Source organism: Nocardia sp. CS682, assembly GCF_004634405.1.
In the GTDB taxonomy this organism is placed as follows: Bacteria; Actinomycetota; Actinomycetes; order Mycobacteriales; family Mycobacteriaceae; genus Nocardia; species Nocardia ninae.
This window is the reverse complement of record NZ_CP029710.1, coordinates 5,952,570-6,009,257: the sequence shown is the minus strand read 5'-3', so window position 1 is coordinate 6,009,257 and position 56,688 is coordinate 5,952,570. Positions and strand designations below refer to the sequence as shown.

The following is a 56,688-nucleotide window of genomic DNA, read 5'->3' as shown; positions in this document are numbered from 1 at the left end:
GCGGGAGCGCGGGTGCGCGCTGAGCCTGGTGCAACCGATCAGCGGTCGCGGGCATCAGCAGGTCGGGCCGTTGGGTCAGGGCGACCACCGCCAGCGCGGCCCGGCTGACGTTGAACGCGGCGTCGCCGTGCGGCACCACCTCGGGCAGCAAACCCCTGGTGTGCGCGGTGGAGGAGCGTTCCTCCGGAATGAGCACGATCGGCCGCAGCGACGGGTGCGCGTCCAGCCGCACCGCCCGGTAGACCCGGCCGTGGTGCTCGGCTACCGGCACCCCGTCCCGGCCGATGTCGGCGGCGCGATCGGTCTCGGTCCAGGACACCACGATGCCGCCGAGCACGCTGGCCGCCGCGTTGTCCGGATGACCTTCGAATTCCGCTGCCAGCTGCACCAATTGGTCGGCGGAGGTGGCCAGGGCCGGATCGAACTTCGCCGCGATGGCGCACCCCGCGGCCAGCCCGCCGACCACGGCCGAGGCCGAGGAGCCGAGCCCGCGCGAATGCGGAATCACGTTGCGGCACACGACCTCGAGGCCGTCCGCCCAGACACCCGCCGACTCGAGTCCGCGCTCGATCGCGCGCACCACGAGATGCGAAGGGCCCCAGGGGACATCGTCGGCGCCCTCACCCTCGACCCGGATGTTGAGCCCGGAATCGGTAGTGCGCACGTCGATCTCGTCGTAGATCCCCAATGCCATGCCGAGCGAATCGAACCCGGGACCGAGGTTCGCGCTGGACGCGGGCACCCGCGCGGTCACCGAAAGACCGGCGGGCAGCGTGCGATTCATGCTGGCGGTCCGTGGCCGCACCGACACTTGGCCGTCGCGCGAATCCAACTCAGGCCAGCTCTAGTTCGGCGGCGACCGCGACCGGGTCGACCGGAATCGCCTGGACCTGCGGCATTCCCAGCAGCGCGGTGTCCGGGTCCTTGAGTCCGTTGCCGGTGACGGTGCACACGACGGTCAGGCCGGAGTCCAGCCAGCCCTCCTTGTGCGCGGCGAGCAGGCCTGCGACGCTGGCCGCCGACGCGGGCTCGACGAACACGCCCTCGGTCGCCGCGATCAGGCGGTAGGCCTCCAGGATCTCGTCGTCGGTGGCGGCGCGGAAGGCGCCACCGGACTCCTCCTTGGCCGCCATCGCACCGTTCCAGGATGCGGGCGCGCCGATCCGGATGGCCGTCGCGATGGTCTCCGGGTTGCTCACCGGGGCGCCGTTGACCAGCGGCGCGGCCCCTGCGGCCTGCACGCCGAGCATGCGCGGCAGCTGGGTGGTGATGCCGTCGGCGTAGTACTCGCGGTAGCCGCGCCAGTACGCGGTGATATTGCCCGCGTTGCCCACCGGCAGCGCGTGCACGTCGGGCGCCTTGCCGAGCACGTCGCAGATCTCGAACGACGCGGTCTTCTGCCCCTCGATGCGGGCCGGGTTCACCGAATTCACCAGGCCGATGCTCGGGAAGTCCGAGGTGACCTTGCGCGCCAGCTCCAGGCAGTCGTCGAAGTTGCCGTCCACCTGAATGATCTTGGCGCCCAGCATGACCGCCTGCGCCAGCTTGCCCATGGCGATCTTGCCCTGCGGGATCAGCACGGCACAGGTCATGCCGGCGCGAGTCGCGTAGGCCGCGGCGGATGCCGAGGTGTTGCCGGTGGAGGCGCACAGCACCGCCCGCTGGCCCTGGTACTTGGCGTCGGTGATCGCCACGGTCATGCCGCGGTCCTTGAACGAGCCGGTCGGGTTCAGCCCCTCGACCTTGAGATATACCTCACATCCGGTCAATTCGGACAGATGCGGTGCGGGCACCAGCGGCGTACCGCCCTCGTACAGGGTGACCGGCTCCCACTCGGCCGCACCCGCGATCCGATCGCGGTAGGCCGCGATCAGACCCGGCCAGCGGGAGTGCACTCCTGCTTGCGGCGCCACGCCAGTCGTACTCATTCTTCGGTGCCTTCCAATCTCAGAACGCTGGTAATCGAGGTGACGGAGTCCATTTCCGCCAAAGCGGCAACGGTGTCCGCGAGCGCTGATTCCACGGCGTGGTGGGTAACCACGACCAAGCGAGCACCCGTGCCGTGCCCCTCTTGGCGGACGGTCGAGATGCTCACCCCGTGCTTGGCGAATTCACCCGCCACCGCGGCCAGGACCCCGGGGCGGTCCGCTACCTGCAGGTTCACGTGGTAGCGGGTGGGTGTATCGCCGATCGGCGCGATCGGTAGCTCAGCATAAACCGATTCGCCCGGAGCGCGACCACCGTAGAACTTGTTGCGCGCGGCCATCACCAGATCGCCGAGCACCGCGGAGGCGGTCGGTGCGCCACCGGCGCCCTGTCCGTAGAACATCAGCCTGCCCGCGTTCTCCGCCTCGACGACGACCGCGTTGAAGGCGCCGCTCACGGCGGCCAACGGGTGCTTGCGCGGCACGAGCGCCGGGTAGACGCGCACCGAGACGCGCTCCTTGCCGCCCTCGGCCACGGTCGGCTCGCCCGGTCCCGCGGCGACCCGCTCGCAGATGGCGAGCAACTTGACCGTGCAGTTCAGCGCGGACGCGGTCTCCAGATCCTCCGCGCTGATCTTGGAGATGCCCTCGCGGAAGACGTCGGCGGCGGTCACCCTGGTGTGGAACGCGAGCGAGGCCAGGATGGCGGCCTTGGCGGCGGCGTCGTAGCCCTCCACGTCGGCGGTCGGGTCGGCCTCCGCGTAACCGAGGCGGGTGGCCTCTTTCAGGGTGACCTCGTAGTCGGCGCCGGTCTCGTCCATCGCGGAGAGGATGAAGTTGGTGGTGCCGTTGACGATGCCGACGACCCGGTTGACGCGGTCACCGGCCAGCGACTGGATCAGCGGGCGGACCACCGGGATGGCACCCGCGACCGCGGCCTCGAAGTAGAGATCGGCGCGGTTGCGTTCGGCGGCCGCGGCGAGTTCGCCGGTGTAGTCGGCCAGCAGCGCCTTGTTCGCGGTCACCACGGATTTGCCCGCGTTCAGCGCGGCCAGGATGAGCCGCCGCGGCGGGTCGATGCCGCCGATCACCTCGACCACGATGTCGACGTCGTCGCGGGCGACCAACGCGTCGGCGTCGGTGGTCAGCAGGTGTGCGGGCAGGCCGCGGTCGTTGTCCGGATTGCGGACGGCGACGCCGCGCAGCACCACCGGCGCACCGACGCGCGAGCGCAGGTCTTCGGAGTGATCACGCAGAATCCGCACGACCTCGGTGCCGACATTGCCCATGCCGAGGACCGCGACGCCGATCGGCTGATCTCTCCCCCAAGTGTTCTGAGCGAGACTAGTCATGAATCAACCTCCAAGCTGAGCAGGTCCGCCACCGTTTCCCGGCGCAGAATGAGTCGCGGTTGTCCGTCACGCACCGCGACGACCGCAGGGCGGGTCAGCTGGTTGTATCGGCTGGACATCGAGTAGCAGTACGCGCCGGTCGCGGCGACGGCGACCAGATCGCCGGGGCCGACATCGGCGGGCATCCAGGTATCGCGGATGACGATATCGCCACTCTCGCAATGCTTTCCGACGACGCGCGCGACCACGGGCGCGGCCTCGGAGGAGCGGGAGACCAGGCGGCAGTCGTAGTCGGCCTGGTACAGCGCCGGGCGGATGTTGTCGCTCATGCCGCCGTCGACGCTGATGTAGCGCCTGCGCAGGCCGCCGTCGAGCGAGACATCCTTGATGGTGCCGACCTCGTACAGGGTGACCGTGCCGGGCCCGGCGATGGCGCGACCGGGCTCCACCGCGATCTTCGGTTGCGGCAGGCCGATGGCCGCCGCCTCGGCGGCGACCAGGTCGAGCACCTTCGCGGCGAAATCGTCCAGCGGCGGCGGATCATCGCTCGGCAAGTACGAAATACCAAGCCCGCCACCGAGATCCAGCGTCGAGATCTGCGAGGTGCGGTCGACGCCGAACTTCTCCACGGCGTCGTGCAGCAACCGCAGCATGCGGCGCGCGGCGATCTCGAAGCCGTCGATCTCGAAGATCTGCGAACCGATGTGGCTGTGCAGGCCGACCAGGCGCAGGTTGTCCGCGTCGAAGACGCGAGCGAGCGCCTCCATGGCGTCGCCGCCGGCGATCGAGAAGCCGAACTTCTGATCCTCGTGCGCGGTCGAAATGTATTCGTGCGTATGGGCTTCCACGCCGACGGTGACGCGGACCAGCACGTCCTGCACCACCCCGGCACGACCCGCGATGGCTTCGAGACGTTCGATCTCGATCAGCGAATCGACCACCACGTGGCCGACGCCGGCGGCCACCGCCGCCTCGAGTTCGGTCGCGGATTTGTTGTTGCCGTGCAAGGCAATTCGCTCAGCGGGGAAGCCTGCGTGCAGGGCTACCGCGAGCTCGCCACCGGAGCACACATCCAGCGACAGACCCTCGTCGCGGATCCAGCGGGCGATCTCGCCGCACAGGAAAGCCTTGGACGCGTAGTGAACTCGCGCGTTGCTGCCGAACGCGCGCACCATGTCGCGGCAGCGCGAACGGAAGTCATCCTCGTCGACCACGAACAGCGGGGTGCCGAATTCGGCGGCCAGCTCGTGCACCGGCACACCGGCCAGCCGCACCACGCCGTCGTCGTCGCGGGCGGCGTTGCGCGGCCAGACGTTCGCGGGCAGATCGATCATCTGCTGCGGATCGCGGGGGCGCTCCGCCAGATTGGGGGCGTGCGGGATCTCGGCATGGCGAGGCCCGGCGGGGTGCGCACTCATGACTCCACCTCGCTGACGCTCGGCTCCGTCACGAGTGCACAGGCAGCTGCGTATTCGGTTCGCTCGCTACGCTCGCTCATGATAGGTCTTCCCTCCTGGCGCTCGTCTGAAAGTCCTTGTGCCCGTTCACATGCGCTCCGGTGCGCTGACGCCGAGCAGGGCGAGGCCGTTCGCGAGGACCTGACGGGTCGCGTTGACCAGCACCAGCCGGGCGGCGTTGGTGGGGCTGACGGGCTCGTCCCCCAGGGGCAGCACGCGCAGGTTCTTGTTGGTCTGGAAGCGGTGGTAGGTACCGGCCAGCTCCTCCAGGTACCGCGCGACCCGATGCGGCTCACGCAGGCTCGCGGCGCTGGTCACCACGCGCGGGTACTCGCCGAGGGTGCGGATGAGTTCGCCCTCTTCGTCCGAGGTCAGCAACGCGAGATCCGGCGTCACCTTGTCGTATTCGAACTCGGCGGCATTGCGCGCGATCGACGCGGTCCGCGCGTGCGCGTATTGCACGTAGTAGACCGGGTTCTCGCTGCTCTGACTGGTCCACAGGTCCAGGTCGATGTCGATGCTGGAGTTCACCGAGGAGCGCACCAGCGAGTACCGACCGGCATCGACACCGATCGCCTCGACCAGATCCTCCAGCGTGACCACGGTGCCCGCGCGCTTGCTCATTTTCAGGGCGACACCGTTTTTGAGCAGATTCACCATCTGCCCGATCAACACCTCGACGGTCGCCGGATCTTCGCCGGATACCGAGGCGATCGCCTTCAACCGACCGATATAGCCGTGATGGTCGGCACCGAGCATGTAAATGCAGAGATCGAAACCGCGGGCCCGCTTGTTCTGGAAGTAGGCGATATCGCCTGCGACATAAGCGGGCTTACCGTCGCTCTTGATGACAACGCGATCCTGATCGTCGCCGTATTCGGAACTGGCGATCCACCAGGCGCCGTCTTTTTCATAAAGATCGCCGGATTCGGTCAGCTTCGCCACGGCCTGCTCGACCGCGCCCGACTCGAACAGCGAGCTCTCGTTGAAGAAGACATCGAAGTCGGTGCCGAAATCGTGCAGCGACTGACGAATCTGCGCGAACATCAGCTCGACGCCCTCGGCGCGGAACAGTTCCTGCCGCTCGTCCTCCGGCAGCGACAGCGCCTCCGGGTGCGCGGCCACGATCGTGCTCGCGATCTCGCCGATGTAGGCGCCCGCGTAGCCGTCGTCCGGGGTCGGCGCACCGCTGGCCGCCGCGACCAGCGACCTGGCGAACCGCTCGATCTGCGCGCCGTGGTCGTTGAAGTAGTACTCGCGCACCACCTCGGCACCCTGGGTGGCCAGAATTCGGCCGAGCGCGTCGCCGACCGCGGCCCACCGGGTGCCACCGAGGTGCACCGGACCGGTCGGGTTGGCCGAGACGAACTCCAGGTTGATCCGGCTGCCCTTCAGCAGCTCCGAGCTGCCGTACGCGGTCCCGGCGGCGAGCACCTGCTCGATGATCGCGCCCTGCGCGGACGCGGCGAGCCGGATGTTCAGGAAGCCGGGGCCGGCGACCTCGGCGGAGGCCACCTCATCGGTGGAGCTCAGCGCGTCGGCGAGCCAGATCGCCAGATCTCGCGGATTCGTCCCTGCCTTTTTCGCGACCTTCATCGCCACATTCGTGGCATAGTCACCGTGTTCAGGGTTGCGGGGGCGCTCGACAGTGACCTCGTCGGGGAGTACCGCGGGGTCCAGTCCGCGTTCGACAAGCACCTTCGCCGCAGTAGCGCGAAGGAGATCTGCAAGGTCAGCTGGAGTCACGAGTCTCTATCCTATGGTCTTGGCGGGTGTACACCTCGAGTGGGCACTGCGCCGGAACCGTCCGCAACCCACAGCAGCCCGCGGATCCATCACGTCGAGAGAGCACAACGAGCGATGCCGAGCAGTCCCAGCGCCAAATCGGCCAAAGCCGCCGCCAAGTTGTCCGGCTCCCGTAAAGGGGGCGGCCGAGGACAACTTCCCAAGAAGAATCGTCAGATTCCCTGGTTGGCCATCGGCGCGGCCGTAGTCATCATCGCACTGATCGGTGCGCTCGCCTACAGCCTGGTACCCAAGTACCAGGAGAAGGCCAGCCTGGAGAAGTTCACACCCAGCGCGGAGCGCAAAGACCCCTCGGACTCGATCGAGGGCGTGGTCAAGAAGGAATACCCGGCGGGGCTGCACATCGGCCCCAACCAGCGGGTCGCCTATGACCAGAGCCCCGCGTTCGGCGGACCGCACGACGCCTCCTGGGCCACCTGCACCGGCGTCGTCTACGACAAGCCGATCCGGATGGAGAACGCGGTGCACTCGCTCGAGCACGGTGCGGTGTGGATCACCTACAACCCGGACAAGGTCGACGCCGCCGGTCTGGACTCGCTGAAGAGCAAGGTGCAGGGCAAGCCGTACTCGATGATGTCGCCGTATCCCGGTTTGGACACCCCGGTGTCGCTGCAGTCGTGGGGGCATCAGCTCAAGCTGGACAGCGCGCAGGACAAGCGCGTCGGCCAGTTCATCACGGCACTGCGCCTGAACAACTACACCTACCCGGAGGTCGGCGCGGACTGCTCGACCATCGCGTTCGACACCGACAACCCGCCGCCGTTCGACCCGACGCCGCCCGGACCGGACGCGGTGCCGATGGATGGCAAGGGCTTGCAGCCGGACCCGTCGGAGATGCCCGGCGGGTTGCCGGGCGTGCCCGGCGTTCCCGGACTGCCGGGTCTGCCCGGCGCGCCGGTGCCCGGAGCGCCGCGCCCGGTGCCGGGTCAGCCCGCGCCGGGTCAGCCCGCGCCGGGTCAACCTGCGCCGGGTCAGCCTGCTCCCGCGCCGGGGGCCGGGCGCTAGTGGCCGCCGATGTCGAGCCGGACTCCACCGAGTCCGGCCTCGGTGCGCAGGTCCGTCGCCAGCGCACCGCACTGCTCGTCCTCGGCCTGATCGGGGCCATCCTGATCGGTGTCGCCCTCGGCACCTTGATTCGACTGCCGCTCGACGGCTCGTCCGAACCGGACCCCGGCACCGTCGACGTCGGCTTCAACCAGGACATGTCGGCCCACCACGCACAGGCCGTCGAGATGGCCGGCGTCGTGCTGGTCCGCTCCACCGACACCGACGTGCGCCGCCTCGCCTACGACATCATGACCACCCAGCAGAACCAGGTCGGTCGCATGCAGGGCTGGCTCCAGCTGTGGGGCGAACCCGCGCAGAGCATCGACGGCTACATGGGCTGGATGCACGAGCAGCCGACCGGCCACGGACACAACGGCACCACCGAGACCGCGACCGGCCCCATGCCCACCATGCCAGGCATGGCCACCCCCGCCGACCTCGCCGCACTCCGCCAAGCCACCGGCCCCGAGCTCGACACCCTCTTCCTGCAACTCATGCTGCGCCACCACCAGGGCGGGCTGCCGATGATCCAGTACGCCGCCGAGCACGCCGAAACCACTGCCGTGCGCACCCTCGCCGAGACCATGGACAAAACCCAGCGCGGCGAAGCCCAACTCATCACCACCATGCTCACCGCCCGCGGCGCCACTCCGCTCCCGCAAAGCTGACCCGCCCCCGAACACCCTTTTTGGCCAACCGCACCCGATGCGATACGCTTTCCCCGCCCGATCGACGGCTCCCCGCCACCGATCGAAAGCTATCCCGCCCTCGTAGCTCAGGGGATAGAGCGTCTGCCTCCGGAGCAGAAGGCCGCAGGTTCGAATCCTGCCGAGGGCACCGCAGGAAAAGGCCCCGACCAGTGCGAATCTGGTCGGGGCCTTTCTCGTTCGCAGATTAGTCCAGTTTCTTGATTGCGCAGCGCCGCCGGACCCATCCTTGGGCGATGTCGGCCAGGTTCCACCACGAAACATGCTGAAGATCTTGCGATTCGAGATGCCATGCCGCGTTCAGTCGGTCGAAGAATGCGGCGTCGCCAGTCTTGCCGCCCTCGGGTTCCCCGATGAAGACCAGCCGCTCCCCGCCCGCTTCCTCGAACGCGCGCAGTGCCTCGGACGCCATCGGACTGCCCCAGCCCGGAGGCCAGCAGAGGAACAGAACGCATTCCGGCAGTGTCTCCGCAGCGAACGCCGCCAAGTCACCGACGTCGTGCCACACATCCATCTGCCCGGCGGCTCCAGGAAATGACACGTTCCCGACCTGGTCCGGCGGCTCGGAATCGAAAGCCGCCACGTCAACACCCGCCTGCGCCAGCTGCCACGCCCAATAGCCACGACCGGCACCCAGCTCTAATAACCTGCGCCCTTGGGCGAACCGTTCGATCCATTGCAGTGTCTCCGGAGACGGGACGGCGTAGGCGTATGTCTCCTGCAAGATTGTCTGTGCATAGCCGAGACGCGCGCTTCCGTTCGTTCGTCCACCGTTGACCCTGCGGCACCCGTTGTCCTCAGCCACCGACGGGCCGACGATGTCCCAATACGGGTTACCCGTTGGCGATTCACCGCCCGTCAGGTAATGCACAAGCCGCAGATCGAACGCGGAGTCAGCGCCCACGTCTCCGGTACCCGACAATCGCGGAGCCGTATCCAAGTAGTCCGCCACCTTCGGATACTCCGCGCGTAGCCGCTGCTCGTCTTCCAGGAGGGCCGCCAGCTCGGTGCGCCGTTCAGCCGTGAGCACAAGGCCAGTCATGCAGCTGATTCTCGCGTGCACCATGCACTTCCACGAGCTGTTGCGAATTCCGCCATCGCGGGTAGAGCAGGAACCCGCCGACAGCTAGCCCGCTGCGAGCCGGCGTTGTTGTTGCGCAGCTCCGGGATTCGACGCCGCTGGAGGGTTCGGCGATCAGCTCTGCCGCTGCTGCCGCGCATACAGCCACAGCAGTAGTGCCGTGCTGGTGAACGGAATGACACCGAATGCCAAGCTGATGACTGCCATGTCGGGGTCGTCAAGGTCTATGTAGTCCCATTTGCCGGCGAGGAACTGTGTGGTCACTTGGAATGTGGTGTGAAATCCTATGCAGGCCCATAGGTTTCCGGTGGTGGCGCGCAGTGCGCCCTGCACAGCGGAGAATGCGAAGAAGAACAGGGCTCGGTCGAGGGAGCCTGCCGCGCCGATCAAAACTCCCCATGCGGTGAACAGTGCCGCTTGTCCGAGGACGGTGGCGGCGGTGGGCCAGCGTTCGCGGAGGTTGGCGAAGAAGTATCCGCGGAAGATGAGTTCCTCGGGAAAAGCCTCGTACAGCAGTACCAGTGCAAGCAGCGCGAGGATCGCCAACAGGGTCTGCGGTACCGGCGCACGCACGGTGAGTTCGGCCCAGCCGAGCCAGATCATCACGGCCGCGGACACAAAAGCGGGAATACCCCAGCATGCGGCACCGAAAAGGAAAGCGCGCCAACCGCGTCCGATCGACGACAATCCCAGCCCGGACCACGGCCGGCGATCGAGGAACCGGCGCGCCGCATAGATCAACGGCACCGTACCCAGCGTCGCACCGACCGCAGCCGCCACATGACGGCCCCGGCTGTACTCCGCGCCGAACACCATGTCCGCCCCGCGATACAGCACCAGCCACCAGACCGTCACCGCGACGAAAACTACGATCGACCTGACCACCAACGCAGGCCGACCGTCCTCGGAGCTCGCGAAAAACGCCACGCCACGACCGTATCCCGCACTTCAGGCGGTGCACATCCTACGAAATGGTGACGCCCGAACTCGCGATTCCAGTACCACTGCGGACACGCGGTAAAGCCGTCGTGCGTCGTTCAGGCGCAGCTGAATTGAAAGGCGGCGGTCTGCGTAGCGTCCGGAATAACGTCCACCTTGACCGAGGTCGTGCTCTTCGGTTCGCAGCCGGAAACCGAGGTGAACTGGGCCAGGTAGCAACCGGGTGCGAGGTTGGTGGCGGCGGTGCCGTCGGGGCCGGTGGTCAGGGCGGTGAGGATCGGGCCTGCGGCGCAGGTGGTGACGCCGATTCGAACGCCCGCGACAGCGGCCGGTTCAGCACCGGTGGTCGCGGCCTGCACCCGCAACACGCCCTGCCCGGCAGGCGCCGGGTCGGCTCCGGCGATTCCCGCACCCTGCGCGATCGCCAGCAAACCCACGCCGAAAACGGACATGCCGATCAATCTGCGCATTCGAATCTCCCTCTGCACGAACAAATATGGGCGGTCATCCGCACCCGGCAAATATAAGTCCGCAGACCGCCCGCCCGGTACCAGGACACGCAACGCCCCCTCGACCTTCGGCACTGCTCGGATCCGGAGGGCATTTCGCACGCCACGAACGACATGCCGAGACAACGGCCGATGCCACGGTCAGCGCACCTTTTCACGCGACCGGGCACACGCTTGCCGTAACCTCGAGGAAGCCGAAGGGGGCTGACGGAGGCGAGACGATGACTTATCCGCCGGGCGGGCAACCGCCGCAGGAACCGCAGTATCCGCAGCAGCCCGAGGAGCCCACCTCCTATCCGCCACCGCCGGGTGACCCACAGGCCGGATATGCACCGCCTGCCGGCACTCAGCCGTCACGGAGGAGCAAGATCGGCCTGATCGTCGGCCTGGTGGCGGTGGTACTGCTCGCACTCGGCGGCGCGGTGGTACTCGGCGCCGTGCTGACAGCGCAGGGCAAGGGCCCGCTCGCCTCCGATGACAAGCGGATCGAGGTGGCCATCCACGACTTCTACGACACGCTGGAGTCCGAAGGCTTCCGGGCCGCCGCGGCCAAGGCGTGCGCGGATGACCGGGCCGAGTTCGACACGCTGCCCGAGGAGCAGAAGCAGCAGTTCGAGTCGGCGACGGTCGCGGTGACCATCGATAAGATCGAAGACATCGCGATCGACGGTGCGGCCGCGACCGCGCACATCCTCGGCACACTCACCCTGGAGGTGCCGGGTCATGCTCCCGACACCGACACCAGCACCACCGAACACCTGAAGAAGGAAGACGGTAAGTGGAAGGTCTGCTCCGCGAGCTCGCCCAAGAATTGACGCCGCGCCGGCGCCGATGAGTGACACGACCGAGCGCGCGTATGACGAAACCGCATGCCCGCGAGGCAGAGTCATGAGCGAGACGTCACGTGCCACATCCATGACGGAATCGAGCACCAGCCGGATGGCGTCATGAGCAAGCGGACCGCACGCACATCGTGCTGCGGACCATCCAGGCGAACCGTGCTGGGCGCCATGGGTCTTGCCACCCTGCTGCCCTTCGCGCGCCCGAGTACAGTTCGCGCCCAACCACATCCGCTGATCGCCACCGACCTGGAGGTCGTCACGATCACCGACCGATCGGTGATCATCACCTGGACTACGGTGGCGCCCGATGCCGCCGGACGGCTGACACCGGTGGATGCCGACGCGGAAGTTCTGCTGGCCCCGGCCGATTCGGCCCGTGCCCCGATTCCGGTGCACGCCGACCCGCAGCCGACACCGTTCCACTACGCCGAAATCGACGGCCTCGAACCCGGCCGCACCTACCGCTTCGAGGCGTGGTCCAACGGCGTACGCGCGATTCCGGCGCTCTCGCTGACCACCCTCAGCCCGGGAACCCCCGAATCCACCGGCCAATTCACCACATTGGTGCCGCCGCCGGGCCGCCCACTGCAAACCCTCGCCCTCGCCAACGACGTGCACTACGGCGAGCAGGTCAGTGGCCTGCTGGTCGCCAACGTGCCGCCCGGCGTCCGCCAGGACATTCCGCCGTACCCGGAGGTGATGCTGGGTGCCCTGCTCGACGATCTGCGCCGCCCCGACCGCGGCGCCGAGCGACTACTGATCGCGGGCGACCTCACCAATGAGGCGTCGCTGAACGACGCGACCGCCGTGCGTGCCCATCTCGACACCTGGGGTGCGCTCGGTACCGACTACTTCGTCGTGCGCGGCAACCACGATCGCCCCCACGTCGGCCCGGACTACGCGATTTGCCAGCCCGCGCCCGCCGACCACCACGACTGCTGGGCCGAGGCGTTCACCCCCCGCCAGCAGCTGATCGAGCACGTGACCGGCGGCCTGCGCCTGCTCGGCCTGGACACCAGCGAACTCGACGGCTCCGGCGGCACCATCGACCGACCACAATTCGACCTGCTCGCCGAGCGACTGCGCGCCGACCCCGACCGCCCCACCCTGGTCTTCGGCCACCACCCGGTCACCGCCGAATCGGGCTTCACCAATCTCGCGGGACCTGGATTCGTGCTCAACGGCCGCGACGGCGCCGAACTCCAAGCCCTGTACACCCGCTCCCCCGGCGTTTTCCTGCACCACAGCGGACATACCCACCGAAATCGCCGCACCCGCCCCGATGCCGCCTGCGCCGTGGAATTCCTGGAAGTGGCCGCGGTGAAGGAATATCCGGGCGGTTACAGCCTGCTCCGCCTGTACGAGGGCGGTTACATGCTCAACTTCTACAAAACCCGGACCGACGCGGCCCGGCGCTGGAGCGCGACCACCAGGTCCGAATACTTCGGCCTGCTCCCGGATTACACGCTCGGCACCACCGCCGACCGTAATCACGTTGTCCTGCGGGATTTCTCGGGCCTGCGCTGACCGGCTGGAAATTCCGGAAACGCCGCTGCCGGACCGATATCATCCGCGCACGTCGGACGCGGTATGTTGCTTAGGTAAGCCTCATCAACATGAGGAATTCCAGCGGAAGGACCGAACCGATGCCTGTCGGATGGAAAACGATCTCCGGAGTACTGGCCGTCACGGTAGCGGCGCTCGGCCTACAGGCATGCTCGAATTCATCGGATGACACGCAAGAGATCACCGTTTACAACGCACAGCACGAATCGCTGACCAAGGAATGGGTGGCCGCGTTCACCAAAGAGACCGGTATCAAGGTCACGCTCCGGCAGGGCGGTGACACGGCACTGGGCAACCAACTCGTCGCCGAAGGCGCCGCCTCACCCGCCGACGTATTCCTCACTGAGAATTCCCCCGCCATGGCACTGGTCGAGAACGCGGGCCTGTTCGCCGATGTGGACAAGCCGACGCTGGATCAGGTGCCCGCGCAGTTCCGCCCGTCCACCGGCAAGTGGACCGGAGTCGCCGCGCGCTCAACGGTTTTCGTCTACAACAAGGACAAGGTGGCGGCCGACCAGCTGCCCGCCTCACTGCTCGACCTCGCGCAGCCGCAGTGGAAGGGCCGCTGGGGCGCGGGCGTCTCGGGCGCCGACTTCCAGGCCATCGTGGCCGCCCTGCTCGCGCTGAAGGGTGAGGACGCGACCCGCGCCTGGCTGAAGGGCATGAAGGAGAACGCGACGCCGTTCCCGAACAACGTGGCCACCATGAAGGCGGTCGACGCGGGCAGCCCGGACGGCGGCGTGATCTACCACTACTACTGGTACCGCGATCAGGCCAAGACCAAGGAGAGCAGCAGCCACACCGCGCTGCACTACTTCAAGAAGCAGGACCCGGGCGCCTTCGTCAGCATCTCCGGTGGTGGCGTGCTGAAGTCGAGCAAGAAGCAGGAGTCGGCGCAGAAGTTCCTGGCGTTCATCACCGGTAAGGCGGGCCAGGAGGTGCTGCGCGACGGCGATTCGATGGAGTACCCGGTGGCAAGTGGTGTGGCCGCCAATCCGGCGCTGCCGCCGCTGGCCGACCTGCAGGCGCCCCCGGTCGATCCGTCCGAGCTGGACGCCAAGAAGGTCACCGCGCTGATGACCGAGGCGGGCCTGCTCTAGCCGTGGCCGTCCGGACCGCTGTCGCCTCGTCCCGGGTCGGTCGACCCGGACCGTTCGTCACGACCGTCGCCCTGCTGCTGGTGGCGGCGACGTTCGTGCCGTTGGGCTACATCGTGTCCGAGATCTTCGCCACCGGACCGAGCCAGGCCGCGGACCTGGTATTCCGCCCCAGAGTCGGTCAGCTGCTGCGTAATACGGTCGGCTTGGTGGTGTGCACCGTGCCGATCTGCGTGGTGCTCGGGGTCGGCCTCGCCTGGGTGGTCGAACGCACCGACGTGCCCGGAAAGGCATGGTGGGGGCCGATATTCGCGGCTCCACTGGCGGTTCCCGCGTTCGTGAACAGCTACGCCTGGGTCAGCGCCTTCCCCACCATGCACGGTCTCTCGGCCGGGGTGGTCATCGCCACCATGTCGTACTTCCCGCTGGTGTACCTGCCCGCGGCGGCCACGCTGCGCCGCCTCGATCCCGCGGTGGAGGAATCCGCGCGGGCGCTCGGGTCCGGGCCGGTAGCGGTGTTCGCGCGAATCGTGTTGCCGCAGCTGCGGTTGGCCATTCTCGGCGGCGCACTGCTCATCGCCTTGCACCTGCTCGCCGAGTACGGCGCGTTCGTCATGGTCCGCTTCGACACCTTCACCACCGCGATCTTCGAGCAGTACCAGTCCAGCTTCGCCGGCCCCGCGGGCAGCATGCTCGCGGGTGTACTGGTGCTCTGCTGCCTGGTGCTGCTGGCAAGCGAGGCGGCGGTGCGTGGCCGCAGCCGCTACGCCAGGATCGGCAGCGGCGCACCGCGCGCAGCCGCCCGAATCCGCCTGGGCGCGAGCACGATTCCGGTGCTGGCCGCGCTCGCCGTGGTGACCGCCGGTGCGCTCGGCGTTCCGCTGTGGACCATCGGGCGCTGGCTGCGCATCGGTGGCGCGCAAGTATGGGACTTCACCGAGCTCGGCGAGGCGCTCGGCCAGACCGTCGCGCTGGCCGCGGTGGCCGCGCTGCTCACCACACTGTGCGCCTTCCCGGTCGCCTGGATCGCGGTGCGCTCCACCTCGGTGTTCGCCCGAATGGTGGAGGGCGCCAACTACATCACCAGTTCACTGCCCGGCATCGTCATCGCGCTGGCCATGGTGACGGTAACCATCCGCTGGGCTCCCCCGCTCTACCAGACGGCGACCATGGTGGTCGCCGCGTACGTGCTGCTGTTCCTGCCCCGCGCACTGGTGAGCGTGCGGGCCGGGCTCGCGCAGGTGCCGATCGGGCTGGAAGAGGTGTCCCGGTCGCTCGGCAAGTCCGGTCCGGTCACCTTCGCCCGAATCACCTTGCGGCTCACCGCCCCCGCCGCGGCCGCCGCAGGCGCGCTGGTCTTCGTCGCCGTCGCGACCGAGCTGACCGCGACACTGCTGCTGGCGCCCAACGGAACTCGCACGCTGGCCATGCGATTCTGGTCGCTGTCCGGGGAATTGGATTACGCGGCCGCCGCGCCCTACGCCCTGATCATGATCATCGCGGCGGTGCCGGTGACCTATCTGCTGTTCACGCAATCGCGGAAGGCGGCCGGAATATGAGTGAGCTCGTCGTTGCCGAGGTGTCGAAGACGTTCGGCCACCATCGGGTGCTCGGTGGGATCACCCTCGAGGTGCCGGACCGGACCTCGACCGCGGTGGTCGGCTCCTCCGGCTGCGGCAAGACCACGCTGCTGCGGGTGATCGCCGGGTTCGAGGCACCGGACGCCGGGTCGGTCGCGATCGGCTCGGAAACCGTTGCCCGCGATCGGTTCTCGGTGCCGCCCCAGCGGCGCAACATCGGGTATGTCGCGCAGGACGGCGCGCTGTTCCCGCATCTGACCGTCGGCCAGAACATCGCGTACGGACTGCGCGGCGGATTCTACGGACGGCGCAACGGCAAACACCGCGTCGACGAACTGCTCGACATGGTCTCGCTGGATCCGTCCTACGCCGAGCGCCGCCCGCACCAGCTCTCCGGCGGACAGCAGCAACGCGTCGCCCTCGCTCGAGCTCTGGCCCGCAAGCCCGACGTGATGCTGCTGGACGAGCCGTTCAGCGCACTCGATGCCGGTCTGCGCGCGACCACCAGGCAGGCCGTCGCCGACACCCTGCGCGCGGCGGGCATGACCAGCATCCTGGTCACCCACGATCAGGAGGAGGCGCTGTGCTTCGCCGAGCAGGTGGCGGTGATGCGCGACGGCCGGTTCACCCAGGTCGGCGCGCCGGAAGAGGTCTACGCCGCGCCGAAGGACCTGTTCACCGCGCGTTTCCTCGGTGACTGCGTGCTGCTCGACGCGGTGGTGGACGGCGACGTGGCGACGTGCGTGCTCGGCCGGATTCCCGTACAGAATGGCGCGCCGACCGGACAGGCCACCATCATGGTTCGCCCGGAACAGCTTGTCGCCCATGAAGTTTCGGCAGGCGAGCCGGACAGCGGAGTGGTGCGCGATGTCGAGTTCCGTGGTGCAGACGTGATGCTCACCATCGCACTGGACGGCCGCAGTGACGCGGTACGGGTGCGCCGGGCCAGTGTGGCGGCGCCTGCCGCGGGCCGGCGCGTACGGCTCGAGGTGCTCGGTTCGGCTGTGGCGTATGCCGAACCGAGCGTTGCCGCCTGAGGCGACCCTCGAACCCCGATGGAGCGAGCGGCGGGAATTGAACCCGCGTAAACGGCTTTGCAGACCGTTGCCTCAACCACTCAGCCACGCCCGCCTCACGATTGATAGTGCCGTGCGCGGACTTCCGGCCACACCGTTGCGCTCAGCCTGATTCGAAGCACCGCGCCTGATTCAAAGCGCGTGCCTGATTCAAAGCTGCGGGCTTGGTTCAAAGCACGGGCCTGACGCCGAACACCGGACTCGGTTCAAAACCACTGGGCCAGCTCATGCCACTGGGCTCGATTCGCAGCACCGGCCTCGATTCCGAGCATGCGGCCCGATTCCGAGCACGCATGGAATGATCGGACCATGTCTCGGCCACGCCCGCTTCCGCTCGACCCGATCGAGGAGGCCCATCGCCAGTGGGTCGACCACGGCTGGGGGGACGTGGCCGACGGCATGGCCGCGGTGACCTCGCTGGTACGCGCCCAGCAAATCGTGATGGCCCGAGTGGACGAGGCGCTGAAACCAACCGGTTTGACCTTCTCCCGGTACGAACTGCTCATGCTGCTGAGCTTCAGCAAGACCGGCGCGCTGCCGATGGCCAAGGCCAGCGCCCGGCTGCAGGTGCACCCGACCAGCGTGACCAACACGGTGGACCGGCTCGAGGCGGCGAAGCTGGTCGAGCGGGTGCCGCACCCCACCGACCGGCGCGCGACCTTGATCGAGATCACCGCCGCCGGAAGGGAATTGGTCGCGCAGGCGACCGAGGAACTGAATACGAAGGTCTTCGCGCTGCCCGGTCTCGCACCGGACCGGCTGCACACGCTGCTGCAGTTGCTGGCGGAATTCCGACACGCCGCAGGCGACTTCGACACCGGCGGCGAGCAAGCCCGCTGGTCCACGGCCCAGCCCGAATGAGACAGACGTACTGGACGGTTCAATACACCCCCTGAACGACCACGGGGTAACGGTCCGGCATCCAACTAGCGAATTTCCCGCCCCGTCGTCTTGGCAGCGGGCGCAAAAGGGTTCACCATGTAAATCATGGTGCTGGTCTTGGGGGTATCGGCGGGCGCTGGTGGCGCGCGCGCGATGCTGACACACTCCGATCAGCCGCACCTCCCGCCGATCGACCGCTGCGAGGTGCCCCGACGCGCCGGTGGCGGCGTCGAAGAACCCGTTTTCGAGGCCATCCGGCAGATGCGCGGCGCCGCCGACCGGCGCGACGAATTGATCACCGGAACCGCGGTGACCTGCCGCTGCACCCTGCATGCCGAGGCCATCCGGACCAGCGCGGGCCGCAATCGCCTCACCATCGTCGACGAACCGCTTGCCCAACTGCGCTACCTGCGCTTCACCGGCCAATTGCCGGACGAGGGCACCGTGCTGCTCTACGACCTGGGCACGTCCGGGCTGACCATCACGCACGCCGACTGCCGCAACGACACCATCCTGGCCGGTAAACGCAGCACGGTGCTCGGCGGCGACGGCTACGACGCGCTGCTGCGCTGGCAGCTCGCCCGCGGCGGCGTGCTCACCGACAAGCTCACCAGCCGCAGGCATCGGGAGGCGCTGAGCAGCGAGCGGGTGGTCACCGCGATCGACCCCATCTCCGGCGACCGCGAGGTGGTCACCCGCAGTGACCTGGCCGAATTGTGCGCGGCGAGCATCCGCCACTCGGCCTCGTTCGTGCGTCAGCTCATCGAGGAGAGCGGCGTGCAGCCCGACGCGATGGTGCTGCTCGGCGGCTGCACGCGCAGCCCGAGCATCCGCGAGGAGCTCGCGGAGCTGATCGACCTGCCGATCATCTACGACCCGGAACCCGACTACGTCTCGGCCCGCGGCGCGGTGTTGCTCGCCGCGGAGCGGCACAGCGGCGACGTGCGGATGCCACGCGTGCGGGCGGGTGCGGCACTGTCCGCGTCGCTGGCGCACGGCACGGTGGACCGCCGCAAGCTGATCGCCGCGGTCGCGGTGACCGCGGCGCTCGGCGCGACGATCGCGGGAATCCTTGCCATGGACAACTCTTCGGCCGAACCCACCCACGGTGTCCCGCCGACGCCGATGGACATCGTCGGACCGTCGTCGTCCAGCTTCGGCTAGAGCGCCGAATTCTCCCGGTTAAGTGGATAGCTATTCTGCCGGGCGAGCACGGATCAGCGGTTGGTGAACTTCGCGGGACGCTTCTCGACGAAGGCGGTCATGCCTTCTTTCTGATCGTCGATGGCGAAGAGCGAGTGGAACACTCGTCGTTCGAAGCGCAGGCCCTCGGCGAGGGTGGTCTCGAAGGAACGGTTGACCGACTCCTTCGCGATCATGGTGACCGGCAAGGACATCGAGGCGATCGTCTCGGCGACCTCGAGTGCGGTGTCGAGCAGGTCGGCGGCGGGCACGATGCGCGATACCAGGCCGGCGCGCTCGGCCTCCTCCGCGTCCATATTGCGACCGGTGAGCACCAGATCCATCGCCTTGGCCTTGCCGACCGCGCGGGTGAGCCGCTGCGAGCCGCCGATGCCGGGGATGACGCCGAGCTTGATCTCCGGCTGCCCGAACTTCGCGGTGTCCGCCGCGATCAGGATGTCGCAGATCATGGCGAGCTCGCAGCCGCCGCCGAGGGCGTACCCGGCCACCGCGGCGATGGTCGGCTTGCGGAACTGGGCGAGCCGGTCCCAGCGCGCGAAGTAGTCGTTGAGGAACATGTCCATATACGACTTCGGCTGCATCTCCTTGATGTCGGCGCCGGCCGCGAACGCGCGCTCGGACCCGGTGATGACCACGGCCCCGACCTCGTCGTCGCGCTCCAGTTCGTCCAGTGCGGCGATGACATCATCGAGGACCTGGGCATTGAGTGCGTTGAGCGCCTTCGGGCGGTTCAGCGTGATCCAGCCGACCCGGCCTTTACGCTCCAGCAGAATCGTCTCGAACTCGGGCCCGCCCGTCGCCCGGCCGCCGCCCCCCATCGAATCGCTACGCGATGCATCCATTTTCAGGCACCTTCTAGGTCGGGGTGGTCAGGAATATCGGTGACGATACAGGAAAGGGGCATTACACCCTTTCGGCAACGTCCCGGTGGCGCTTTAAAGTTGTTGCACTACAACATGATTGACTATCCGGGCCCATCCCGGTCGCTCGTCAGTTCCTGAAAAACGCGCAGCCCCTCGGCGATCTTCCCGGCCGCGTGCTCGAGCTGCTCGGGCGGCAGGTACTTGCCGAACGCGGCCGCGTCGAGCAGCTGGTCACGGACCTGTTCGAGGTTCATCCTGGCCCAGTCCTGGCGGGAAAGTGGAGACACGGCCCGAACAATACCTCGAGTCGAACGCATGTTCGAGACGTGTCAACATTTGCGTCGGAGTCGGTGCGATGCGGCCTCAGGCGTCCGCGTTCGGGCCGACGCTTCGTTCCCGGATCTCGGTGACGATGGCCGAGAAGTCGCGGCCTCCGGAGGACTCGTTGAACCGGTTGTAGATCTCGGCGGCCAGTAGGCCCAACTGACCGTCGATGCCGTTCTCGCGCAACGCGTTAGCGGCCAAACCCAGATCCTTGTTCATCAGGGCGGTGGCGAAACCCGGCTGGTAGTCGTTGTTGGCCGGGCTGGTCGGCACCGGGCCGGGGACCGGACAGTAGCTGGTCAGCGCCCAGCTCTGGCCCGACGCGGTGGAGACGACGTCGAAGAACGACTGGTGCGTCAGGCCGAGCTTCTCGCCGAGGACCAAGGCTTCGGAAAGGCCGATCATCGAGATACCGAGCAGCATGTTGTTGCAGATTTTGGCGGCCTGGCCGACGCCGGAGCCGCCGCAGTGCACCACCTTGCCGCCCATCACCTCGAGCAACGGCAGCGCGTCGGCGAAGTCCTCGGCCCCGCCGCCGACCATGAAGGTCAGCGTGCCCGCCGCCGCGCCCGCGACCCCGCCGGACACCGGGGCGTCCAGAGCGCGATGGCCCGCGCCGATGGCGAGCACCGCGGCCGACTTGGCGTCGGCGACGTCGATGGTGGAGCAGTCGATGAACAGGGTGCCGGGCTTGGCGGCGGGCAGCAGCTCGGCGTACACGTCGAGGACGAGTTTTCCGTTGGGCAGCATGGTGATCACCACACCGGCGTCCGCCGCTTCCGCGGCCGTACCCACCACGGTGGCGCCGTCTTTGACGGCCTGCTCCTGCGCGGCGGGCACCGGATCGTAGGCCAGCACTTCATATCCGGCCTTGACGAGGTTCGCCGCCATCGGCGCACCCATGTGGCCGAGTCCGAGGAATCCGATCTTTTCAGTCATTGCTCACCAAACCCAGTTCCTGATCGCCCAATTCGGCGAAGTATGCGTCGACCTGTGCGGTGGTGACGTCGGCGAGCATCGCCGGCGACCACTGCGGGTTACGGTCCTTGTCGATCACCTGCGCGCGGATGCCCTCCACCAGGTCGGCTGAGGCCAGCGCCGCGATGGAGACCCGGTACTCCTCGTTCAGCACCGCCTCCAGGTTCGGCGCGGACCGTGCCGAACGCAACGAACGCAAGGTGACCTTGAGCGCGACAGGCGATTTCGTGAGGATGTCGGCGGCGGCCTTGGCCGCTTCCGGTGCCTCGTGCGCCTGCAGGCGGGCGACGATCTCCTCGACGGTATCGGCGCCGTAGCAGGCGTCGATCCAGTCCTGCTGGGCGAGCAGGCCGGAAGCCGGTGCGGCCGAGGCGAACTTGGCGATCGCGATCTCGGCCGTCTCGGTGCGCAGCGTATCCAGCAGCGCCGGAAGGTGTTCGGAGGTGATGTAGTAGTCGGCGAAGCCGGCCGCAATAGCGTCGCCTGCGTTCATCCGTGCCGTGGTGAGCGCGACGTGCGTGCCGAGCTCGCCGGGTGTGCGCGAAAGCAGATAGGTGCCACCGACATCCGGGATGAAGCCGATCCCGACCTCCGGCATGCCGATCTTGGACCGTTCGGTGACGATCCGGTGGCTGCCGTGGCCGGACAGGCCGACACCGCCGCCCATCACGATGCCGTCCATCACCACCACATAGGGCTTCGGGTAACGGCCGATCAGCGCGTTGAGCACGTACTCGTCGCGCCAGAAGCGCCCGGTCGGCGAATCCGCGCCAGCCGCACCGCCGGTCGCGTCGGTGTGGATGGCGACGATGTCGCCGCCCGCGCACAGGCCGCGCTCCCCCGCACCGGTGACGACCACGGTGCGGACCTCGTCGTCGGCGGCCCAGGCGTGCAGCGCCTCGCTGATGGCCAGGGCCATCGAATGATTCAGCGCGTTGATAGCCTTGGGCCGGTTCAGCGTGATGAGCCCGAGCCCATCGCGCTTCTCGAGCAGAACTTCGGGTTCGCTGGTCATGCCGCTCCTACCACCGCGCGGGCGACGACCACCCGCATGATTTCGTTGGTGCCTTCGAGGATCTGGTGTACCCGCAGATCCCGGACGATCTTCTCCAGGCCGAATTCGGCCAGGTAACCGTAGCCGCCGTGCAGTTGCAGCGCCTTGTTGGCGACCTCGAAGCCTGCGTCGGTGGCGAATCGCTTTGCCATGGCGCACAACTCGACCTTGTCCGGCGCGTCGGCGTCGAGCCCCGCCGCGGCCCGCCACAGCAGGGTGCGGGCGGCCTCCAACTCCGTTCGCATGTCGGCGAGCTGAAACCGCAATGCATCGTTGTTCAGCAGCGGTGCGCCGAACGCGTTGCGCTGCGCCAGGTACGGCACCGTCTTGTCCAGCGCCGCCTGCGCGCCGCCGACCGAACAGGCGGCGATATTCAGCCGACCGCCGTTGAGGCCGTTCATCGCGATGCGGAAGCCGTCGCCCTCCGCGCCGAGCAGGTTGGCGGCCGGAACCCGCGCGTCTTCGAAGATCACCTGCCGGGTGGGCTGGGCGTGCCAGCCCATCTTCCGCTCGTTGGCGCCGAAGGACAGACCCGGCGTATCGGCGGGCACGATGAACGCCGAAATACCGCGTGCGCCCGGGCTTCCGGTGCGGGCCATCACCACGTACACGTCGGTGGCGCCCGCGCCGGAGATGAATTGCTTTACGCCGTTGACGATGTAGTCGTCGCCGTCGCGGACGGCCTTGGTGCTCAAGGCCGCCGCGTCCGAACCGACGCCGGGCTCGGTCAGCGCATAACTCGCCAGCAGCTCCATCGAGGTCAGCCGCGGCAGCCAGCGATGGCGCTGGGCGTCGTCGCCGTAGCTGTCGATCATCCAGGTTGCCATGTTGTGGATAGAGATGTAGGCCGCGATGGCCGGGCACCCGGTGGCGAGTTGCTCGAAGATGCGCACGGCGTCGAGCCTGCGCAGGCCCGAGCCGCCGACATCCTCTCGGACGTAGATGCCGCCGAGGCCGAGCGGGCCCGCCTTGCGCAGCACATCGACCGGAAAGTGCTTCTGCTCATCCCATTCCAGCGCATTCGGCGCGAGGAACTCGTCGGCGAAGCCGCGGGCGGTGTCGCTGATCGCTTTCTCGTCGTCGTCGAGGATGAACATTCGTCAGTCCATCGTCGGGATCACGAAGGCATTGCTTTCCTTCATGCCGGAAGGCCAGCGCTGCGTGACGGTCTTGGTCTTGGTGTAGAAGCGGAACGAGTCCGGGCCGTGCTGGTTCAGGTCGCCGAAGCCGGAGCGCTTCCAGCCGCCGAAGGTGTAGTACGCGATCGGCACCGGGATCGGGACATTGATGCCGACCATGCCCACCTGCACGCGAGCGGCGAAGTCGCGGGCGGTGTCGCCGTCGCGGGTGAAGATCGCGACGCCGTTGCCGTATTCGTGCTCGTTGGCCAGGCGCAGGCCTTCCTCGTAGTCCTTGGCCCGGACCACGGTCAGCACCGGACCGAAGATCTCCTCTTTGTAGATCCGCATCTCGGGAGTGACCTTGTCGAAAAGCGTTGCGCCGACGAAGTATCCGTCCTCGGCACCCTCGACCGTCACGCCGCGGCCGTCGACCACCAGCTCGGCCCCCTCATCGATGCCGATCTGGACGTAGTTGTGCACCCGGTCCACGCCGTCCTTGCCGACGAGCGGGCCGTAGTCGGCGCCGGGGTCGTCGGAGCGGCCGATGTTGAGCTTGTGCACCCGCTCGGTGAGCTTGGCCAGCAGGCGGTCCGCGGTCTCCTCGCCGACCGGCACGGCCACCGAGATGGCCATGCAGCGCTCGCCCGCGGAACCGTAACCGGCGCCGATCAACTGATCGGCGACGTCGTCGAGGTCGGCGTCCGGCATGACGATCGCGTGGTTCTTGGCGCCGCCGAAGCACTGGGCGCGCTTGCCGTTCGCGGTGGCGGTCTCGTAGATGTACTGCGCGATCGGGGTGGAGCCGACGAAGCCGACGGCCTTGATCCTCGGGTCGTGCAGCAGCGCGTCGACGGCCACCTTGTCGCCGTTGACCACGTTGAACACACCGGGCGGCAACCCGGCCTCGAGGAACAGTTCGGCCAGCCGCAGCGGCACCGAGGGGTCGCGCTCGGAGGGCTTGAGCACGAACGCGTTTCCGGTGGCCAGCGCCGGGCCCGCCTTCCACAGCGGGATCATGGCCGGGAAGTTGAACGGGGTGATGCCCGCGACGACGCCGAGCGGCTGGCGCATCGAGTAGACGTCGATGCCGGTCCCCGCGCTCTCGGTGTACTCGCCCTTGAGCAGGTGCGGCGCGCCGACGGCGAACTCGATCACCTCGAGGCCGCGCTGGATATCGCCCTTCGCGTCGGCGATGGTCTTGCCGTGCTCTGCGGAAAGCAGTGCGGCAAGCGAATCCATCTCGTCCTGCACCAGCGTCAGGAACCGCATCAGCACCCGCGCCCGCTTCTGCGGGTTGAACGCGGCCCACACCGGCTGCGCCGCTTCGGCATTCGCGATGACGGCCTGCACCTCGGCCGTGCTGGCCAGCGGCACCCGCGCCTGCACCTGGCCGAGATTCGGGTCGAAGACGTCACCGAAGTTGCCGGAGGTACCCGCGACGTGTTGCCCGCCGATGAAGTGAGTGAGTTCGCGAACCATGCCAGTCCTGTTCTGGTAGCCGACCGTGACACCGCAGCGCGGTATGCGGTCATCCTATAGTTGGACGTCCACGTATCTAGTGAGTGTGATTCATCCCACGTCGTACATGAGATGCCCGGATACCCTGGGCACGCGGTCTACCAGGGGTTTCAGCCTGTTATTCGGGCAGACTTCGAGGAGGGCCCGGCTCTAGTCCGACGGCTTCGGCGATCTGGTGAGCACATACGAGCCGACTCCTAGAGCAACCGCCCCGATCACCAGCACAGCGACCGCTACGGCGAGGACGCTGTCGGTCCACTGGGTCACCGCCTGACCGGTCGCCAGGGCGACCGCGAGACCGCCACCGATCACGAGCACCGTCGAACGCTGCTGCGCGAACAACACGAAGCAGACGGCGGCCACCAGCCCGCTGAGCAGGAACGCCCACGGCCGATGGTCCGAATCGACGACAATCGCGCCGACCAGCGCGATCCCGACCGCGATCGCGTACCCCAGCCAGGTCTCGACGAACGCGCCGATCCTGCTGAGCGCGAACCATACTCCGCCGACCACGAGCATGCCGAGGCCCACCCAGAGGTCGCCGACGCCGAACATTTCGTCGAGCGCCACCGGGATGGCCGACGCGCTGAAGATGCCGCAGGCGAGCATGCCGATCACCGAAGGTATCGCGATATAGCCGAGCACGGCGGCGACCAGTCCGGCGAGCGCCGCCCACGACCCCGCATCGGCGGAGCCGTCGTCCAGCGCGGTGCCCACCGCCCCCGTCACCGACCCCGCGGCAAGCGCCAGCAAAGCCCCGGCGAGCCGAATCCGGGAACCGTGCGGATCCCGGTCGAACAATTTCGACGGCCCACCGACCACGGCGATCGCGCCCAGGACGAGTCCGACCGATACCGCGATCAGCAGGGCCACCTGCGCACCTCGCGCGAGATCGTCCCACGACGCCCCGATCACCAGTGCGATGCCGCAGAACACCAACCCGGCACCGATGTACGCCGCGATCTCCGCGAGAATCTTCCCGCGCGGCCGCGGCTCGTGCGCGGCCAGCGCGCCCATCACCGCCTCGAACTGCGCCTCGGTCAGCACACCCTGCTCGACCAGCTTCCGCACAGCCAACCTCTGGTGTGTCGCCATCGCCCCATTATGTCCGGCTGCTGCCCCACCCACCGGAGATCGTCGATTCGACGCGCCACCCGCGCACGATCTGTTCAGCGAATTCGGGCCCGGGGCAACACGAGGCACCGGACCGGGTCGATGCCCCCGATTGTGAGGCCGCGGGGGCGGGTTCGACACGGTGCCGGGTCGGCACACGAAGACCAGTGATCGGGCCGCTCCTAGGTTCTGCGAGATCAGGATTCGGGGCCGAGCTCCACCACGGTGCCGGGGTGCGCGAGCGAGGCCACGGTGATGTGGCCGCCCTTTGCCTGGTCGATGATCTGACCTTGCCAGGCCACGAAGCAGGAGGCGATCTCGCTGTTGTAGGCGCGGGTGAGGATCGGGGCGAGCACCTTGGCGAGTTCACCCTCGGCGGCGATCAGCTGATCGCGGTAGGGGCCGTAGTACGGCAGGATCGCTTGCAGGACAACCGCTTCCACGCCTTGCACCTGGGTGATGAACGGGTCGATCGCCGGCTGGTACCGCGCGAGGACGGGGGCGACCTCGGCGAGCACCGGGCCCGCCAGCTGCAGGATCGGCTGGTAGACCGAGCCGAGGGCAAAGGCTTCCGAGGAGAACGGGCCCGCCAGCGGAGCCAGTCCGATCAGCGAGGCGAGACCACCCTGCTGCTTCGGCGCGGGCCAGCCGAGCGGGCAGGCGGGCTGCGCCGGGAGCGGGGCGGCAGCGAATGGGTTCGCACCGCCCGCGCCGCCGAGCGGAACGGAACTGTTCGGCGCGCCGCCGAGCGGGACCGAGCTGTTCGGCGTGCCCGCGCCCAACGGGACAGCGCCGTTCGGCGCACCGGCATTCGCAGCGCCCGCACCGGGATTGATGGCGACCGCGGCGGGCGCACCGCCCGAACCGAGCGGCACCGACGCGGCGGGCGCCGGCCCGCCGGGAGCAGGTGTGGCCGCAGCCGGCGCACCCGGCGCGGGTGCCTGCGGCGCCGACGTCCCCGCCGGAACCGAGGGCGCGGCGGATCGCGCGGCGGCGGCCGGTTGCTCCTGGGTGATCACCACGCTGGTGACCTCATCGTCCTGATCGACCGTCAGCGCGGTGACCGCGACGGCGCTGCCGATGACCGTCAGCGCGGCCACCGCGCGGATGGCACCGGCGAGCGCAGGCCGGGTCGTCGTGCGAGAACTCATCGGACCGTACTCCTTCTGATGTCTATTTGACCGGCGCCGCAGAGGAATTCGGTGCGGCCGCGGCAGGTTCGAACACACCCTCCAGGTGCCAGACCCCGGTGAACCCGTTGAACGGTCCGCCGACGATGAGGCTGGTCCACTGCAGGGTGAACTTGCGGGTCTTCGCGTCGTAGGTGCCGGTGGCCGAGGGGCCCTGGGCGGCGTCGGCGGTGGGCTTGTCGAACCATTGCTTGGCGACCCAGTCCCACACCTTCTGCACCTGTTCGGCACCCGCCACCTGGGCGTCTTGCTTCTCCGGCGGCTTCGGCGCGCCCTGATTGAACTCCTGGTCGTTCCAGGAGGCGGCCCAGGCGGACACGTCCGCGGTGAGCTTGCCGCCGTCGTTCGTCACTGTCGGCGGCGGCACCCGGCGCTGGGTCTGCGGGTCCACCGGGTTGGTGGAGATGCCGAACTCGACGGCGAAGAACTTGGTCGGCTTGGTGATCGACGCGGACAGCGAATTCCCCTGTGCGAAGCCGGGTTTCGGTTCACTCTGGTATCCGCCGATGCGCAGGCCGCCCGCCGTGCCCGGCTCGAGCAAGGTGGTCGACCCGCCCTGCGCGAGGGAATCGCCGTTGGGCATGTAGGGGCCCTTCTCCGGCGTGCCGCCCGGCTGCACCATCCGGAACCAGGTACCGGCGACGTTGTCCCCGGACACCGAACCCGGTGTGAATCGCAGCAATCCGACCAGTGGCTCGGGCCCACTCGACGTCGGCGCGTCGGCGCCGCCGGAACAGCCGGACACTACCAACGCCAATGCGGCCAGTACTGTCGCGGCGATCATCTTGCGTGGGCTCATACCGGATCCCCTCCTACGTTCAGTCGGCCAAGTGACTCGCGTTCTCATTTCCGGGCACCGCCAACGGGATTCGGTCGCAGTGCCGCACGCTTGGCCGGCGCGCGACCCGGCAGCCGAATGCCCTCCACCGTGGCGGCGAGCGCGAAAATGCCCGGCACCAGATAGCAGAAACCCAGCCCGCGAAACGCGCCGAAGCCGAGCGGACGGGTCGAGTCGTTCAGCGCGACAACGGCATCGAAGTTGCGGACGTTGTCGTTCATCGCGCCGATGAGGGCGGCGAAGCGGGAAGTCATCGGCTGCCACCGAGTTTCGAGGGTGGTGATGCCGGTGAGGTCGGCTTCCGGGTGTGCCGTCCGGACGTCCGCGGTGTATCGGCTGTTGAGCTCGCCGTCGGCCGCGACGAGGGTGACGAAGTAGCCCTGTAACTTTCGGACCTCGTCGTGGGTGAGGATCGGGCCCAGGTCGTTGATCAGCGGTTGCGCTGCGGGCGAGGCCGGGAACAGTCCGCCGAGCAGCGGCACCGCGATCAGCCCGAGGGCGGCGAGCGCCGCGGCCGAGCGCCAGACCAGCGCCTGCTTACCCTGCTGCGCGCGCCGGAAGCCGAGCACCCCGGCGCCGACGAGAATCGCGCCGGGTAACGCGAGGAGCCACGGCAAGGTGCCGAAAGGTGGTACCGCGGCGAGCTTTTCGTAGTTGTGCCGGTTGTCGTCGATCGCGCCGATCATCCCGGACATGTGATAGCCGATCTCCGGGTAGTCGCGGACGAACTGGTCGACGCGCGGATAGCTGCCCGGCTGTTGTCCGTGCTGCTGCAGCGTGATGACGTTGGTCCGGGCGTCGTCGAGCACCTGTAGGTCGTGCCGGTAGCCGTCGATGCTCGACCGCGTCATGTACGGCTCGAACGCGTCGATCATCGCCTCCCCCTTGACCGCTCGCGGAAACATGCCGGTGCCGATCGGGGCGAGGACCAGTAGCGCGCCGAGCACGATGATCAGCACGAACGGCCACCGCCGCAACGGCCGCGGCGGTGCGGCCTCGGGATTCGAGACGAACTCCGAATAGGCGGGCAGCCCCGACACGGTGGTCACTGCCGTTGCCGACGGACGATCCGGTCCGCGTTGAAGAACACCCCGGCCGCCGCGACCGCGACCACGAACAGCGTCGGCACCACCCAGGCCGGGGTGTGCCGTCCGCGCGGAACCTCGACGGTCTTCGAGGCGAGCACCGGATCGGTGCGCGCGGGTTGCGCCTGGGCCATCGGCACCGCGGCGTCGACCGGAGCCTGAGCTCCGGCCGCCGGAGCAGCGGCCGGCGCGCCGGCGGCCGGTGGAGCAGCCGCCGCAGGAACGCCGGGCGCCGGTGCCGCAGGAGCAGCAGCCCCAGGAGCACCGGGCGCAGCGGCGATGGGTGCCGCCGCCGGTGCCGCCTGCGGCACACTGCCGCCGCGATACTGACCGGCCAGATGCCACAGCCCGGTGAAGTTGTTGAACGGACCGCCGACGATCTGACTGGTCCACTCGATCACGAAATTGCCCGCGCCATCGATGGTGCCGTGCACGGGGCTGGTCTTGCCCGGCAGCCCGCCGCCCGGTTTCGGCGCACCCTGGTTGAACACCTGGTTGTTCCAGGTGACCCCGAGACTGCTCAGATCACCGGAGAGTTGCCCACCGTCGGAGAACAACTGCGGCACCGCGGTACCGCCCCCGGTCTGCGGGTCGGTGGGGTTGGTCGCGGTGGCGAAATCTACGCCGTAGAAGCGGACCGGCGTGGTGACCCGGCCCGACTGGGCATTGCCCGCACCGTCGAACGCCGCGGCGGGCTGCGGCTGATAACTCCCGCTGACCAGGCCGCCGTCGCTGCCCGCGGACAGCGTGGTCACCGTCTGGTCGCTGCAGGCGGAGTCGCTGTTGGCCAGGTAGGGACCGCCCGCGTCGCCGGTCGGCAGGATCATCCGGAAGAAGCTGCCGGTCACCGCGCCGCCCGAGCAGACGCCGGGGGCCAGCGCGAACAGACCGTTGAGCGGTGCGGGTTCGGCGTGTGCGAACGGCGCGGCCACTATCGACAGGCCGAGGGCGGCTACCGCGGCGGTGAGCCGATAAGAGTTCCGTCCCATGGATCGTCCTTTTGGTGGATTTGTGCAGATGGATTTCGGATTTAGGGCATCGCGTCCCATCGGAACTCGGCGCGCGGCCTGCTGTCGCCCTTTGCATTCACGGTGAGCGCAACCCCGCAGCCGACTTCGTGTCATCGACCGGCCGAGTGGCACCTGGCGCTGTGATGGGCATCACCGTAGGATTAGTTTGACGTCCTAGTATCGGGCGCCAACTGGACTCGCCGGAGGACTCCCGTGGCCGACAGCAGCGCGCTTCATACGCCGACCAACCCCGTCCGTTTCGTGACCGCCGCCGCGCTGTTCGACGGGCACGACGCGGCGATCAACATCATGCGGCGCATCCTGCAGGCGCAGGGCGCCGAGGTGATTCACCTCGGTCACAACCGCGCCGTCAGCGAAGTGGTGGACGCGGTGCTCACCGAGGACGCGCAGGGTGTGGCGGTCAGTTCGTATCAGGGCGGACATGTCGAATACTTCGAATATCTCGCCGACGCGCTGAAAAAGGCCGGGGCGGAGCACGTCCGGATATTCGGTGGTGGCGGCGGCGTTATCGTCGCCGAGGAAATCGCGCGGCTCGCCGAATGCGGCGTCACCATCTTCTCCCCCGAAGACGGACAGCGACTCGGCCTGCCCGGCATGATCAATCAGCTGATCCGGGCCTGCGATATCGACCTCGCCACCGAACCACCGGTGCTGGACGCGGTGCTGGCCGGCGAGCGCGCCGCCCTGGCCCGCGCCATCACCTGTATCCAGCAGAACACCCTGACCGACAGCGACCGGCAGACCTTGACCCGGGCCGCCGCCGCGCGCACTGTGCCGGTACTCGGCATCACCGGTACGGGCGGCTCCGGAAAGTCCTCGCTCACCGATGAATTGGTGCGCAGGCTGCGGTCGGACCAGCAGGACAAGCTGCGCGTCGCGATTCTCGCGGTCGACCCGACCCGGCGCCGCGGCGGCGGTGCGCTGCTCGGCGACCGCATCCGGATGAACGCACTCGACGGCGACCACATTTTCTTCCGCTCGCTGGCCACCAGGGGCGGGCGTGAACTGCCGGACAATATCGACCTGATCGTGACCGCCTGCAAGGCAGCGGGATACGACATGGTGATCCTGGAGACGCCGGGCATCGGCCAGGGCGACGCCGCGGTCACCGATTACGTCGACGTGTCCATGTATGTGATGACTCCGGAGTTCGGCGCCGCCTCCCAGCTCGAAAAGATCGACATGCTGGATTTCGCGGATGTGGTGGCGATCAACAAGTTCGAGCGCCGCGGCGCGGCCGACGCACTGCGGGACGTGTCGCGCCAGCTCATTCGCAATCGCGCGGATTTCAGCGCGGCACCGGAGGACATGCCGGTCTTCGGCACCAGCGCGGCGACTTTCAACGACGACGGTGTCACGGCGCTGTACCAGCACCTGGCCGGGCTGCTCTCCGAGCGTGGCCTGCGGTTGGAACAAGGGGCACTGCCCCGGGTGAATACCCGCGTGTCCACCCGGTTCGCGCAGATCATCCCGCCGTCCCGGGTGCGCTACCTGGCCGAGATCGCCGAGACAGTGCGCGACTACCACGCGACCACCGCCGCGCAAATCCTTGCGGCACAGCGGGTTCAACGTATCGAGCAGGTAGCGGCCGAACTGCCCGACGACCAGGCCGTCGCCGAACTGGCCGCGACCGCGCGGGCCGAGCTGACCCCCGAGAACACCGCGCTACTCGCCGAGTGGCCCGCAATCGCCGAGTCCTACCGCGGCGACGAGCAGGTGGTGCGGGTGCGCGACCGCGAGATCCGTACGCCGCTGCGCCGGGAGACGTTGTCCGGTAACTCGATTCCACGAGTCGCATTGCCCCGGTTCACCGATCACGGTGAGCTGCTGCGTTTCCTGCGTGCGGAAAACCTGCCGGGCCGCTTCCCGTTCACCGCTGGTGTTTTCCCGTTCAAGCGGGACAACGAGGACCCGGCCAGAATGTTCGCCGGTGAAGGCGACCCGTTCCGCACCAACCGTCGCTTCAAGGTGCTCAGCGAACATTCCGACGCGAAGAGGCTGTCCACCGCGTTCGACTCGGTCACTCTCTACGGCCACGATCCCGCGGAACGCCCCGACATCTACGGCAAGGTCGGCACCTCCGGCGTATCGATCGCCTCGCTCGACGACATGACAGCGCTCTACGACGGTTTCGACCTGACCGCGCCGACGACCTCGGTGTCGATGACCATCAACGGGCCCGCCCCCACCATCCTGGCCTACTTCCTCAATACCGCGATAGACCAAGCGCTGGCACGCTTCTCGGCCGCCGAGGGACGGCAGCCGACCGCCGACGAGGCCGCCGATATCCGGGCGAAGACCTTGGCGACGGTGCGCGGCACGGTGCAGGCCGACATCCTCAAAGAGGATCAGGGCCAGAACACCTGCATCTTCTCCACCGAGTTCAGCCTGCGCATGATGGCCGATATCCAGGAATGGTTCGTGCGCAACGGTGTTCGCAATTTCTACTCGGTCTCCATCTCCGGCTATCACATCGCCGAAGCCGGCGCGAACCCGATCAGTCAGCTCGCCTTCACCCTCGCCAACGGATTCACCTATGTGGAGGCGTATCTCGCGCGCGGGATGCAGATCGACGACTTCGCGCCGAACCTGTCGTTCTTCTTCTCCAACGGCATGGATCCCGAGTACTCGGTGATCGGCCGGGTGGCCCGCCGCATCTGGGCCGTCGCCATGCGCGATCGGTACGGTGCCAACGATCGTTCGCAGAAGCTGAAGTACCACATCCAGACCTCCGGCCGCTCGCTGCACGCACAGGAGATGAGCTTCAACGACATTCGCACCACCTTGCAGGCGCTCATCGCCATCTACGACAACTGCAACAGCCTGCACACCAACGCCTACGACGAGGCGGTGACCACCCCCACCGAGGAGTCGGTGCGCCGTGCGCTGGCCATCCAGTTGATCATCAACCGGGAGTGGGGCGTCGCGGTGAACGAAAACCCGCTGCAGGGCAGCTTTCTCATCGACGAGCTCACCGACCTGGTGGAAGAGGCGGTGCTCGCGGAGTTCGACCGGATCAGCGAGCGCGGCGGCGTACTCGGCGCGATGGAGACCGGCTACCAGCGCGGCAAGATCCAGGACGAGTCCATGCGCTACGAGCACCGCAAGCACGACGGCTCGCTGCCCATCATCGGCGTCAACACCTTCCGCAACCCGCACGGCGAGCCGAAGCACGACATCGAGCTGGCCCGCGGCACCGAGGCCGAAAAGCAGTCCCAGCTGAGCCGGGTCCGCGAATTCCAGCACCGGCACCGCGACCCCGCGCACGCCGCCCTGGCCCGCCTGGAAGCCGTCGCCCGCACCGACGACAACATCTTCGAGGTACTGATGGACGCCGCCCGCGTCTGCACCCTGCAGCAGATCACCGACACGTTCTTCACCGTCGGCGGCCAATACCGCCGCAACGTCTGAGGGTTACTCAGAGGATTCGCACCTCGGGGACGGTCGTCATCAGGCGTGCCCGCTCCGGGTACTTCTGCAACTTCGCCTCGTGCAACGCCATGATCTTCGCGCGCAACGCGGGATCCGGTGCGTCGGAAACATCGGGCCCGATCGCGAGTTTCGCGACGTGCGGGATGATCTGCGGATCGCCGTCGAGGTGGACCGGGTCGTGCATGTACCGCTCCAGCGCCGCCAGATCCTCGATCCCCACGCAGTAGGCGTGCGTCAGCCCCTCGGAGACATCGCCGAGATTCTGGCCGACGGTGGCGAACGACACCGATTCGACCGACGCGGTCCGCCGCATCGTCGCGAGCACCTCCGCCTTCTGCTCGTCCGTCGTCTCGTCGCGAAAACCGAAGCGCAGCAGGTGAACAATCATGGAACCTCCTGGCCCGCCTCACCCTGTCCGGCAGCTTGCGGACGACCGACCCGGCGCAGGCCGCTGAACGATTGCTCGCCCTGCTGACCGCGCCGTTGGATGCTCGGTCGAAGCTCGGTACCCGCGCGGTCTCCGATGCCGAACTCCGGCATATCGCCGAGGCCGCCATCCACAAGTTCCTGTCCGCGTACGGATCCCACTGAATTCGGGTCCGGCGCGGCGGCACCGTGTGACAATCGCCGGGTCAGGGCCATCGGCGCGGTTGGGACGACGGATATGAGTCTTTCGGGTATTCGGATCATCGACGCGCACATCCATCAGTGGGATCCGTTCAGCACGCCGCGCGTCTTCAGTCCGACGGCGCGGTTGTTGCGGAGATTGCCGATTCCGATGGAGCTGGCCAAACGCCTCGCGCCGCGCCGGGATCGCGAATTCATCGGGGATCCCACCGCTTTCACCCGGCCTTATCTGCCTGCGGATTATCGCGCGGATGCCGGCACCGAGCCGATCGATGCGGTCGTGCATATCGAGGTGGCCTGGACCGGGAAAGGCGAGCTGGCCGAAGCCGAGGAGACGGCGTGGGTGGCGCGGCTACCGTTCGGCGGCGACAATCCCGAGCTCGGGGCGATTCTCGGCTGTGCCGATCCGGCGGCGCCCGACTTCGCGGCACTGCTCGACGCGCATCTCGCCGCCGCACCCCAGGTGCGCGGCATCCGCGCGCACGTGGCGCATCATCCCGATCCGGATGTGCGGCCCTATGCCCCGCACGCGGGCGCGCTCACCGCCAAGGAGTTCCTGAACGGCTTCGGGTTGCTGGCCGAGCGCGATCTCTGCTTCGAGGCTTGGGTGTACTCGCATGCGCTGCCGGATGTGACGGCGCTGGCGGCGCGGTTCCCCGAGGTGCCGATCGTACTCAACCATCTTGCTACTCCCGCAGGGCTTTTCGGACCGGTCGGCAAGCACACCGGAATCAACCCGGGAGTGCGCCGGGCGCTGTTCCTGCGCTGGCGCGACGACCTGTCCGCGCTCGCCGAACAGCCGAACGTGGTTGCGAAGGTGAGCGGGCTGATGATGCCGATCCTCGGACATCCGGTGCCGCCCCGCGGCACGACCACCCCGGTTCCGGTGCTGGTGGACCGTATTCACCCGCTGATCGAGCACGCGCTCGACGCATTCGGCGCCGACCGCCTGATCTGGGGCTCGAACTTCCCGGTGGACAAGCCGATCACCACCATCGCCGACAGCATCGATGCGGTGGCCACTGCGGTGACCGGGAACGGTGGCGGGCAGCCGGAGCTGGCACACATCTTCCGAAATACCGCGCTGCGCGTCTATCGGATCGGCGGCCCTACCGCGTAACCCACCCTGCCGATCTCGACAGCCTCGCGGGCCCGGCACCGAAACGCTTTATCCCGCAGCAGGAATAAGATCCGACGGCAGATACTGCGTACCGAGCAAGGCGCCGAGGCGGCAGACATGGTCGATGATGTGGTTGCCGTCGATGTCCATCGCGCCGGTGCGCCACGCGGTGAGCAGTTCGATGAAACCGCCGATGCCGACGAGGGTGCTCATCCGGAACTCGAGCTCGTCGGCCGCCGGGCGCAGGTACGGCCCGGACGTGGCGACGAGCAGGTCGGTGGCGTCGATGAGCATGGCCTTGCGGCGCTGCTCCAGCACGGCGCTGCCCGCGTGGTCGGCCAGCAGGATGCGGGCGCGCCCGTTGTCGTCGGATTGCAGGTGCACCGCGCGGGTGACGGCCGCGCGCAGGATGTCCAGCGGGGGTTGCGCGCCTTGTTCGGTGACGATGGCGGCCAGGTCGGCGAAGACTTCGGTGCAGACGGCGTCCCACGCAACGCCGAGCAAGGCATCGCGATCGGCGAAATGCTCGTAGAAGTAGCGGTCGTTGAGCGCGGTGCGCTGGCACACACCGCGCATTGTCACGGCCGCCCAGCCGTTTTCGAGCCAGATGTCGAGGGCCGCATCGATCAGGCGCGCGCGTCGTTCGGCGCTCCGCTCCGCGGCGGTGCGCCCGCCCCAGGTCCGGGCCGGTACGCGCAGGCTCATGGTTGACAAACTACCGGACCGCGCGCCTAATTGGTGGCACGTGCGGCCAATTGGCTTCGTGGCACATGGAGGTGGCATGACCGAGCGAATCGTGACGCAGAATCCTGTCGGCACGACGGAACCGAGCACCGGCGAGGCGGGGTCATGACCGGCACCGGGATCGACCACGAGGTGATCATCGTGGGCGCGGGATTCTCCGGGATCGGCGCCGCGATCAAGTTGCAGGAGGCCGGATTCGACGACTTCCTGATCGTCGATGAGGCCGACGGCGTCGGTGGCACCTGGCACTGGAACACCTATCCCGGTATCGCCGTGGACATTCCGTCGTTCAGCTATCAGTTCTCCTTCGAGCAGCGCGCCAGCTGGTCCCGGACGTACGCGCCGGGGCGGGAGCTGAAGGCGTATGCCGAATCGTGCGTGGACAAATATCAGCTGCGACCGCGAATCCGGTTCGATACCACCATCACCGAGGCCGAGTTCGACGAGGACGGCTGCCACTGGCGGCTGCGCACCGCGACCGGCGACGAGCTGACCGCGCGCTTCGTCATCAGCGCCACCGGCGTCTTGACCAGGCCCAAACTGCCCGAGATCCCGGGCGTCGACGACTTCGCCGGCGTCACCATGCATACCTCGCGCTGGGACCACCGGCAGGACCTGCGCGGCAAGCGAGTCGCGATCATCGGCACGGGAGCGTCTGCGGTGCAGGTGATTCCGGAGACCGCGCCCGAGGTCGAGCAGCTCGTCGTGTTCCAGCGCACGCCCATCTGGTGTCTGCCTCGGCTGGATCTGCCGCTGCCCAAACCGGTGCAGTGGGCGCTGCGGGTGCCCGGCGCGCGTTCGCTGACCCGGTTGATCAGCCAGACCTATGTGGAGATCACCTTCCCGATCGCCGCGCACTATCACACGAAGTTGCCGACGGCCGCGCTCGGCGAACGCGCGGGCCTAGCCCACCTCCGCAACCAGGTGCATGATCCGGTGATCCGCGAAAAGCTCACGCCGCGTTACGCGTTGGGCTGCAAGCGGCCGAGCTTCTCGAACGACTATCTGGCCACCTTCAACCGCGACAATGTGGTGCTGGAGACCGACCCGATCGAGCAGATCACCAGCACCGGCGTGCGCACGGCAAGCGGCACCGAGTACCCGGTCGACGTGCTGATTCTGGCGACCGGCTTCAAGGTGATGGAATCCGGCAATATGCCGACCTACGATCTGCGCGGCATCGGCGGGCTGGACCTGGAGAAGTGGTGGGACGAGAACCGCCTGCAGGCCTATGAGGGCGTGAGCGTGCCCGGCTTCCCGAACTTCTTCTCCATCATCGGGCCGTACGGCTACAACGGCTCGTCCTATTTCGCGCTGATCGAGAACCAGACCAGGCACATCCTGCGCTGCCTGCGGCACGCCCGCGCGGGCAACGCGACCATCGTCGAGGTGACCCGCGAGGCCAACGATCGCTTCTTCCAGGAGATGCTCGATAGGCGCGGCGGACAGGTGTTCTGGCAGGACAGCTGCGCGGTGTCCAACAGCTACTACTTCGACAAGCACGGTGATGTGCCGTTGCGGCCGTCGACCACGGTCGAGGCGGCTTGGCGCAGTGGGCATTTCGACCTGTCCGATTACCGGTTCGCGACGTCGGCGTAGCGGTCGGCCGAACTCAGGCGAGGAAAGCCTGGGCCAGTTGCCCGGTGAGGGTATCTCGCGCGGTGGCCAACGACGGTCCGTACCAGGTGAGGCTGCGGCCCTCGACCAGCGCCACCGGGAGGCCCGGAAACGCGTCGGGGCCATCGGTGCCGGTGAAGACGTAAGGCTCGTCGGGTAGCACGGCGAGCTCGATGCCGGTGGTCAATTCGTCCGCGGAGAGGCGCGGGTAGCGGTCCGGGCGGTCGGCGTGCACCAGCCGCAACCCGAGGCGGGCCGCCAGATCGCCGGTGAAAGTGTTGCGGCCCACCACCATCCAAGGATTGCGCCAGATCGGGATCACCGCATTGCGCGATGGGGTGGGCGGCGGTGGCGCCCAGACGGATTCGGCTGCGGTAAGCCAGGGCGGAACACCGACACCGAGGGCCTCGGTGAACAGGCGCGCCAGCGAGGCCAGCGCCTCGTCCACGGTTTCTATCCTGGTCACCCACACCGGAATTCCGGCCGCGCGGAGTCGGCCGACGTCGATCTGCCGGTTCTCCTCCATATTGCACAGCACCAGATCAGGCGCGAGTTCGATGATGCGGCGCACATTCGGGTTCTTGGTACCGCGTACCCGCTCGACGGCGAGGTCGGCTGGGTGCGTGCACCATTCGGTGGCCGCGCGGAGGATCTCCGGGCAGGAAACCGCGACGGCCTCGGTCAGCGACGGCACCAGCGACACCACCCGCCGGGGCGGACGGTCGATCTCCACCGCGGTGCCGAGGTCATCGGCAGGCGTTGCCTTTCCGATACCGGTCGACTCGCCGCTCACCAACGGCCGCCCAGCACTGGAGAGGGCATTCGCCGGGCACTCATGACAACACCCGCCGAGCCAGCACGCGCAGTTCCTCCGGCGACACCGCGGGGATCATGCTGCCCGCACCGAGCACCAGCAGATAGAGCAACTGCGCGAGTTGCCGCGCGTCGTCCGCGCCATATCCACTCTCCCCCAGCAGGGTTCGCAGGAAGTCCAGCCGAGCCGCATCGATGCGCTCCTTGACCTCGGCCGCGAGCGGGTCGTCGATCGCCCATGAGCGTATCGCCGTTTCCAGCGTGGCGGGCCCCTCGTCCCGCAGCACCAGATCCAAGAGCAGGTCCAGCTTTTCCCTGGCATCGAGTTGGGCGGCTGCCGTCACCTCACGCAGGTAACGCGTCGTCTGCACCTCCTCGAAGTGCTCGAGCAGCGCCGCTTTGTACCCGCCCATGCTCGAAAAGTGGTGATAGAACGACCCGGTACTCAGCCCGGTGGCCGCCACCAGCTTGTCGATGGTGAGCCCGGCCGGGCCCGCCGTACCGAGGATCACCAGCCCGGATGCCAGCCACGCACTCTTGCCTGCCATAACGACCAGCCTATAACATAAGTTTTGTTCTGTTTCGGGAACGACGGCACGGCACGAGTTACGGAGGTCGCGATGACCGCGATAACACCCTCGTCCACCACCCGGCCCACCCGCTGGGCCACCCCAGTCCACTTCGCCGGATCCACCTTGCTCGGCTTGGTCGGCCTGGCGCATCTGCTGGTGGTGCACGTTTTCAACGGCGACGACGGCCCCGCCGAAGAGGTCGTCAACGCGATGTCCGCGCAGGTCACCGGATCGATGTTCGACGGCGGCAGACAGCTCTCCGTCTTCGGCCTGAACACCGGCTACAGCGTCGGAATGGGTTTCCTCGGCTTGCTTTTCGGCCTGCTGGCGATCGCCGCGGCACACGGCGCACCAGGCCTGATCACGCGGTGGTCGCTGTTCAACGGCGTCTGCGTGGCAGGGGCGGGCGGCACATTCTGGATCGCCTGCCTCTACTTCCCCGAACCCGCCATCGTCGTGTCCGGGCTCGCCACGCTGTGCTTCGTCGCGGTGTTGGTCGGTGGACATCGCGACACGGCCTGAGCACTGCCCCGGCTACGGCCACAGTGGCAGCGGGTGGGCAACCCTCGGGCAGTTCCGGGACCGATGCGATGCGCGCAGACTTGGTGAGGCATCCGGTGTCGGGAAGTCCCGGTCCCGTGCAACCGGACCAGATCCCGCCCCGAAAAGTCCGGAGGCAACCGCAAGCCCCGACGCCGGATGCTCACCAAACTCACTCAGCTGTCGAACATTTGATACAGCGCGGTGAGCTCGCGCAGCCCCGCCGCGGCGATCGGCTCCTCGGCCGAGGTCATCCGCATCGCCTTGCGCAGCAACAACGGATCCAGATCTTCGGGGGCCGGCCGGAATTCGGCCTTCGGTAGATCCGGCAGCACGGCCTCGTTGCCGTAGGGATCGTCGGAGTCAACGGCGCGCAGGTCACGTTCGATACCACCGATGAGCGTGTCCAGGTCGAGGCCGCGCAGCGCGAGGATCTCGCGGGGCCGCTCGTCGAGCCGTTCGGCGAGCAGGTAGCAGACCGCGGCGACGTGCTTGCACGGCCAGCCCGGGTCGGGGCAGCTACAGGTGAAGTCCAGGTCGGCGGCGGTGGTCGGCAGCAGCAGCGGGCCGAGCGCGGTCGGCAACGCGCCGGATGCGATCTCGGCGAGCATGCCCGGCGCGTCGCGGATGGTCTCGATGAGCAGCTCGATCTCCTCCTCGCGCAGCGGCCGGACGGTGAACACCGCGGTGAACGGACGCGGCTGACTGCCCTGCACCTCCGCGGTCACCGCGCCCGGCTCGATCCGGTAGCTCACCACCTGCCCGGCCCGCGCGTAGGTGCGCCCGCGCGACATGCGCCCGGCGTCGGCCATCTGCTCGACCGCGTCGATCAGCGCCTTGCCCCACCAGGTGCGCCCGAAACCACCACGGCGGCTGCGGGCCTCGACCCCGCCGCGCACCGGACGGCGCTTACCGAACTCGCTGTAGTCGATGTACGGACTCATTCGCCGACCGCCTCCGCCCCGAGCGTGAACAGCTCGCGCAGGTCATCGGTGCTCAACTCGGTGATCCAGTTCTCCCCCGCGCCGACGGCCAGATCGGCGAGTTGCCTTTTGCCGTTGATCATTTCGTCGATCCGCTCTTCGATGGTGTCGACGCAGACCAGCTTGCGCACCTGCACATTGCGCTGCTGCCCGATCCGGTACGCCCGGTCGGTGGCCTGGTTCTCCACCGCCGGATTCCACCAGCGGTCCAGGTGCACCACATGATTGGCGGCGGTCAGGTTCAGCCCGGTGCCACCGGCCTTCAGCGACAACAACATCAACGGCGGCCCCGCAGGCTCCTGGAACCGGGTGACCATGCTGTCGCGCCGTTGCTTGGGTACCCCGCCGTGCAGGAACGGCACCTCCGTGCCGAAGCGTTCGACCAGGTAGGGCGCGATGAGCTCGCCGAACTCGCGGAACTGGGTGAACAGCAACGCTTTCTCGCCGTCGGCGAGCACCGCGTCCAGCACGTCCTCCACCAGCGCGAGCTTGCCGGAGCGATGGCTGCCGCGGTGCAGCACCCCGGAGCCGTCACCGAGGAAGTGCGCCGGATGGTTGCACACCTGCTTGAGCCTGGTCAGCGCGCTGAGCACGGCGCCCTTGCGCGCCATGCCTTTCGCGTCCTTGATCTTGGCCAGCATGTCGTCGACCACCGCCTGGTACAGCGCGGCCTGCTCGACGGTCAGGTTGGCGCGCACCGTCATCTCCAGTTTGTCCGGGAGATCGGTGATCACCGCCGGGTCGGTCTTGACCCGGCGCAGCACGAACGGCTGGGTGATCATCCGCAGCCTGCTGATCGCGTTCTCATCCCGCTCGCGTTCGATGGGCACGGCGAAGCGCGCGCGGAACGTCTGCGGGCTGCCGAGCACCTTCGGCACCGCGAAATCCATGATCGAGCGCAGTTCTTCCAGCCGGTTCTCCACCGGAGTTCCGGTGAGCGCCAGCCGATGTCGGGCCGGGAGCGAACGCGCCGCGCGCGCTTGCCTGGTCGCCGCGTTCTTGATGTGCTGCGCCTCGTCGAGCACGATCCGGTCCCAGGTTTGCCGCTTCAGCTCGTCGAGGTCCCGCGCGAGTAGTGCGTAGGTCGTGATCACCAGATCGGACTCGGCCACCGCCGCATCCAGCTCCGCGCCGGAGCGTCGTCCGACACCGTGGTGCACCCACACGCGCAGGTCCGGCGCGAAACGCTCGGTCTCGCGCTGCCAGTTGCCGACCACCGACATCGGGCACACCAGCAGCGTTGGCCCCGGCATACCGCCGCCGGAATCGCCGGCGGCCTTGCGTCGCCGCGCGGCATCCAGCGACAACACCACCGCGCCAGCCGCCGCCTTCGCCCCGGCCGACTTGCGGCTCAGCTTCGCGGCCGTCCGGTCCCGCGCGTTCGCCGCCTCGCGCTCGTGCACCAGCAACGCGAGCACCTGGACGGTCTTGCCGAGCCCCATGTCGTCGGCCAGGATCGCGCCGAAACCCATGCGGCTCATGGTGACCAGCCAGGCGAGGCCGCGTTCTTGGTACGGCCGCAGCTGCGCCTTCAGCCCGACCGGCGGGGCGATCGGCTCGAGTTCGCGGGTCCGATCCAGGATGTCGGCGGCCCACCCGGTGGCGGTGACCTCGGTGACCGGCACCTGCTCCACCCGGCCGCCCGCCAGTTCGCCGATCAGGTCGGCGAAGGTGATCTCGGAGGTGTCGGTGTGCGCGGCCACGTAACGGGCGGCGGCGGCCAGCACCTTGTGATCGGCCTGCACCCAATCACCGCGCAGCTGCACCAGATCCGATTTGCTGCGGACCAGCCGCTCCATCTCCGCCTTGGTCAGTACGGTGTCGCCGAGCGCGAGTTCCCAGCGGTAGGAGACGAGTCCCGGCATACCGACGGTGCTTTCGGCGGCGGGCACCGCACTCTCCACCCGCAGCCGCATGGTCGGGGCGCTGACGTTCCAGGCGCGCGGCAGCAGCAGTCGAACGCCGGCCGCCTGCAGGGCGTGCGCGCCGTGCTCGACCAGGTCGACGACGACCTCGGTCGGCAGCAGCAGGTCCATCGAGCGCGGATCGCTCGGCAGGTCGCGCAGCCGGGGGTATGCCCGCTGCGCCTCGCCGAGCTGCTCGACGGCGACCCGGAGCAGATCCGGATCGCCCTGCAGTTGAACGGGGTTCGGCGCCTCGCCATCGATCCGCAGGCAGACCTCCAGCCGCCACAGCGCCACCGATTCGTCCGCGGTGCCGAGGTCGCCGTCCGGCTCGAGCAGGCGCAGCACCAGCTCCGGCTCGTCGCCGGTCAGGGTGGCCCGCCAGTGCTCCAGCGTTTCGGCCACCCGGTAGCTGCCCGCGTCCAGGGCGATATCGCGCACGAGCGCGTCCACCAGCGGATGCACCGAGTCGGGCGGGTCGATCATGGACCGGGCGATCGGGTCGGTGAGCTCGGTGACCAGGTCGTCGAGCACCGCGTTGGGGCGACCCGCCACCCGCAGCGCGGCAGGCATGGCCACCGCCAATTCGGCAAGCCAGGCGCGCTGCCGCTCGCCGCCGACCAGGCGCCAGCGCACCCACCACTGGCCGTCGGCGCGGCGCAGTTCCGGCACGATCCGCCCGGCCCGGACCCAGCGCTCGACACCGCGCGCGACGTGCGCGAGGAAGCGCAGGTCCCCCGCCACCGCCTCGGCCGGAAGTCGCTGCCGCAACGCCGCCGCCGCGGCCGCGGGCGCCATCGCGTGCGCGCGGACCTGCTCGGTCGCCGTGCCGTCCGGCCCGATGACCAGCACGTCTGCCCGGTGCCGGAATTTCGACGCGCTCAATACGCCGCCCAACGGGTCGGGCAGCGCGGCGAGGGGGGCGTCGTGCCAGAGCAGCAACCCGGAGCCCGGCGACCACAGACCGTGCAGCATCAGCCCATCCAAGCAGGTGGGTCCGACACCGGCGCACCCACCGCGATCGCGCCGGTCTGGCTTTCTGCGGCGCGGCGGAACATACTTGAATATCCGCTGGTCAACGGAGGCAATCATGACGATTCTGCTCCAGGTTCTCGAGCAGAGCTTCACGCCGACGACGCCGTGGGAGCGGCGCAAATTCACCTTCATCAACGCCGAGAAGATGGTCGGCATGCGGCTCGACGGTCAGTCCGGCGTGTGGCTGGACCTGTCCCGCCCCGGTGAATCACAGCGCCTGGCCCGAACCCTCGACCCGCACGAGGCCATCACCTTCCTGCTCGCCACCTTCGCCAAGCTCGCCGAGTGCGAGGAGCGCGGCGGCTCGTGGCTGATCGGGCACGACGGCGCGAACGCCGAGTCGATTTCGGCCACCCGGTTCCCACCGCGGGCAAGCGAGGTCGCCGACGACGACCTGCTCGCCCGCGCCTGGTTGTGAGGGTTGTTCTGCGCCGTTCCTGACAACTGCTCTCGCTACGGGTTCTACGAATGTCGGTCCATCCGGGTACAGCTGGCGCCATGGACCTTCGGCGTTGGCTGCTCGGCGCGCTCGTCGTGCTGTGCACCATCGGCTGCGACCAGCTCGACCTGGCGCCGGTGGCACCCGCGCCCGGCAGTCCGACGCGGGTGGAGTTGGAACAGCTGCTCGCCGCCGTGCGGGTGGTGCCGGACCGGCCGCATCCCGGCGGTTACGACCGTGGCTGCAAACCGGGACAGGGCTGCGTATTCGGGCCCGCCTGGACCGACGACAACGACGCCCCCGGCGGGCACGACGGCTGCGACACCCGCAACAACGTGCTCGCTTTGCAGCTCACCGAGGTGCGTTTCCGACCGGGCACCCGCGACTGCGTGGTCGTCGGCGGCCTCTTGAACGACCCGTACACCGGCAAGCAGGTCCGCTTCGACAAGGCCGACGCCAACGACGTGCAGATCGACCACGTGTACTCGCTGGCCGCCGCCTGGGATATGGGGGCCGCCCACTGGCCGCTCGAGCGCCGCGTCCGCTTCGCCAACGACGTCGAGGTCAACCTGCTCGCCACCGAGGGGCGCACCAACCAGGCCAAGGGCGACAAGACGCCCGCCGAGTGGCTGCCACCGGCCCGCGCCAATCACTGCTTCTTCGCGGGCAAGTACCTCACTGCGGCCGCGCGCTACGACCTACCGGTGACCGCCGCCGACAACATGGCGCTGCACGGTGTCGCGCGGACCTGTCCCTGAGCTCAGCTGCCGGTCGCGACGGGTCGCTTCGGGTCGTTCGACCATTGCGACCAGGAACCCGGGTACAGCGCCGCGTCGATGCCGATCACGGCCAGCGCCGCCACCTGGTGAGCCGCGGTGACGCCGGAGCCGCAGTACACCGCGACCGGTTCGGCGGTGAATCCGGCGAAGCGGTCACGCAGTTCGGCCGGGTCGCGGAAATGCCCGTTGGCGTCCAGGTTTTCGGCGGTGGGGGCGCTGATGGCGCCGGGGATGTGGCCTGCGCGCGGATCGATCGGCTCGACCTCGCCGCGGTAGCGCTCGCCCGCGCGGGCGTCGAGGAGCACGCCGCGCCAGCGGGCGGCCGCGTCGGCATCGATGACCTTCAGGTGACCCGGGCTGAGCTCGACATCGCCGGGTTCGGGGTCGGGTTCGGTGCCGGTGGCGAGTGCACCGCCGGCGTTGGTCCAGCCGGGCAGTCCGCCATCGAGGATCCGCACGTCGGCGATGCCCGCCCAGCGCAGCAACCACCAGGCGCGGGCGGCCGCCATGCCGCCGGTCGCGTCGTAGACGACCACCGGATCGCCCTGGCAGATGCCCCAGCTGCGCGCGCACTTCTGCAGCTGCGCGATGTCCGGCAGCGGGTGCCTGCCGCGGGTCGGCGACGGCGGCGCGGCCAGCTCGGTTTCCATGTCGACGAACACCGCGCCGGGGATGTGGCCGTTCAGATAATGTTGCGGGCCGTCCGGGTCGCCCAGCGCCCATCGGACATCCAGCAGGCGAACCCGCTTGTCCGACAACACTTCCCGAAGCTCTACCGGCGAGATCAGTACCGCGCTCAACCCAGCTCCTAGTCCAGTAATCGCACCCTCGCGCACCGAATACCCCTCAGACTACGCATCTGAACTGGGCAATGAGGCTGCACCCCAGCGCTACTCACCGGTAGGACAGGGCGGGTACGGCGTGTCGTACCAGTGGGGCCGTTCCGTAATTCGGTCCAGTTTCGGCCGACTGGCCCGTGACGGAGCAGTCCAGTTACCGGCAGGATCGCCACAATGTCGAACCTTTCCCCGACGACCGAGGCACCTGCCGAGCTGGACAAAGAGCCCGTTGCCCCGAAGGTCGGGCTCGCACAGCCGCTCGGCGCCGGCGCGGTTACCGCACTGGTGGGATTCACCAGCGCGTTCGCCGTGGTGCTCAGCGGACTGACCGCGGTAGGTGCGAACGCGGCGCAGGCGGCGTCGGGACTGCTCGCGGTCTGCGTGACGCAGGCGATCGGCATGATGCTGTTGAGCTACCGGTATCGGATGCCGATCACGCTGGCCTGGTCCACCCCCGGCGCCGCGCTGCTCGCGAGCACGGGTGTGGTGGTCGGCGGCTGGCCCGCCGCGGTCGGCGCTTTCGTGATCGCGGGGGTGTTGATCGTGATCACCGGCCTGTGGCAGCGGCTGGGAAATCTGGTCGCCGCGATTCCGGTGGAGATCGCGCAGGCCATGCTGGCCGGGGTGCTGCTGCCGCTGTGCCTGGCACCGGTGCAGGCGGTGCGGTCCAGTCCGGCGGTGGTGGTTCCGGTGATCCTGGTGTGGTTGGTGCTGCAACGGGTGGCGAAGCGATGGGCGGTGATCGCGGCGTTCGCCACGGCGGCGATCGGATCGGGCATCAGTATCGCGGTGCAGCACAAGCATCTCGACTTCGCCGCGATGGTGCCATCAGTGGAATTGACACTGCCGCACTGGAATTGGCAGGCGATGATCGGTGTGGCGATCCCGCTCTACATCGTCACCATGGCGTCGCAGAACATTCCGGGGACCGCGGTCATGAAGTCCTTCGACTACCAGGTCCCGTGGCGGGCGGCCATGACCGTTACCGGTATCGGCACCATCGTCGGGGCGCCCGCGGGCGGGCACGCCATCAACCTGGCCGCGATCAGTGCCGCACTCGCGGCGGCGCCCTCGGCCCATCCCGATCCGAAGAAGCGGTGGACCGCCGCCTTCACCGCGGGCGCTATCTATCTGGTGCTCGCGCTCGGCTCGGCGGCCCTGGTCACCTTCATCGCCACCGCACCGAAAGGGGTTCTGGAAACCGTTGCTGGCCTTGCCTTGCTTGCCACGCTCGCGGCTGCGTTGACCGGCGCGCTCGCCTCCGCGGAACACCGCGAAGCAGGCATCGTCACCTTTCTGATCGCCGCGTCCGGTGTCGGTTTCCTCGGTGTCGGCGCCGCCTTCTGGGCACTCATCGCCGGATTGCTGGTTCGCAAGGTGCTGAGTCACCGCGCCTGAACGCGCCGGGCCCAGGCCGGTCCCGGTCAGCAGCGTCCATTGCCGAGAAGGGTTCCAGTGGTGCGCCACTCGCGGCGGTTGCCGTCAGGCGGGAGCCGCGGAGGGCAAGTCGTGGCGTGGTTCGGCGATGGTCGGGGGTTCGGTGCTGATCGATGACTCGGTGGTGGCCGAGGATTCGGCGGCGGCGACTTCGCCTCGGGCGAATACGCCGAGCCTGGTGTGGTTGAAGAGCACGTTGAGGGTGAATGAGGTTGCCGCACCCAGGGTTATGCCACTGGTGAGCAGGATCTGGGCGGCGGCGGGAAAGTGGACGAACATGTCCTTCGCCATGACCGGCAGCAGACCGACGCCGATTGCGGTGGCGACGATGGTGGCGTTGACCCGGTCGGCGAGATCCGCTTTACGGAGCGTGTCGATGCCGACGATCGCGATGGTGGCGAACAGCACCAGCCCGACACCGCCGACCACCGGTTCAGGAATCGCGGCGACGATCGCACCGAAGCGCGGCATCAGCCCGAGCACCACCAGAATCACCCCGCTGGTGGCGGTGACGTAGCGGCTGAAGACCCGGGTGGCCGCGACAGCCCCGACATTCTGGTTGAAGATCGTGTCCACGAACGAGGTGAACACCCCGCCGAGCACGCCGGACAGCCCGTCGCCGACCAGCCCACGCGCCAAATCGCCCTTGCCGATCGGCTTTCCGGTGATCTCACTGATCGCCAGCATGCTCGCCGTCGACTCGGCGAACACCACCGCCATCACCACGCTCATCGCGACCACCCCGGTGATCGGGAACTCCGGCGCGCCGAAGTGGAACGGCTTCGGCGGCCCCACCCAGTCGGCCCCCGCGATGCCGTCCATGTCGATCAAGCCCATCGGGATGGCGATGACAATGCCGACCACCAAGCCGATCAACACCCCGAGCTGGGCGACCATGCCGCGACCCAGGCACAGGAAGCCCACGGCTATCAGGAAGACGACGGCGGCGAGGCCGATATGCGACGGCGCCGCGAACGTGGCCGCCTTCGGATCGTTGCCGATGATCAGCCCACCGGCTACCCCGATCAGCGAGACGCCGACCACGGTGAGTACGGTCCCGGTAACCAGCGGCGGAAAGAACCGCACCAGACGGGCGAACGGCACCGCCAGCGCCACGCCGACCACACCGCCGATCATCATCGACCCGTACACCGCCGGGAGCCCGTACTCTTTGGCGATCAGAATCATCGGATCGAGGCCGATGAAGGTGGCACCGCAGATGATGGGCAGCCGCGCACCCGCGAGCTTGCCCACCCCGAGGCTCTGCACCAGCGTGATCACCCCGGCGATCAGCAGATCCGCGCTGATCAGCAAGCCGATGGTGGCCCGGTCGAGCCCGGCGGCCGCACCGAACACCAGCGGCACCGTGATGCAGCCGGTGTACATGATCAGCACGTGCTGGATGCCGAAGGTGAGCTGCCGCCCGAACGGCAACCTGGTATCGACGGGATGGGTTCCCTCTGCCATACCTATAGAACTAGCCGGTCTTCTTTACGTCGAGCGCCCGCAATGTTTCCCCCGCGTGACATCACACGGCCGGATCTAGATCCGGCTCAGCAAGGTGAGCGGGTCCTCGAGCAGGCTCGCTACGGTGGCGAGGAAGCGGGAGGCGAGTTCGCCGTCGATCATGCGGTGATCGAAGCTGATGCCGAGGGTGGTGACCGAGCGGACCGCGAGTTCGTCGCGGAACACCCACGGCCGCTTGCGGATCGAGCCGAGGCACAGGATGGCCGCCTCGCCGGGGTTGACCAGCGGCACGCCGGTGTCGACGCCGAACACTCCCACGTTGGTAATGGTGAAGGTGCCGCCGCGCAGGTCGGCCGGGCTCGCGCCACCCGATCGCGCGGTCTCGGCCAGCCAGCCGATCTCCCGGGTGAGGTCGCGCAGGCTCAACGAGTGCGCGTCCTTGATGTTGGGCACCAACAGACCACGCTCGGTGGCCACCGCTAACCCGAGGTTCACATAGTGCTTGGTGACGATCTCCTGATTCGCCTCGTCCCAGTAGGTGTTGATGCCGGGGAACTCGCGCAAGGCCGCCAACGCCGACTTCGCGACCAACGCGAGCGGGGTAAGTGTCAGTCCGGCAAAGGCTTTGGTGCTGCGCAGGTGGTCGATCAGCTCCATCGAGGCGGTGCAGTCGAGGGTGACGAAGGTGCTCGCCTGCGGGATGGTGCGAGCACTCGCCACCATGGCCGCCGCCGTGCGCTTGCGGACGCCGCTGATCGGTGTTCGAACCTCACGGGCCGGCTCGCCGGCATCGGTGGCGGCAGCAGTCCCCGATCGACTCGCCGATGTGCGCGGTTGCGATACCGGGACCGCGCCGCGCACGTCCTCCACGGTCACGGCACCGCCGGGCCCCGAACCCGGGACGAACCACAGATCGATACCTAATTCGCGCGCCAGCTTGCGGGCGGCAGGCGTGGCAGCGGCCCTTGTGGTCGTCAGTTGCGGCCTGGTGCCGTCCGACACGGACTCTGCGACATCATCTTCGGAGTCCCGCGTATCGTCGGTCGTGGTGTCGCGCGATCGCGCGGCAACCGATTCGGTCGAATCTGCCTGCGCGTCAACGGATTCGTCCGGTGGCGCAACGTCGTGTCGATTCCCGGCCGGCGTACCGTTCGGGGCTTGCCGCGAATCCGCTTCGGTGACAGTGGCAACGGGCCGACGGCGCCTCGACACCGCATCACCCTCCGGCCCATAACCCACCAGCACCGCCGTCCGGCCCGCACCGGGTGCGTCGCTCGACACCTCGGCACCGTTCGCCCCGGTTGCCTGCCCCGACTCCGCATCGTCGTTCTGCACGCGGATCAACGGCGCCCCGACGAGCACCGTTTCCCCCGGCTGCGCGAGCAACTCCACCACCCGCCCGGCGAACGGCGACGGCAGCGCGACCACCGCCTTCGCCGTCTCCACCTCGGCGATGGTCTGATTCAGCTCCACCGCGTCGCCGACATCGACCGACCAGGACACCAATTCGGCGTCGGCCAGCCCTTCGCCGAGATCGGGGAGCCGGAATTCCAGGACGTTGCCCGACTGCTTGGCGCGATCTTCCACGTGGGCACCTCTCACTAAGGGTGGACCGGCGTCATGCGGCGAGGGTTCGATCGACCGCGGCGAGGATGCGGTCCGGGTCCGGCAGGTGGAACTTCTCGAGTTTGGCCGGGGGATACGGGATGTCGAACCCGCCGACGCGTAACACCGGCGCCTCCAAGTGATAGAAGCAGCGTTCGGTGATCCGCGCGGCGATCTCCGCGCCGAGACCGGCGAAAACAGGTGCCTCGTGGGTGATGACCAGCCTGCCGGTCTTGGTCACCGACTCCTCGATGGTGTCGAAATCGATCGGCGAGAGACTGCGCAGATCGATGACCTCCAGCGAATGCCCCTCCTCGTGGGCGATTTTCGCGGCGGACAGCGCGGTGGCCACGGTGCCGCCGTAGGCGACGACGGTCGCGTCGGTGCCGGTGCTGCAAACCCTGGCGCGGTCGGGTGGCAGCGCGCCGTCGCGATCGAGTGCGAGGAAGTCGACGTCTGCCTTGTCCCAGTAGCGCCGCTTGGGTTCGAAGAAGATCACCGGGTCGTCCAACGCGATCGCTTGGCGGATCATCAGATACGCGTCGGCGGGGTTGCTCGGCGTCATCACCCGCAGCCCCGCGGTGTGCGCGAAATAGGCCTCCGGTGACTCCGAATGGTGCTCCACCGACCCGATGCCACCGCCGAACGGAATGCGAATCGTGATGGGCGCGTTCACCTTTCCCTGCGTCCGGTAGTGGATCTTGGCCACGTGCGAGACGATCTGGTCGAAGGCCGGGTAGACGAACCCGTCGAACTGGATTTCACACACCGGCCGGTAGCCGCGCAGCGCCATGCCGAAAGCCGTTCCCACGATGCCGGATTCGGCCAGCGGGGTGTCGATGACCCGGTTGTTGCCGAAGTCCTTCTGTAAGGCGTCGGTCACCCGGAAGACGCCGCCGAGGCGGCCGATGTCCTCGCCCATGAGCACGACCTTGGGGTCGTCCTCCAGTGCGCGGCGCAGTCCGGTGTTCAGCGCGCCTGCGAAAGTAGTGATCACGAAGGGACTCCTTCCGGTCTCGCGGCAGTCTCGCTGGGATCGCCAGCCAAGTACTGCGCGTACTCCCGTCGCTCCTCGGTGATGAGCGCATGCGGGGTGGCATAGACATGGTCGAACAGGTCCATCGGTCCGGGATTGGGCATCTCGATGGTGGAGGTGCGCACCTGCCGGGCGACCTCGTCGGCGCGCTCGGCGACCTCGCGCTGGAACGGGTAGTCGAACAGCGACTCGCGCTCCAGCAGCCTGCGTAGCCGGTCGATCGGATCGCGTCGGGCCCACTCCTCGGTCTCCGCGGACGAGCGGTAGCGGGTGGGGTCGTCGGCGGTGGTGTGCGGGCCCATGCGATAGGTGAGCGCCTCGATGAAGGACGGCCCGCCACCGGAGCGGGCGCGCGCCACCGCCTGCCGCGTCACGGCGAGCACCGCGAGCACGTCGTTGCCGTCGACCTGCACGCCGGGGATGCCGTAGCCGTAGGACCGGCGCACGATCGGGGTCTGACTCTGCACCCGGACCGGCTCGCTGATCGCCCAGTGATTGTTCTGGCACAGGAACACCACCGGCGCGCTCCAGCTCGCGGCGAAGCCGAGCGCCTCGGCGATGTCACCCTGGCTGCTCGCGCCGTCGCCGAAGTAGGCGATGGTCGCGATCTCGGCGCCGTCCAGGTGCGCGGCGTAGGCATAACCGGTCGCGTGCAGGCCCTGCGAGCCGACGATGATGTTCGGGTTGGTCATGTTGACCGCGTTCGGATCCCAGCACGAATGCGCGACGCCGCGCCACATCCTGGTGATCTCGGTGGGGTGCACGCCGCGGCAGTAGGCGACGGCGGCCTCGCGGTAACTACAGAACACGTAGTCGTCCGGGTGCAGGGCGTGCGCGGATCCGACTTGGGTGGCCTCTTGGCCCAGTAGCGGGGCCCACAGGCCGAGCTGCCCCTGCCGCTGCAGAGCGGTCGCCTCGGTGTCGATGCGGCGGGTGACCACCATGTCCCGATAGAGCGCACGCAGCTGTTCGGGCCCGACGTCGGCGACCAGTGCGGTGTGCTCCCGATCGAGCACACGGCGACCGTCGGGCTGGACCAATTGAACCGGGTACTCGATCTTGTCTGGCATCGTGACCGCCTCCTCATCAGGCAGGTGTGCTCTACCTCACAGCATCCACGATAATGCGATGTGCGCAAGTGATCGACACGCGAATACGCATAATGCTCAATTCTTACCGGCGCGCCGATGTCATACTGCGTCGTATGACCAGAGAAAACGTCGACGTGACCTTGGACGCCACCGACGCCAGACTCTTGCTGGAACTGGTCGCCAACCCGAGAGCCACCGGCGTCGAACTGGCCGCGCGACTCGGACTGTCGCGCAACACCGTGCAGGCTCGGTTGTCGCGCTGGGAGGCGGGCGGTGTGCTCGGCAGTTTCGAGCGCCGGGTGCAGCCGCGCGCACTGGGCTATCCGCTGGCCGCGTTCGTCGCGGTGGTCGTCGATCAGCACCAATTGGACTCCGTCGTAGACGAACTCGCCGAAGTACCCGAGGTGACCGAGGTGTGCGGCATGACCGGGCTCACCGATCTGACCGTGCGGGTGGTCGCCAGGGACGCCGATGACCTGTACCGAATCGCCGGTCAGATATTGAAGATTCCCGGCGTGGAGCGCACCAATATGGCGCTGGTGATGCGTGAGCTGGTCGGTCCGCGCACCGCGCCGCTGCTGCATCGACTATCGCGCGGCAACTAACCGCACGCGGGCCCGGTGTGACCCCCGCTAGGGTGCGGGAATGGAGATTTCGGGCAAGGTTGCGATAGTCACGGGGGCCGGCGCGGGAATCGGTGCGGCCTTGGCGCGCAGGTTGGTTGCCGACGGAGCGCGGGTGGTGCTTGCCGACCTCGATGCCGACTCGGCTACCCAGGTCGCCGAGTCCCTCGGTGCCGCCGCGGTCGCGGTCGGCGGGGACGTCGCCGACGATCAGGTGATCCGCGGGCTGATCGATCGCGCCGAGGCCGAATTCGGCCCGGTAGACCTCTATTTCGCGAATGCGGGCATCGCCGGTGGCGCGGGGCTGGACAGCACCGACGCCCAGTGGGCGGCGGCACTGGAGGTCAATGTGCTCGCCCACGTCCGTGCCGCGCGGTTGTTGATACCCGGCTGGCTGACGCGCGGGACCGGCTACTTCGTGTCCACCGCGTCGGCGGCGGGCCTGCTCACCCAGCTCGGCTCCGCGCCCTACTCGGTATCCAAGCACGCCGCCGTCGGCTTCGCCGAGTGGCTCTCGGTCACCTACGGCGACAAGGGCATTCGGGTGAGCTGCGTCTGCCCGATGGGCGTGGACACCCGACTCCTGCACACCGGCTTCGTCCCCGGGGAGCACGCCGCCGACGCCGAACTCGCCGTGAAAGCCGTGAAAACCGCTGGGGCGGTGCTCTCTCCGGACCAGGTCGCCGAAATCATCGTGGCCGGCGTCGCGGCCGAGCACTTCCTGATCCTGCCGCACCCCGAGGTACTGAAGATGTACCGCCACAAGGGCACCGACTACGACCGCTGGCTCGACGGCATGCGCCGCTTCCAAGCCGCCTTGCAGAGCCGGGACTAGGCGTCGGTGACGAGGGCGGTGGCGGCGGTACGAATGGCGGCTGGGATCTCTACGGGTTTGCGGGTTTCGGCGTCTACGTAGACGTGCACGAAGGTGCCGGTGGCGGCCAGTTCGAGGTCGCCGTCGGCCTCGCGGAAGATGGCCAGGTCGTAGGTGATGCTGGAGCGGCCGAGGCGGGAGATGCGCAGGCCGACCTGCAGCTGGTCCGGGAAGCTCAGCGAGCCGACGTACTGGCACGAGGTCTGCGCGACCACACCGAGCGCGGGCAGCTCGCGGATGTCGGTGCCGGTGGCGTGCATCAGCCACGCGTTGACCGCGGTGTCGAAGTACGAGTAGTACGTCACGTTGTTCACGTGCCCGTAGTGGTCGTTGTCCGCCCAGCGGGTCGGCATCGGCCAGAGGACCGGATACTCCTGCGTCACCCGGCCGACGATAGCTCAGCCGGGGCGGCGCCCTGCCGGTGGTCGCGCGGGCTGACCCCGAACTGGCGTTTGAAGGCGGTGCTCAGGGCGAAGGCGCTGCCGTAACCGACCTGGCGGGCAATGGCTTCGATGGTGGCGTCGGATTCGGCGAGCAGGTCGGCGGCCAGCGCGAGCCGCCATTCGGTGAGGAAGGACATCGGCGGCTCGCCGACCAGGTCGGTGAAGCGCCGGGCCAGCGCGGCCCTGGACACCCCGACCGCCTCGGCCAGGCCCGCCACGGTCCACCCGTGCGCCGGATTGTGTTGCAGCAGCCGCAGCGCCTTGCCGACCAGCGGGTCGCTGTAGGCGTGGTACCAGGCGGGCGCGTCGTTGCGGGCGAACCAGGCACGCAGCGCGGCGATCAGCACCATGTCCAGCAGCCGGTCCAGCACGGCGCCCTGGGCGGGCTCGTCCTTGACGGCCTCGTCGACCAGGATGTCGAGCAGCCGGGTGTCGAAGTCGCCGCGCTGCAACACGATGAGCGGCGGCAGCGCGCGCAGCAGGCGCTGGCTGGCCGCGCCCGCCGACTCGTAGGTGCCGGTGACGATCATGGTCGCGCCGTCGGCGTCGGTACCCCACTGGCGCACGCCGAGACTCAATGTCTCGCAGAGGATTTCACCGTCGGGCGTCTTAGTCACATTGCCCGGATGGATGATCACCTGCGGCTCGGTGGCCGGGTCGTCGGCGACGGTGTAGTGATCGGGTCCGCGGAAGATCGCGACATCGCCTTCGCTCAACTGCCGCGGCTTGTGCTTGCCCAGCATGACCCAGGCATCGCCGCGCACCATCGACACCACGGCGAGCGGGGCCTCGTCCTGAATGCGCAGCGACCACGGCGGTTTCAGCAACGAGCACATCAGAAACGCGCCTCGGGCGCGTGGACCTTCGAGCAGACTGGCGAGCGCATCCACGCCCCAAGAGTAGACGATGACGCATGGTTGTGAGCCGCTGAACTATGTTTCGTCTCGGCTGCGGACGGTGTACTTCAATCATGACAAACAGCACCACAGACCAGCACCGCATCCTCGTCACCGGCGGCACCGGCAAGACCGGCAGCCGGGTCGCGACTCGACTCACCCAGGCGGGCCACCCGGTCCGGATCGGCTCACGCTCGGCGGACACTCCGTTCAGCTGGGAGGACCGCGCGACCTGGCCCGCGGCGCTGGCCGGCGTGCACACCGTTTACGTCGCCTACCAGCCGGACCTCGCGGTGCCCGGCGCCCCCGACACGCTGCGCGCGTTCACCGCCGCGGCGGTGCAGAGCGGGGTGCGCCGGCTCGTGCTGCTGTCCGGTCGCGGCGAGCCGGAGGCGGTGGAGTGCGAGGAGATCGTGCAGGAATCCGGTCTCGAATGGACCATCGTGCGGTGCAGCTTCTTCGCACAGAACTTCAGCGAGGGCGCGTTCAACGACTACATTCTGGCCGGTGCAGTCGCGATGCCCAATGGCGATGTGCCGGAACCGTTCGTGCACGCCGACGACATCGCCGATGTCGCGGTGCGCGCGCTCACCGAGGACGGGCATCAGGGCGAGGTCTACGAATTGACCGGTCCACGCGCGCTGACCTTCGCCGAAGCCGTCGCGGAGATCGCCGCGGCGACCGGACGCGACATCGCGTTCATCCCGGTCTCCCGCACGGATTTCGTTGCGGCACTGACCGAATACCAGGTGCCCGCCGATGCGGTGAGCCTGCTCGACTACCTGTTCGGCACGATCCTGGACGGCCGGAACTCGAAGACCGCGGACGGGGTGCGCCGCGCTTTGGGCCGGGAGCCCAAGGATTTCACCGAGTACGCACGGGAGACAGCCGCGACGGGAATCTGGAACATCCAGGGCTAGTGGATGGTTGGAACGGGTAGAGGCTGTGCAGACAACCCGTGGAACCGGATCGCAGCGCCGCGATCCGGTTTCCGGACCGGCGGGCCGACGATGTCTCGCCCCGGAAGCCGCGCGGTTGGGTCGGCCTCTTGTCGATACCGAGGGGGTGGGGAAACACCGCACTGTGATCGGTACCGTCGAAACTGTGCTGACTCCGACGGCCGATCGACCGACCCGCGTGGCCCGCGTCGCCGTGTTCACGGTGTTCGGCTTGAACGGGTTCTTGCTGGCCATGTGGGTCGTGCACATTCCACTGATCACCGATCGGACCGGTGTCGCGAAATCGACGCTGGGGATGTTCATCCTGCTGATGGCCGGTGCGGGCATCGTGGGCATGCGCATCACGGGCCCGCTCGCGGACCGGTTCGGTAGCCGGACACTGGTTGCCGCCGCCGCGATCATCATGTCGGCGGCGGCGATCGGACCCGGGCTTGCCACCGGTCCGATCAGCCTGGCGATCGCGTTGGCCTGCTTCGGTTTCGGCAACGGCGCGCTGGACGTGTCGATGAATACTCAAGCGGTGCACGTGGAACGGGCGTACGGGCGCCCGATCATGGGGGCGTTCCACGCACTGTTCTCCGGTGGCGGGCTGCTCGGTTCGCTGCTCGGCGCGGCGACCCTGCGGGCCG

53 protein-coding genes and 2 tRNA genes (2 of these 55 running past the window's edge) are annotated in these 56,688 nt (G+C 68.2%); 22 read left to right on the top strand and 33 right to left on the bottom strand.

Annotation, left to right across the window (positions count from 1 at the left end; all coding sequences use genetic code 11):
• The 5 genes from thrB to argS all read right to left on the bottom strand — a co-directional run.
• Window positions 1-784, bottom strand: the 5' portion of a protein-coding gene (thrB, locus tag DMB37_RS26995; protein WP_135235066.1) for a homoserine kinase. Its footprint begins 182 nt before the window's first position; the window shows 784 of its 966 coding nt (coding positions 1-784); it begins with the start codon at window positions 782-784; the stop codon falls past the left edge of the window.
• A 49-nt stretch (window positions 785-833) separates the two neighbouring features.
• Complete coding sequence (gene thrC, locus DMB37_RS26990; protein ID WP_135235065.1) at window positions 834-1,928, bottom strand: threonine synthase; 1,095 nt, start codon at window positions 1,926-1,928, stop codon at window positions 834-836.
• On the bottom strand, window positions 1,925-3,277 hold the full coding sequence (locus tag DMB37_RS26985) for a homoserine dehydrogenase (protein ID WP_135235064.1): 1,353 nt from the start codon (window positions 3,275-3,277) through the stop codon (window positions 1,925-1,927). The genes thrC and DMB37_RS26985 overlap by 4 nt, the downstream gene beginning before the upstream one ends.
• On the bottom strand, window positions 3,274-4,695 hold the full coding sequence (lysA, locus tag DMB37_RS26980) for a diaminopimelate decarboxylase (RefSeq protein ID WP_135235063.1): 1,422 nt from the start codon (window positions 4,693-4,695) through the stop codon (window positions 3,274-3,276). Before lysA ends, DMB37_RS26985 begins: the two co-directional genes overlap by 4 nt.
• A gap of 126 nt (window positions 4,696-4,821) precedes the next feature.
• Entirely contained in the window at window positions 4,822-6,480 is a 1,659-nt protein-coding gene (gene argS, locus DMB37_RS26975) for an arginine--tRNA ligase (protein ID WP_135235062.1), read from the bottom strand.
• 114 nt (window positions 6,481-6,594) lie between these two features.
• Here argS and DMB37_RS26970 point away from each other — a divergent pair, with 114 nt between their 5' ends.
• From DMB37_RS26970 to DMB37_RS26960, 3 genes are all read left to right on the top strand, one after another.
• Complete coding sequence (locus DMB37_RS26970; protein ID WP_135235061.1) at window positions 6,595-7,545, top strand: DUF3105 domain-containing protein; 951 nt, start codon at window positions 6,595-6,597, stop codon at window positions 7,543-7,545.
• Entirely contained in the window at window positions 7,545-8,255 is a 711-nt protein-coding gene (locus DMB37_RS26965; RefSeq protein WP_135235060.1) for a DUF305 domain-containing protein, read from the top strand. The genes DMB37_RS26970 and DMB37_RS26965 overlap by 1 nt, the downstream gene beginning before the upstream one ends.
• A 96-nt stretch (window positions 8,256-8,351) precedes the next feature.
• A tRNA-Arg gene (locus DMB37_RS26960) sits at window positions 8,352-8,424 on the top strand.
• 57 nt (window positions 8,425-8,481) lie between these two features.
• Here the strand turns inward: DMB37_RS26960 and DMB37_RS26955 are convergent.
• The 3 genes from DMB37_RS26955 to DMB37_RS26945 form a co-directional block, all read right to left on the bottom strand.
• A complete protein-coding gene (locus tag DMB37_RS26955) occupies window positions 8,482-9,360 on the bottom strand; it encodes a hypothetical protein (protein ID WP_240771667.1) in 879 nt (292 codons plus the stop codon).
• Window positions 9,361-9,489: 129 nt separating this feature from the next.
• A complete protein-coding gene (locus tag DMB37_RS26950) occupies window positions 9,490-10,302 on the bottom strand; it encodes a CPBP family intramembrane glutamic endopeptidase (RefSeq protein ID WP_240771666.1) in 813 nt (270 codons plus the stop codon).
• A gap of 110 nt (window positions 10,303-10,412) precedes the next feature.
• Window positions 10,413-10,784: a hypothetical protein gene (locus DMB37_RS26945; protein WP_135235059.1), complete on the bottom strand. Its 372-nt coding sequence runs from the start codon at window positions 10,782-10,784 to the stop codon at window positions 10,413-10,415.
• Between the two features lie 260 nt (window positions 10,785-11,044).
• Here DMB37_RS26945 and DMB37_RS26940 point away from each other — a divergent pair, with 260 nt between their 5' ends.
• The 5 genes from DMB37_RS26940 to DMB37_RS26920 all read left to right on the top strand — a co-directional run bounded on the left by DMB37_RS26940 (window position 11,045) and on the right by DMB37_RS26920 (window position 16,945).
• The gene (locus DMB37_RS26940) at window positions 11,045-11,638 is read left to right on the top strand and encodes a hypothetical protein (protein WP_135235058.1); all 594 of its coding nucleotides are present in this window, start codon (window positions 11,045-11,047) and stop codon (window positions 11,636-11,638) included.
• A 195-nt stretch (window positions 11,639-11,833) separates the two neighbouring features.
• Window positions 11,834-13,192, top strand: a complete 1,359-nt coding sequence (locus tag DMB37_RS26935; RefSeq protein ID WP_135235057.1) for a metallophosphoesterase — start codon at window positions 11,834-11,836, stop codon at window positions 13,190-13,192.
• A gap of 119 nt (window positions 13,193-13,311) precedes the next feature.
• Window positions 13,312-14,331 carry an iron ABC transporter substrate-binding protein gene (locus DMB37_RS26930; RefSeq protein WP_135235056.1) on the top strand — a complete coding sequence of 340 codons (1,020 nt, stop codon included), beginning with the start codon at window positions 13,312-13,314 and terminating at the stop codon, window positions 14,329-14,331.
• 2 nt (window positions 14,332-14,333) lie between these two features.
• A complete protein-coding gene (locus tag DMB37_RS26925; protein ID WP_135235055.1) occupies window positions 14,334-15,887 on the top strand; it encodes an iron ABC transporter permease in 1,554 nt (517 codons plus the stop codon).
• Window positions 15,884-16,945, top strand: coding sequence for an ABC transporter ATP-binding protein (locus DMB37_RS26920; protein ID WP_135235054.1), 1,062 nt, complete (start codon window positions 15,884-15,886; stop codon window positions 16,943-16,945). The genes DMB37_RS26925 and DMB37_RS26920 overlap by 4 nt, the downstream gene beginning before the upstream one ends.
• 19 nt (window positions 16,946-16,964) lie before the next feature.
• Here DMB37_RS26920 and DMB37_RS26915 read toward each other — a convergent pair.
• Window positions 16,965-17,039, bottom strand: a tRNA-Cys gene (locus DMB37_RS26915).
• 254 nt (window positions 17,040-17,293) lie between these two features.
• On the opposite strand from DMB37_RS26915, the gene DMB37_RS26910 reads away from it, so the two are divergent.
• Together DMB37_RS26910 and DMB37_RS26905 are read left to right on the top strand one after the other, a co-directional pair.
• Window positions 17,294-17,845, top strand: a complete 552-nt coding sequence (locus DMB37_RS26910) for a MarR family winged helix-turn-helix transcriptional regulator (protein WP_135235053.1) — start codon at window positions 17,294-17,296, stop codon at window positions 17,843-17,845.
• A 126-nt stretch (window positions 17,846-17,971) separates the two neighbouring features.
• Window positions 17,972-19,030, top strand: coding sequence for an Hsp70 family protein (locus tag DMB37_RS26905; protein WP_135235052.1), 1,059 nt, complete (start codon window positions 17,972-17,974; stop codon window positions 19,028-19,030).
• Between the two features lie 53 nt (window positions 19,031-19,083).
• Here the strand turns inward: DMB37_RS26905 and DMB37_RS26900 are convergent, their stop codons facing one another.
• The 11 genes from DMB37_RS26900 to DMB37_RS26850 all read right to left on the bottom strand — a co-directional run bounded on the left by DMB37_RS26900 (window position 19,084) and on the right by DMB37_RS26850 (window position 30,142).
• On the bottom strand, window positions 19,084-19,911 hold the full coding sequence (locus DMB37_RS26900; RefSeq protein WP_305036211.1) for an enoyl-CoA hydratase: 828 nt from the start codon (window positions 19,909-19,911) through the stop codon (window positions 19,084-19,086).
• Window positions 19,912-20,033: 122 nt separating this feature from the next.
• Window positions 20,034-20,219: a DUF6374 family protein gene (locus DMB37_RS26895; RefSeq protein WP_135235051.1), complete on the bottom strand. Its 186-nt coding sequence runs from the start codon at window positions 20,217-20,219 to the stop codon at window positions 20,034-20,036.
• A gap of 76 nt (window positions 20,220-20,295) precedes the next feature.
• A complete protein-coding gene (gene mmsB / locus DMB37_RS26890; protein WP_135235050.1) occupies window positions 20,296-21,195 on the bottom strand; it encodes a 3-hydroxyisobutyrate dehydrogenase in 900 nt (299 codons plus the stop codon).
• Complete coding sequence (locus DMB37_RS26885; RefSeq protein ID WP_135235049.1) at window positions 21,188-22,249, bottom strand: enoyl-CoA hydratase/isomerase family protein; 1,062 nt, start codon at window positions 22,247-22,249, stop codon at window positions 21,188-21,190. The genes mmsB and DMB37_RS26885 overlap by 8 nt, the downstream gene beginning before the upstream one ends.
• Window positions 22,246-23,385 (bottom strand): acyl-CoA dehydrogenase family protein, encoded by a 1,140-nt coding sequence (locus tag DMB37_RS26880; RefSeq protein ID WP_135235048.1) that lies wholly within the window; start codon window positions 23,383-23,385, stop codon window positions 22,246-22,248. Before DMB37_RS26880 ends, DMB37_RS26885 begins: the two co-directional genes overlap by 4 nt.
• A 3-nt stretch (window positions 23,386-23,388) precedes the next feature.
• Complete coding sequence (locus DMB37_RS26875; protein WP_135235047.1) at window positions 23,389-24,888, bottom strand: CoA-acylating methylmalonate-semialdehyde dehydrogenase; 1,500 nt, start codon at window positions 24,886-24,888, stop codon at window positions 23,389-23,391.
• A gap of 189 nt (window positions 24,889-25,077) precedes the next feature.
• Window positions 25,078-26,022 carry a DUF2157 domain-containing protein gene (locus DMB37_RS26870; protein WP_135235046.1) on the bottom strand — a complete coding sequence of 315 codons (945 nt, stop codon included), beginning with the start codon at window positions 26,020-26,022 and terminating at the stop codon, window positions 25,078-25,080.
• 215 nt (window positions 26,023-26,237) lie between these two features.
• Entirely contained in the window at window positions 26,238-27,191 is a 954-nt protein-coding gene (locus tag DMB37_RS26865; RefSeq protein WP_135235045.1) for a hypothetical protein, read from the bottom strand.
• 22 nt (window positions 27,192-27,213) lie between these two features.
• Entirely contained in the window at window positions 27,214-28,029 is an 816-nt protein-coding gene (locus tag DMB37_RS26860) for a hypothetical protein (RefSeq protein WP_135235044.1), read from the bottom strand.
• 44 nt (window positions 28,030-28,073) lie between these two features.
• Complete coding sequence (locus DMB37_RS26855; protein ID WP_135235043.1) at window positions 28,074-29,117, bottom strand: hypothetical protein; 1,044 nt, start codon at window positions 29,115-29,117, stop codon at window positions 28,074-28,076.
• Entirely contained in the window at window positions 29,114-30,142 is a 1,029-nt protein-coding gene (locus DMB37_RS26850; protein ID WP_135235042.1) for a hypothetical protein, read from the bottom strand. Before DMB37_RS26850 ends, DMB37_RS26855 begins: the two co-directional genes overlap by 4 nt.
• 234 nt (window positions 30,143-30,376) lie before the next feature.
• Here DMB37_RS26850 and icmF point away from each other — a divergent pair, with 234 nt between their 5' ends.
• Window positions 30,377-33,595 carry a fused isobutyryl-CoA mutase/GTPase IcmF gene (gene icmF / locus DMB37_RS26845; protein ID WP_135235041.1) on the top strand — a complete coding sequence of 1,073 codons (3,219 nt, stop codon included), beginning with the start codon at window positions 30,377-30,379 and terminating at the stop codon, window positions 33,593-33,595.
• A 7-nt stretch (window positions 33,596-33,602) separates the two neighbouring features.
• Here icmF and DMB37_RS26840 read toward each other — a convergent pair whose 3' ends face one another.
• The gene (locus DMB37_RS26840; protein WP_135235040.1) at window positions 33,603-34,004 is read right to left on the bottom strand and encodes a Dabb family protein; all 402 of its coding nucleotides are present in this window, start codon (window positions 34,002-34,004) and stop codon (window positions 33,603-33,605) included.
• A gap of 35 nt (window positions 34,005-34,039) precedes the next feature.
• Between DMB37_RS26840 and DMB37_RS41005 the strand changes: the two genes are divergently transcribed.
• A complete protein-coding gene (locus tag DMB37_RS41005; RefSeq protein WP_206055017.1) occupies window positions 34,040-34,207 on the top strand; it encodes a TetR/AcrR family transcriptional regulator C-terminal domain-containing protein in 168 nt (55 codons plus the stop codon).
• A 73-nt stretch (window positions 34,208-34,280) separates the two neighbouring features.
• Window positions 34,281-35,363 carry an amidohydrolase gene (locus DMB37_RS26830; protein WP_135235038.1) on the top strand — a complete coding sequence of 361 codons (1,083 nt, stop codon included), beginning with the start codon at window positions 34,281-34,283 and terminating at the stop codon, window positions 35,361-35,363.
• 48 nt (window positions 35,364-35,411) lie between these two features.
• Here the strand turns inward: DMB37_RS26830 and DMB37_RS26825 are convergent, their stop codons facing one another.
• Window positions 35,412-36,068, bottom strand: coding sequence for a TetR/AcrR family transcriptional regulator (locus DMB37_RS26825; RefSeq protein ID WP_135235037.1), 657 nt, complete (start codon window positions 36,066-36,068; stop codon window positions 35,412-35,414).
• A 144-nt stretch (window positions 36,069-36,212) separates the two neighbouring features.
• On the opposite strand from DMB37_RS26825, the gene DMB37_RS26820 reads away from it, so the two are divergent.
• Window positions 36,213-37,706 carry an NAD(P)/FAD-dependent oxidoreductase gene (locus DMB37_RS26820; RefSeq protein WP_135235036.1) on the top strand — a complete coding sequence of 498 codons (1,494 nt, stop codon included), beginning with the start codon at window positions 36,213-36,215 and terminating at the stop codon, window positions 37,704-37,706.
• Window positions 37,707-37,719: 13 nt separating this feature from the next.
• Here DMB37_RS26820 and DMB37_RS26815 read toward each other — a convergent pair whose 3' ends face one another.
• Window positions 37,720-38,517: a helical backbone metal receptor gene (locus DMB37_RS26815; RefSeq protein ID WP_240771665.1), complete on the bottom strand. Its 798-nt coding sequence runs from the start codon at window positions 38,515-38,517 to the stop codon at window positions 37,720-37,722.
• A 40-nt stretch (window positions 38,518-38,557) separates the two neighbouring features.
• On the bottom strand, window positions 38,558-39,085 hold the full coding sequence (locus tag DMB37_RS40690; protein ID WP_167768944.1) for a TetR/AcrR family transcriptional regulator: 528 nt from the start codon (window positions 39,083-39,085) through the stop codon (window positions 38,558-38,560).
• 72 nt (window positions 39,086-39,157) lie between these two features.
• Between DMB37_RS40690 and DMB37_RS40685 the strand changes: the two genes are divergently transcribed.
• The gene (locus DMB37_RS40685) at window positions 39,158-39,631 is read left to right on the top strand and encodes a hypothetical protein (RefSeq protein WP_167768943.1); all 474 of its coding nucleotides are present in this window, start codon (window positions 39,158-39,160) and stop codon (window positions 39,629-39,631) included.
• A gap of 194 nt (window positions 39,632-39,825) precedes the next feature.
• On the opposite strand, the gene DMB37_RS26805 is transcribed toward DMB37_RS40685, so the two are convergent.
• Both DMB37_RS26805 and DMB37_RS26800 read right to left on the bottom strand, forming a co-directional pair.
• Window positions 39,826-40,593, bottom strand: a complete 768-nt coding sequence (locus tag DMB37_RS26805) for an SWIM zinc finger family protein (protein ID WP_135235034.1) — start codon at window positions 40,591-40,593, stop codon at window positions 39,826-39,828.
• A complete protein-coding gene (locus DMB37_RS26800) occupies window positions 40,590-43,511 on the bottom strand; it encodes a DEAD/DEAH box helicase (RefSeq protein ID WP_135235033.1) in 2,922 nt (973 codons plus the stop codon). Before DMB37_RS26800 ends, DMB37_RS26805 begins: the two co-directional genes overlap by 4 nt.
• Window positions 43,512-43,626: 115 nt before the next feature.
• Here DMB37_RS26800 and DMB37_RS26795 point away from each other — a divergent pair, with 115 nt between their 5' ends.
• Together DMB37_RS26795 and DMB37_RS26790 are read left to right on the top strand one after the other, a co-directional pair.
• Window positions 43,627-43,989, top strand: coding sequence for a hypothetical protein (locus DMB37_RS26795; protein ID WP_135235032.1), 363 nt, complete (start codon window positions 43,627-43,629; stop codon window positions 43,987-43,989).
• Between the two features lie 80 nt (window positions 43,990-44,069).
• Window positions 44,070-44,768: an HNH endonuclease family protein gene (locus DMB37_RS26790; RefSeq protein WP_135235031.1), complete on the top strand. Its 699-nt coding sequence runs from the start codon at window positions 44,070-44,072 to the stop codon at window positions 44,766-44,768.
• A gap of 2 nt (window positions 44,769-44,770) precedes the next feature.
• Here the strand turns inward: DMB37_RS26790 and DMB37_RS26785 are convergent, their stop codons facing one another.
• Complete coding sequence (locus DMB37_RS26785; protein ID WP_135235030.1) at window positions 44,771-45,589, bottom strand: sulfurtransferase; 819 nt, start codon at window positions 45,587-45,589, stop codon at window positions 44,771-44,773.
• 213 nt (window positions 45,590-45,802) lie between these two features.
• On the opposite strand from DMB37_RS26785, the gene DMB37_RS26780 reads away from it, so the two are divergent.
• Entirely contained in the window at window positions 45,803-47,026 is a 1,224-nt protein-coding gene (locus DMB37_RS26780; RefSeq protein WP_135235029.1) for a benzoate/H(+) symporter BenE family transporter, read from the top strand.
• 84 nt (window positions 47,027-47,110) lie between these two features.
• Here the strand turns inward: DMB37_RS26780 and DMB37_RS26775 are convergent, their stop codons facing one another.
• From DMB37_RS26775 to pdhA, 4 genes are all read right to left on the bottom strand, one after another.
• Window positions 47,111-48,532 carry a uracil-xanthine permease family protein gene (locus DMB37_RS26775; protein WP_135235028.1) on the bottom strand — a complete coding sequence of 474 codons (1,422 nt, stop codon included), beginning with the start codon at window positions 48,530-48,532 and terminating at the stop codon, window positions 47,111-47,113.
• Between the two features lie 75 nt (window positions 48,533-48,607).
• Window positions 48,608-50,119 (bottom strand): dihydrolipoamide acetyltransferase family protein, encoded by a 1,512-nt coding sequence (locus tag DMB37_RS26770; RefSeq protein WP_135235027.1) that lies wholly within the window; start codon window positions 50,117-50,119, stop codon window positions 48,608-48,610.
• 31 nt (window positions 50,120-50,150) lie between these two features.
• Window positions 50,151-51,134, bottom strand: a complete 984-nt coding sequence (locus tag DMB37_RS26765) for an alpha-ketoacid dehydrogenase subunit beta (RefSeq protein ID WP_135235026.1) — start codon at window positions 51,132-51,134, stop codon at window positions 50,151-50,153.
• On the bottom strand, window positions 51,131-52,243 hold the full coding sequence (gene pdhA / locus DMB37_RS26760; RefSeq protein ID WP_135235025.1) for a pyruvate dehydrogenase (acetyl-transferring) E1 component subunit alpha: 1,113 nt from the start codon (window positions 52,241-52,243) through the stop codon (window positions 51,131-51,133). The genes DMB37_RS26765 and pdhA overlap by 4 nt, the downstream gene beginning before the upstream one ends.
• 134 nt (window positions 52,244-52,377) lie before the next feature.
• Between pdhA and DMB37_RS26755 the strand changes: the two genes are divergently transcribed.
• Complete coding sequence (locus DMB37_RS26755) at window positions 52,378-52,869, top strand: Lrp/AsnC family transcriptional regulator (RefSeq protein WP_107660062.1); 492 nt, start codon at window positions 52,378-52,380, stop codon at window positions 52,867-52,869.
• A 40-nt stretch (window positions 52,870-52,909) separates the two neighbouring features.
• A complete protein-coding gene (locus DMB37_RS26750; RefSeq protein ID WP_135235024.1) occupies window positions 52,910-53,722 on the top strand; it encodes an SDR family oxidoreductase in 813 nt (270 codons plus the stop codon).
• Here DMB37_RS26750 and DMB37_RS26745 read toward each other — a convergent pair.
• Both DMB37_RS26745 and DMB37_RS26740 read right to left on the bottom strand, forming a co-directional pair.
• Entirely contained in the window at window positions 53,719-54,114 is a 396-nt protein-coding gene (locus tag DMB37_RS26745) for a thioesterase family protein (protein WP_135237838.1), read from the bottom strand. The genes DMB37_RS26750 and DMB37_RS26745 overlap by 4 nt on opposite strands.
• A gap of 26 nt (window positions 54,115-54,140) precedes the next feature.
• Window positions 54,141-55,094, bottom strand: a complete 954-nt coding sequence (locus tag DMB37_RS26740) for an AraC family transcriptional regulator (RefSeq protein WP_135235023.1) — start codon at window positions 55,092-55,094, stop codon at window positions 54,141-54,143.
• 80 nt (window positions 55,095-55,174) lie between these two features.
• Between DMB37_RS26740 and DMB37_RS26735 the strand changes: the two genes are divergently transcribed.
• Complete coding sequence (locus DMB37_RS26735; protein WP_135235022.1) at window positions 55,175-56,020, top strand: SDR family oxidoreductase; 846 nt, start codon at window positions 55,175-55,177, stop codon at window positions 56,018-56,020.
• A gap of 184 nt (window positions 56,021-56,204) precedes the next feature.
• Window positions 56,205-56,688 carry the start of an MFS transporter gene (locus tag DMB37_RS26730; protein WP_240771664.1) on the top strand. It continues 896 nt past the right edge of the window, so 484 of the gene's 1,380 nt are visible here — the first part of the coding sequence; it begins with the start codon at window positions 56,205-56,207; its stop codon lies off the right edge, out of view.

Bases quoted from the DNA above. Each gene is read 5' to 3' on its own strand.
- DMB37_RS26970 (WP_135235061.1), top strand. From the start codon at position 6,595: ATGCCGAGCAGTCCCAGCGCCAAATCGGCCAAAGCCGCCGCCAAGTTG.
- DMB37_RS26790 (WP_135235031.1), top strand. From the start codon at position 44,070: ATGGACCTTCGGCGTTGGCTGCTCGGCGCGCTCGTCGTGCTGTGCACC.
- DMB37_RS26750 (WP_135235024.1), top strand. From the start codon at position 52,910: ATGGAGATTTCGGGCAAGGTTGCGATAGTCACGGGGGCCGGCGCGGGA.
- DMB37_RS26800 (WP_135235033.1), bottom strand. From the start codon at position 43,511: ATGCTGCACGGTCTGTGGTCGCCGGGCTCCGGGTTGCTGCTCTGGCAC.
- DMB37_RS26745 (WP_135237838.1), bottom strand. From the start codon at position 54,114: ATGCCGACCCGCTGGGCGGACAACGACCACTACGGGCACGTGAACAAC.
- DMB37_RS26755 (WP_107660062.1), top strand. From the start codon at position 52,378: ATGACCAGAGAAAACGTCGACGTGACCTTGGACGCCACCGACGCCAGA.
- pdhA (WP_135235025.1), bottom strand. From the start codon at position 52,243: ATGCCAGACAAGATCGAGTACCCGGTTCAATTGGTCCAGCCCGACGGT.
- DMB37_RS26985 (WP_135235064.1), bottom strand. From the start codon at position 3,277: ATGACTAGTCTCGCTCAGAACACTTGGGGGAGAGATCAGCCGATCGGC.
- DMB37_RS26850 (WP_135235042.1), bottom strand. From the start codon at position 30,142: ATGGGACGGAACTCTTATCGGCTCACCGCCGCGGTAGCCGCCCTCGGC.
- DMB37_RS40685 (WP_167768943.1), top strand. From the start codon at position 39,158: ATGACCGCGATAACACCCTCGTCCACCACCCGGCCCACCCGCTGGGCC.
- DMB37_RS26900 (WP_305036211.1), bottom strand. From the start codon at position 19,911: ATGGATGCATCGCGTAGCGATTCGATGGGGGGCGGCGGCCGGGCGACG.
- DMB37_RS26825 (WP_135235037.1), bottom strand. From the start codon at position 36,068: ATGAGCCTGCGCGTACCGGCCCGGACCTGGGGCGGGCGCACCGCCGCG.
- DMB37_RS26780 (WP_135235029.1), top strand. From the start codon at position 45,803: ATGTCGAACCTTTCCCCGACGACCGAGGCACCTGCCGAGCTGGACAAA.
- DMB37_RS26865 (WP_135235045.1), bottom strand. From the start codon at position 27,191: ATGAGTTCTCGCACGACGACCCGGCCTGCGCTCGCCGGTGCCATCCGC.
- DMB37_RS26910 (WP_135235053.1), top strand. From the start codon at position 17,294: ATGTCTCGGCCACGCCCGCTTCCGCTCGACCCGATCGAGGAGGCCCAT.
- mmsB (WP_135235050.1), bottom strand. From the start codon at position 21,195: ATGACTGAAAAGATCGGATTCCTCGGACTCGGCCACATGGGTGCGCCG.
- lysA (WP_135235063.1), bottom strand. From the start codon at position 4,695: ATGAGTGCGCACCCCGCCGGGCCTCGCCATGCCGAGATCCCGCACGCC.
- DMB37_RS26735 (WP_135235022.1), top strand. From the start codon at position 55,175: ATGACAAACAGCACCACAGACCAGCACCGCATCCTCGTCACCGGCGGC.
- DMB37_RS40690 (WP_167768944.1), bottom strand. From the start codon at position 39,085: ATGGCAGGCAAGAGTGCGTGGCTGGCATCCGGGCTGGTGATCCTCGGT.
- DMB37_RS26805 (WP_135235034.1), bottom strand. From the start codon at position 40,593: ATGAGTCCGTACATCGACTACAGCGAGTTCGGTAAGCGCCGTCCGGTG.
- DMB37_RS26885 (WP_135235049.1), bottom strand. From the start codon at position 22,249: ATGACCAGCGAACCCGAAGTTCTGCTCGAGAAGCGCGATGGGCTCGGG.
- DMB37_RS26905 (WP_135235052.1), top strand. From the start codon at position 17,972: ATGGTGCTGGTCTTGGGGGTATCGGCGGGCGCTGGTGGCGCGCGCGCG.
- DMB37_RS26940 (WP_135235058.1), top strand. From the start codon at position 11,045: ATGACTTATCCGCCGGGCGGGCAACCGCCGCAGGAACCGCAGTATCCG.
- thrC (WP_135235065.1), bottom strand. From the start codon at position 1,928: ATGAGTACGACTGGCGTGGCGCCGCAAGCAGGAGTGCACTCCCGCTGG.
- DMB37_RS26880 (WP_135235048.1), bottom strand. From the start codon at position 23,385: ATGTTCATCCTCGACGACGACGAGAAAGCGATCAGCGACACCGCCCGC.
- DMB37_RS26870 (WP_135235046.1), bottom strand. From the start codon at position 26,022: ATGGCGACACACCAGAGGTTGGCTGTGCGGAAGCTGGTCGAGCAGGGT.
- DMB37_RS26920 (WP_135235054.1), top strand. From the start codon at position 15,884: ATGAGTGAGCTCGTCGTTGCCGAGGTGTCGAAGACGTTCGGCCACCAT.
- DMB37_RS26820 (WP_135235036.1), top strand. From the start codon at position 36,213: ATGACCGGCACCGGGATCGACCACGAGGTGATCATCGTGGGCGCGGGA.
- DMB37_RS26860 (WP_135235044.1), bottom strand. From the start codon at position 28,029: ATGAGCCCACGCAAGATGATCGCCGCGACAGTACTGGCCGCATTGGCG.
- DMB37_RS26955 (WP_240771667.1), bottom strand. From the start codon at position 9,360: ATGGTGCACGCGAGAATCAGCTGCATGACTGGCCTTGTGCTCACGGCT.
- DMB37_RS26875 (WP_135235047.1), bottom strand. From the start codon at position 24,888: ATGGTTCGCGAACTCACTCACTTCATCGGCGGGCAACACGTCGCGGGT.
- DMB37_RS26930 (WP_135235056.1), top strand. From the start codon at position 13,312: ATGCCTGTCGGATGGAAAACGATCTCCGGAGTACTGGCCGTCACGGTA.
- DMB37_RS26775 (WP_135235028.1), bottom strand. From the start codon at position 48,532: ATGGCAGAGGGAACCCATCCCGTCGATACCAGGTTGCCGTTCGGGCGG.
- DMB37_RS26945 (WP_135235059.1), bottom strand. From the start codon at position 10,784: ATGCGCAGATTGATCGGCATGTCCGTTTTCGGCGTGGGTTTGCTGGCG.
- DMB37_RS26840 (WP_135235040.1), bottom strand. From the start codon at position 34,004: ATGATTGTTCACCTGCTGCGCTTCGGTTTTCGCGACGAGACGACGGAC.
- DMB37_RS26830 (WP_135235038.1), top strand. From the start codon at position 34,281: ATGAGTCTTTCGGGTATTCGGATCATCGACGCGCACATCCATCAGTGG.
- DMB37_RS26795 (WP_135235032.1), top strand. From the start codon at position 43,627: ATGACGATTCTGCTCCAGGTTCTCGAGCAGAGCTTCACGCCGACGACG.
- DMB37_RS26935 (WP_135235057.1), top strand. From the start codon at position 11,834: ATGGGTCTTGCCACCCTGCTGCCCTTCGCGCGCCCGAGTACAGTTCGC.